We start from the raw sequence: 57671 nt of genomic DNA on the forward strand, positions 1-57671 counted from the left end.
CGCATCGAGTCGATACTCGATGGCGACCGGCAAGCCCACGCCTCGCTGGCAACGCCTCTGGACAATCAGGTCAATGAAATCGATTCGCTGGTGGCGCGACTGGAAGCGCACACGGAATCCAAGATAGGCCTGTTACACGGTTTGCAGTATCTGTTCCTGGGCCTGACGATCGCGGTCATGGTGGTGGTACTGTTCGATATCCGCCATCGCCTGATCTTCCCCTTGCGTCAATTGATGGTATCGGCGAAAGAAGTCACGCGACGCAACTTCCGTCATCGTACCGGTTTCACGGGCGATGACGAACTCGCCCGGCTGGGTCGGACCTTCGATACCATGGCCAGCGAACTCGCCACCAGTTATGCCGAGTTGGAAGACCGCGTCTCTCACAAGACCCGGGAACTGGAACGCAGCAACCGGGTGATGCAGGTACTCCACGACGGCAGCCGCTCACTCTATGGCGGTGGCAACGACCTGTGCAGCAGCGCCGCGCCCATGCTGCGCAAGCTCGAATCGCTGCTGGACATCGGCCCGATCAAGCTGTCCGTGAACGATCCGGTCGATCGCCACCAGATTCCGATTCTCGCCACGCATTCTGCCCATCGCCCAGAGTATTGCCGCGATCATGACTGCCATGCCTGTCTGATCGACCCCGAACCCATCGAGTTCAAGCAGAGCGGCGATGCCGAGTGTCTGTTGCTGCCGGTCTCTGTCGGCAGCGAGTTACTCGGCACGCTGGAGGTATGGCATTCCCGCCGGACCCCCCTGAGCACCAGCAGCAAAGGGCTGCTCAATACCCTATGTGACCAGTTGGCGACCGCCATTTATCTGCAGCGCCGCATCGAACACCAGCAACAGGTGTCATTGATGAACGAGCGCACCATCATTGCCAGAGAACTGCATGATTCATTGGCCCAGTCGCTCTCCTATCTCAAGATCCAGGTCGCCCGCCTGGAACGCATGCAAGACAAGGAGACCCCACGAGACGTCCAGGCAGCGGTCTTCGACGAACTGCGCACAGGGCTCAACAGCGCGTATCGTCAACTACGGGAATTGTTGACGACCTTCCGGCTGAAACTCGATGGCCCCGGCCTGCATTCCGTCATTCATCAGACCGTCGATGAATTCTCCGAACGTCTGGGCTTTCCGGTGGAACTGCACTACGACGTGCCACCCTATTTGCTCAACCCCAATGAAGAAATCCATGTCCTGCAGATCGTGCGGGAAGCCCTGGCCAATACCCACAAGCATGCGCAGGCTCATTGGGCGGCCGTCACCATCTGGTTCGAACAGGCACGTCTCAGGATGCATATCGAGGACGACGGCATCGGGCTGGGTGACGACCTCTCTGCATCCCAGCATTACGGGCTCGTCATCATGCGTGATCGCGCCCACACCCTGGGAGGGGAACTCGCCTTTTACAACCGCGACACGAGAGGTGTCAGAATCGCTCTCGACTTTACGCCGCAAACGGCGCGATTGATCAACGAGACAACGACCCGTGACGATTCCCTCATGGCCGCGACCGACAGGAGCTGATACAGGCATGGCGCAGACAGTTGACGACACCCCGGCAACACTTCTGATCATCGACGACCATCCGCTGCTGCGCCGGGGTATCAAGCAACTATTGGAGCTGGAAGACGATCTGGACCTGATCGGTGAAACCGGTGATCCCGAGGCCGGTATCCGGCTGGCGACCGACATCGAGCCCGATATCATCCTGCTGGACCTCAACATGCCCGGTCTCAGCGGTCTCGAAACCCTGCAACGGTTGCGCGCCGACGGCTTTACCGGTCGTATCGTTGTCTTCACCGTCTCCGATAGCGAAGAAGACGTCGTCGCGGTACTACGCAACGGCGCCGACGGGTATCTGTTAAAGGACATGGAGCCGGATGACATGGTGCGCCAGTTGCGCCAGGCAGTATCGGGGCGCATGGTCGTCAGTGAACGGCTCACCGCCATCCTTGCCGAAGCCCTGCGCAATCAGCGCAGCGCCTCGGCCACCCCGGATATCCGCAACCTGACCCAGCGCGAGCGCGAGATCCTGCGTGAACTGGTCGCCGGGCAGTCCAACAAACGCATCGCCCGCAATCTCGACATCACTGAAGGCACGGTCAAGGTCCATATCAAGCACCTGCTCAAGAAACTCAACCTGCGCTCCCGCGTCGAGGCCGCCGTATGGGCGGTTCAGGAAGGCATCGAGCAGTAGGGAAGGTTGTCCACAACGAAGCTCACCGTAAGGCCGTCTCTGTCCCCCTACTGACGGCCGGACGTGGGTCGTTGTCGACTTGCAAGAGCAGGTCGACCACCGGCATCGAGCGTGGTGGATTCCACGGGGGCTGGATCTCGATGGCGCGGATATGGCCGTGCGGGCTTCCTTACAGGCAAGGTGCCAAACTTAGGCTGCCTTCAGTACTCGGGGTACGATTATTGTTAATCAGTCGTGCCCGTCACCACCCGATTACCGGTAGCACTAATGTCACCTTGAACTCCGAAGGGGGCACCCCCCTCAACTTCCTCTCGCCACATACGTTCCAGCTTGTCGCAGCGCGCTACGCATTCAAACCAAGGTTGGGCGGACCAGTCGCCACTATCGTCGATACGAAAGCGTGAGATCTTATCCGACTTCAATACATACCAGTCTTGATTGCGCATATGCTGCCATCCATAGGCCTCTCCGTTAGGCCGAATATAAATGTATGATTCAGTAGGCGGTCCCTTGGCACCTATCTTACAATTTTCAATATTTTTAAGCGTGCTCCCTATACGAGAAAGGCAATGTTCTCTAGCATATTCATCTGAATACATTAAAAATCTGCCGTTAAAGTAATGTGTAATCTCCCACTCATAATCTTCTAAAATAGAGGGCATATATAGACCAAGACGACTTATTTTATAAGGAGAGTCAGGATCAACTGAACTCCTAGGCGCCTCTCTGCTTCCCATAGAAGAAAAAACCGGATATTCCTCTGAAAAAACCTTCAGGAGGTTATCATCAGCAATGAAAACGTCCTTGCCCTCCTGCTGATCCTGATACGCTTGGTAAGCCGCATGGGGAACGCAGCCTGAAAAAGCTATAAAGACACATACAGCGATGAGTAAGCGGCTAGTCATATCATTGCTCCCCCACCTTGGGACGGAATGGTTTATAGAATTCTCTTGAGTGTTGGAAAAGCTCCGTAGGCACTATTTCTCCATGCCAATTGAATAGTTTCCCAGCGCCAAAGCCATTGATGATATCGCCTTGCCCCAATCTCACTTCCGTATTGGGCGGTGCCATAATGCCAAAGGGCACTGATTCCAGATACGCGCTTTCCACTAAACCGTGACGTGCCAGGTAGGATTGCGTAATAGTACCCAGACTATGCCCACCAGCAATTGGCAAACCTATGCCACCTCTCATCAGTTGCTCTCGAACCGTGGCATCCGGCAAGTCCTGATAGCCCAGTGCAGAATCATTAAGATCAAAAAAACCACCTATAACAGGCATGTCTTCACGAGAAAAGAAGCCCGTCGTGCCAGTCATAGCAGTATGATCAAATTCCTCATCCTTGAGATGGAAGCGATCACCTGCCACTTCATTCCCCGCAATCGAGCCTGCCATCAGCAGCCAATTGAGCTCATCCGAGTTAAGCCCCACTCCATCCGCCATTTTCTGTTGTAATTTGCCATAGATTTGCTGCATACCAAGGTGACCAGCCGTATTGGCCAGATTGCCGGCCGCGAGGTCGCTGCCAACGTCCTTGGCGGTATTAATAGGGTTGTCGTAATAAGTACCGGCGCTAAGATAACCGGTAAAGCCTCCGGTAATCCCACCTCGCCAAGCCGCTTCTTGCCAGTCGCCACCCTGGCTGAACGCGCCCACGCCGCTACCCACGGCGCCGCCCGCTATACCGGAGAGAATGGCATTGCCCCAACGCAATGGTATTGGCCCTTGATTCAGCGGCGGCTCCTGAGAGGTTACCGATTATACTGCTGGCGACATCCGCGACGGTGAAGTCGAGGTCGCGCCCCGCCGAAAGCAGCAGGTCACCGCCAGCGGTGGAGCTTGGAGCGAGCTTACTCGATCTCACTGCCCTGCTCCTCGCCATCTCCCACACCAAACGGATCGCCGCCCTCTATCTCTTCTTGCTTCATTCGCTCCAGCTTGTCACAGCGGTCGACACACTCGAACCAAGGTTGGCCGGACCAATCGCCGCTATCGTCGATACGGAATAGAGATACTTTATCGGAATCTAAAAAGCGGCGCTCTTGATTAGCCATATATTGCCAGCCATAAGCTTCTCCAGTTGGCCGGACATAGACATATATATTAAAAGAGTGTCCCTTACCTTCTTCCCTGCAATTTTCTTGACGTCGACGATCATCTCCAGAACGCAACCAGCAGCTATCACTTTCATACCCTTCGGAATGAATCAGAAAGCGACCACTGAAGGCATGCGTTACCTCCCAATTATGCTCCACAGAAAAGTCGGGATTCCGACTACCCTCATAGCCTGTATCAGGATTTACACTGCTGCGTGGAGCCTCACGGTTTTCGGCAACAGAAAAAACAGGATACCTCTCTGGATCAACTCTTAAATAGTTGTCGTTAATGGCAAAAGCTTCATTTCCTTCCTTGCGCTCTTGATAAGCTCTATAAGCAGCATGAGGCATACAACCAGCAATAAGACAGGCTATAGCCATGAAGGCAAATGGAATTCTAAAAGTAATATTCATATCAATCTTCACTATATCCTGGCCTAAACCTCTGGTAATGTTCCATAGCATGTTGCCATCTATCAAATGGCACGACATCCGCGTGAAGGTTGAACAACTTATTTAAATAAGAAAAGTTAATAAAATCTCTACTTCCAAGTTTCACAGTAGTATTTGGCGGTGTCACGATGCCAAATGGTACGGCTTCCAAATAAGCTTGCTCCACCAACCCATGGCGGGCTAGGTAAGGTTGCGTAATAGTGCCTAAGCTATGCCCACCGGCAATTAGCAGACTAGCTCCATTCGTAACCAACTGATTCCGTACAGTAACATCCGGTAGATATTGGTATCCTACGACGCTGTCAACCAAGTCGAAAAGACCACTCACAGGACTTTCTCTTCGGGTATAATAGCCGGTAAAGCCTCCGGTAATCCCACCGCTAGGGCTGGTAGCATTTGCTGCCGAGCAAGTCACCACCACTGTCATATACGGCCCCCTCCTGGTCCTCCAAAAGGATCCGGCTCATCCATTTCTTCTTGTTGCATGCGCTCCAGCTTATCGCAACGTGTAACGCACTCGAACCAAGGCTGGCCTGACCAGTTGCCCACATCATCTATCCGGAACCAAGATTTTTTTCCAAATGGATTACGCGAATAACGGATATGTTGCCACCCATATGCATGGCCGGTACTTCTTATATATATATGAGGCGTGTATTCGCTAGGCTCTGATGATTTCTTGCAACTCTCCCCTTCACGCCCATAATAGAGCTCGCACTCCATAACCCTGTTCCTTTTTGAATAGCTACTTGAGTGCACCAAGAACCTGTTTCCTAACCGATAGGTCACTTGCCAATAATCTTCCTTATAAATATTGGGCATTTTAGTTCCTATACTTGTCACAGGCCCTTGTCGATAACCTTCTTTCAGAATAAAAACAGGATAGCCCTGAGAATCCACCTGAAAAATTTCCGGTCTAGCTGAGAACGTCCCATTGCCAATTTCTACTTCTTGATAAGCCGAGAAAGACATACAGGAAGCCAGCATAGTTATCGCAACCAGGCTAATCGACAGCTTTAATAAAGCGTTTGTAGTTATCAAAATTGTGCTCCCATGGTAAGAGGGGGACCACCTTAGCGTCCCAGTTGAAAGCCTTACCCAAGACACCGCCATTGACTAAGTCACCACTACCCAGTGTCACCTTTGCATTGGACGGTGCTACGATGCCAAAAGGTACGGAATATAGGTAGGTCGTTTCCACTAGACCATGACGACCAAGATAGGCGCCATCACCGGTTCCCAGACTATGGCCGGTATACGCTGTGTTATTAGCAGCCCTATTAGGATCGTAGAGATAGTTATGCACCGTATTGGTAGGCAAATCCTGATAGGTCAATGCAGTGTCTACAGCATCAAACATTATATGACCAGGCCCTCGATGCAACCATCCTCTCCCACCTACACCTGCACTTTGGGTGTAATCCTGATCGGTTTGTGTATATCTATTTCTCTCCTTGCTTACTAAAGCATCTCCTGTGATCGAACCCGCCATCAGCAGCCAATTGAGCTCATCCGAGTTAAGTCCCACTCCATCCGCCATTTTCTGTTGTAACTCGCCATAGACTTGCTGCATAGCGATATGCGCCCCTTGGTTAAGAACGGCGGAGATATCGCCTTTGCTCAAATAATCCTGGGTCTTTTCCAATAGGACAGAAGAGTTATCGTAATAAGTCCCCCCACTTAGATAGCCCGTAAAACCACCAGTAACGCCACCTCGCCAAGCCGCTTCTCTCCAGTCACCCCCTTGGCTGAACGCGCCCACGCCGCTACCCACGGCGCCGCCCGCTATACCGGAGAGAATGGCGTTGCCCGAGCCTGCCGCTATCACGGTGTCACTTGCCGTCGTGGCGCCTGCCGCGAATGTCGCCTGGGAACCCGCCGCCGTGCCGGAAAGGTTGCCGATCATACCGCTGGCGGCATTCGCCGTGTAGTAGGAAACCACTGCCGTCAGGATCGTGCTTGCTATCGGACTCAGGCCGCTGTGGCTGTAACTCCATTCGTCGCGGAAGGCGTCGACGCTTTCCCAGGTCACGTCATCGCGGCCTTGCAGGGTCTGGAGCCAGGCGAGATCCGGGTTATCGGCCACGGCACGCTCTATGGCCTGATCGAGACTTTCGCCGCGTCGGGCGGTGTAGAGGGCGTGAATGCCCTGCTCCGCCTGCAGCAAGATATCGCCTTGCGCGACCAACTCGCTCTGACGCAGGGTTTCACGGGTGGTGCCTTTCCCCTTGGCGGATTGGCTCACGAAATTGCTCTTGCTGCGCTCGTGGGATTCCTGGCGCAGGTCGCTGGCCATATCGAAGGCGATTTCGCCATCGCTGAGTAGTGCCAGGTTCTGGCCGGCCTCCAGACGCGCGCCGCTATAGTGCTGGTCACCACTACTGACGATAGTCATATCGTCACCTGCGGTGATATGAGTGCCGACGTCGCGGATGTCGTGTTCTTCGTCGCGCCGATAACTGCTGCTGAATAGACCGCTACTGCGCGATTCGTAGAGGGAGTAGTCTTCCTCCTGGGCGGTGAGCAGGTCGATCCGGTCACCGGCCATCAGGGCCGCGTCACCCTCGGCTCGTAGCTGACTGGCCGTCAGGCGTAGATCGTTGCCGGCTTGCAAGAGCAGGTCGCCACCGGTTTCGAGCGTGGTGGATTGCACCCGGGTCTGACTGTCGATGGTGTGGGTGCGCCCCCGGCGCGCCTCTTCATACTGCCGGGAGAGGCCGGCCTCCAGGCTGATATCGCGACCGGCGGAGAGAGTCAGGTCATCTCCGGCGTTTAACTGGGCGGTACGGGCGGCGATATCTTGTCCGGCCAGAAGCGCCAGGCTGCCGCCGATATCCAGTTGGGTGCCGATCTCTGCACTTTCCCGGGTCGTGTTCCACCATGCACTACGGCTCTCATGAGTCGCCAATGCATCCAGCGTCACATCGCGGCCGGCACTCAGCAAACCGTCACCGTCGGCACTCGCCTCGACCGCCGTCAGGGTTAGATCACGCCCGGCGTCGAATACCAGATCGCTACCCGCCGACAGAGTCGTACCGCGCTCGAGTTCGGTGCTGCTGAGTCGATAGCCAAGGTTAGTCTGGTCACTGACCAGGGTACTGGTGACATCCAGGTCACGGCCGGCACCGAGCTGGAGCTTTCCGGCACTGTCGAGGTCGGCACCGACAACGCTCAGGTCACGACCGGCATCGGCGCTCAGGCCGCCGCCAGCCTCGGTGACGTAAAGCCCGGCCAGGCGTTCCGGGGTACTGGCCAGCGTCAGGTCTCGGCCGGCCCGCAGCGCCAGGGATTCGCCGGCGGTTATCTCGCCGCCGATATTGTCGAGATCGTTACGCGCCTCGAGATCGACCCGGTTACCACCGATGCGGCCACCCAGATTGGCAATGTTCTCCGCCGTCAGCTCGACGAGCTCACGACCGGCCAGAGTGCCCGTGTTGACGATATCGTTCCTCACATCGAGCGTTAGAGAGTCACCCGCTATCAGGGTGCCGTCTTCGTGCAGATCGCCCTCGCGCACCCGGGCATAGACCTGCGGGACCAACACCGTCGTGATGGAGCCGTCTTCCCGGGTGACCTCCTGTTCCACCAGCCAGACGATATCGCTGGTTAGCTGGGCCATTTGCTCGGCGGTGAGCGCCACGCCGGGGCGCAGGTCGTGCTCCTCGGCGAAGGTGATACCGGCGTTCATCAGCGCCCGGTACTGCTCGTCATCGTTGCCATGGCCTGCCAGATAACGCTGCCCGGTCAACTGCATGATCTGCTCGTTGACCAACCGCTGTTCGTAGAAGCCGTCGCCGAGGCGCTGCTGGACCGTGCTCGGATCGCTCTGCAGGGCATCGAGCATATAGTCGGAGCCGAGCCACTCTCGCCGATCGGTGAAGCGTGGATCGGTCTCGACCAGATAGTGTGCCGTAGGTTCGGGATTGATCTGGAACAGGCTGTTGGCCGGCAAGGTGACATTCGGCATAACGCTGCGGATCATGCCGAGAGGGGCAAGATTCGCAGCGGCCAGGGTGTCGGCGCTCTCCTGGTTCCGGTCCGTCGGGGTGTCGGCTCGTGGCTCGACGTCCGTCTTCTCGAGCGCATGATGCGCCGACGCCAGCCTTTCGATCTCCGCCGATGCCGCGCTATCGGTACCGATGACTTCCTGAAGCCTATCCAGCGGGATTGACGCCAACCATTCAGGCTCCTCCCGCTCGCCCATTTGCCTGTCACCCAACGCCAGGCTGGCCTCGGCACGGGTGGCGGGTGGATGCAGGGCCGGCACTTCGATAACGCGGCCGTCAGGCCCATTGGTCTGGAGGTTCACCTGGGCGCCATGCGAGCCCTGAGCCGAGGCATCGAGCGACGTGCCGGTGTGCGCAGCAGGCTGGATGTCACTGCCGTCGATGACGTGGTTGCCGCCGACCGCCGTAACGGGCAGTGCGAAGGTATCGGCTTCGCCGGAGTAGGAATAGTCTTGCCACTCACTCCATTTGCGTGAGTATTCGCGCCAACCGCACCCATTCGAACCTTGGCACATTCCATTACCAGAAGGGGAGCTACTGCGCTTGATACCGCTCTCTTCGACATAGCGCGTCCCTTGTGCCTTGCGATTCTCCAACCGCTCGAGATCGCCGCTAAGCACGCCACCGGCCAAGATCTGGCTCTTGTCGTTGAGCAGTTCGTCACCCCCTAGATACATATCGCCACCGGCAAGAATCTGCCCAGGCCGGGAGTGCACAACTTGGCTTTCGTATTCGGTGCGCTCGGCATCGTATTCCATCCAGCGCAGAATCGTTGCGCCTCCAGTAAGAATGTTGTTGCGTCCATAGAGATAACCTCCTTGATACACTCTGATGCCGTAGTCCACAGTATTCAGCCAAGTGAATTCGCTTTCCGGCAATTTTTCGTCCCATCCACTCGGTTCGATATAACGCTGTTGCGGTAAGTCGGCCACCTGGACGAGTTCGGTTTCGAAGTGCTCATTGGTATTATCGAGTCTTGCCGCTGATAGAGATAAATCCCCCAACGCCTCGATGGTGGCGCTGTTATTCTCTAGTCGGGTCGCCCGGCCGGTAGCCCTGCTGTTCGCATCCAGACGTCCGCCAATGGCCATGTCGCCAGCGCTGAAGATCAGTGCGTCCTCGCGATTGGTCAGGCGGTGGGCACCGATATCGAGGCGCTCGCGGGCGGCAATCGCCGCGGCTTGGCCGTTCTCGACGTCATTGGTGAGAGTTCCGGCCTGAATGCCTAACCGGTCGCCATAAATACGCCCCGTGCCGAGGTTGTCGAGCACATCGGCAACTATGTGGGTCTCGATTCCGTCGATCAGGCCGCGGTTGGTCAAGCGCTCGACGTCGATCTGGGTCGTGGTGCCGGAGAGCTCGCCGTCGGCGGCGTTGTCCAGGCGCCCGGCCTCGATGGAGAGGGTATCGCCGGCACTCAGTCTGCCCCGATTGTCGATCGAGCCGCTGGTAACGAGATGAAGGTCGTCCTCCGCCATCATCTCGCCGCTCACGGAGAGGGTGAAGTCGCCGGCCAGCCGCAGTGCCAGATCGCCCAGCGACAGTACGCGACCGTCGCCGGTCAAGCGGGCCGTCGTCAGATCAAGGGCCCGGTCGGCAATCAGGGTGCCAGCGCGGTTGTCGATGTCATTGGCCTGTATGGCCAGCGTATCGAGCGACGAGATCAGACCGTCGCGGTTATTCACGCCTTCATCCACCTGGATTTCGGCCAGTTGGTCGGCGCGAATGGTGCCTTGGCGGTTGTCGAGCTCGTCGGCGTCCAGTTGAATCCTGTGCCCCTCGATGCCCTGGTCGTCGCCCTGGGTATGGCGATTGGACACCTGGTTCGCACTCAATTCCAGCGTCTGGCCGGCGCGCATCAAACCGTTTCGGTTGCCAAGCCTGCCGTTAAGGTCGAGGCTCAAGTCACCCAGGGCCTGGAGCTGGCCGCCGTGGTTGTCGAGGCTGGCGGCCGCCGCATACATGTCGGCTTCGCTCAGTAGCGTGCCGCTATCGCGGTTGGTAATGGTGTCGGCCCGGAGGTCAAGCCCCGTGCCGGCACCGATCAGGCCCGCCGTGTTGTCGAGACCTCCCACCGTCAGCGACACATCGTCCTCACCAAGGATCGTGCCAGCCTCCGTATTGAGCAGCGCCTTGCCATGGGTGTCGAGAGCGAGACCGTCACCCGCTTGCAGCGTGCCGCCGGTGTTGTCGAGCTCGCCGCTGGCCAACTCGAGCGACTCCCGGGCGGCGATCAGGCCACCGCGGTTATTCAGGCGATGCGCTTGGGTGGTGAGGTCGACCGCTGTCGCGATGATATCGCCATTGCGGTTATCGAGCGCGCGACTGACCGATGCCAACCCGCCCCCCGCCTCGAGGCGTCCCTGGCGATTGTCGATAGTCCCCAGGCTATCCAGGGAGAGATCGCCCTGCTGTGTGGCGAGGATGCCATCGGCGTTGATGAGAGAGGCCGTCGAAAGGGCGGCATCGCCCGATGCCACTACTCGACCACCGGTATTGTCGAGTCCTCCGTTGACGTCGAGTCCCAGACTGTCACCGGCCAGGATCTCACCTTGTCGATTGTTCAACGTGCCCGTCTCCAGCCTCACGTCGTCCGCCGCCTGCAGCATACCCGAGTGGTTGACGAGATCACCGGCGTCCAAGGAAATATCGGCGAGGCTAGCGATCCAGCCCTCGCGATTGTCCAGCGCTTCGCGAATCGCCAACAGCAGCTCGGCATCATCGCCATGCTGCGACATCTCCCCCTGGCGATGGCTGAGGCGTTCGGCGTGCAGAGTGATGGAGTCGGCGCTGGTGGTGGCGCCATCGAGGACGATGCTATCGGCATTCAGCGTCAACTCGCTCTGGCTAACGATCAGGCCATCGCTGCCTTCAATGTGCGAGGCGCCGATTCGGGTCGCGCCCGCGCCGGCATGGACGATCTCACCGCTTTCGTTGGTCAGGACATCGGCGATGTCGAGACTCAGATCGGCGGCGGCTTCCAGACGCCCTTGGGTATTGTCGATATCGCCCTCGGCCTCGATGGCCAGGGTGTCGCCGGCGACTATATCGCCGCCGTGGTTATGCAAGCTCCCGGCGTTCACCCCGATATCGTCCACCGCCTGCAAGGTGCCGGCGGTATTGGTCAGCTCAAAGGTGGCAATATCGAGCCCGGCATTGCCGGCGATCAGCCCGCCGGTATTATCCAGCGATTGGTCGACGTTAAGTGCCAGGGCATGGCTGTCGCCGACCTGTTGCATCTCGCCCTGGCGGTGGCTCAGGCGCTCGGCTTGCAGAGCGATGGAGTCGGCGTTGGTGGTGGCACCATCAAGGACGATGCTATCGGCATTCAGCGTCAACTCGCCCTGGCTGACGATCAAGCCATCACTGCCGTCCATACGAGTGGCATCGATTCGGGCTGCGCCCTCGCCGGCATGGACGATCTCGCCGCCCCGGTTGGTGATCATCTCATCCACCGCGAGAGTGACATTCCCAGCCGCTTCCAGACGCCCTTGAGTATTGTCGAGCTCGTCCAACTGCACACGCAGCTCACCACTGGAGGCACTGATCAAGCCCTCTGTATTATCCAGCGACTGGTCGACGTTCAGTGCCAGGGCAGCAGCATCGCCAACCTGCTGCATCTCGCCCTGGCGATGGCTGAGATGCTCAGCCTGCACGGCAATACGTTCGGCGTTGGTGGCGGCGCCATCGAGGACGATGCTATCGACTTTCAGCGTCAACTCGCCCTGGCTGGCAATCAAACCATCGCTGCCTTCAATATGAGAGGCGCCAATTCGGGCCATGCCCTCGCCGGCATGGACGATCTCGCCGCCTTCGTTGGTCAGAGTATCGGCGATGTCGAGGGTCAGATCGTCGGTGGCTTCCAGGCGCCCTTGGGTATTGTCGAGCTCGTCCGCCTGCACACGCAGCTCACCACTGGAGGCACTGATCAGGCCGTCGCTATTGTTCAATCCGGCAGCGCTAACGTCGACTTGCTCCGCCAGCCACTGCCCCTGGGTATTGTCGATATCGCCCTCGGCCTCTATCTCCAACGTACCGCTATTGTTGGCCAGTCGCCCCGAGGTGTTATCGAAAGTTTCGAGCGTCAACGACAACGGCTGCTCGCCAAGCTGCACGATATCGCCACCGATATTGGATAGTGCGCCGATATCGAGAGTGAGCGTGTCGGCGACGACGCTGGCATCGTCGGTACGCAGCGAGCCGGGTGTACTGGTGCTGAGCTCCCCTTGTGCGGCAAGGGTAGCGCCGCTCGCATCGATACCCTCTTGCCCCGCCACGATGTCGATATCGTGTGCCTGGGTATGGCTGTCTCGCAGTGCCACGGTTTCAGCCTGGGCATAGAGCCCCCCTGCGGCGATATGTTGCCCACGCCCCTCGATGGCACGGGTTGCCGAGATAGTCAGATCGCCATGTTCTCCCAACGCCCCATCGTCGCGCACGCCGGCGGCGAGCAGAGAGTCGCTGTCGCTGCTCAGGGTAGCCGCCGATAGCTGGATATCGTCCCGCGCGATGAACGTCCCGCTGTCGCGATTGGCGATCTCGTCGTCACTGGTCGCGACGAGTTCGTCACCGGCACGCAGTGAACCGTAGTTGGCGATATCGCCGCGGCTCGCCAGACGCATGTCCTCCCGGGTAGCGATCCGCCCATGGTTGGTAATACGTCCATCCGCTTCGACCACGATTTCATCGGCGACCATGTCACCAGCATGATGGACACCGACACCACGCTCGGTAGCCATGAGATGGATCTTGCCGGCGTACATGCCGCCCAGATGGGCAACGTCGATGCCCACGCTCGGGGACTCGCCACTGCCCTCGATGGTATCGATCGCCTGGCGGTCGGCGCTGATCCGGTTGGCGCCGGTGACGACCTCCAGCTCCTCGGCCCACACCCCGGCCTGGATGTCGGCGGCGCGGGCAAGAATGGCGGCATAATCGGCATCGCCGGCATCGAAGCCGTCGCCGTGAATCCGGACTGTGCCACCTTCTACGCGGTAGTCGTCCAACGCGCCGTTATCATATTGCGGTTGGCCCGTGGTCAGGGTGATGCCCTGGGTGTTGATGAAGCCTGCCCCGTCGACATCGATGCCGGCGGGGTTGGCAATGACCACCTCGGCGCGCCTGCCCGCGACTTCCACCGCACCATGCAGTCGGCTCGGGTTCGAGGAGTTGATCTCGTTGACGATGACCCGCGCTTCACCGGTAGCGAGATTGGGGTTGCTCTGCACCCAGCCCCCGATCCGGGTCGGCGTCGCGGTGCGAGCATTGTTGAGGATCGCCCCCTTGCCATCCACATCGAACTGGCGATAGGCGTTGCGCGACACGCCCTTGGCGTTCGGTGAGGTGATATTGACCTGCGGCGTGCCATTGGCGCTATTCAGTACATGGGGGCGCTGGCTACCCGGAGCGCTGCGGTCGGGGGCGATCTGGGCATGCACCGGAACCGGCACCAGGCCTAGCGCCAGCAGGATGCTCCAGGCCAGCGGTTGGAGGGTGCCGAGAATTCGGCGGAGAGCCACAGAGTGGGACGACATATGGCCACGGGGCGTTGCTGCGCCATCCTGGCGCTCCGAGGTGGCTGCCTCCGAAGCGACCACCCGTCGCCCCTTGGCCTTGTTGAAGACCAGGCGATAGCAGTACCGGTTCATTATCGATTCCTTTCGTGCAAATGATCCTTATTTGCATATCGGCAGCGCCGACACGCACTTTAGCGCTGCTGTCAAAACGCCACGTGCACACTGAAGCTGGCGTCGTGGCTGTCGGTGCGAAACCCGTCCGGCTTGCTGATCGGCGTGGCGACGAACACATCGTAATCGATGAAGCGCAGCAGTTTACCGCGCAGGCCGAGTGTCGCACCGCCCAGTTCCTTGCCGAGCAGCCATTCACTGCTCGCGCCGCCGACTCGGCCATAGTCGAGCCCGGCATAGAGCGCCTGGCCGCTGCTTCCCAGCGGCATCTCGAGTTCGTTGCGGATCAGCCAGCCACGCTCGGCGGAAAGGCCAGTGTCGTCAAAGCCGCGCACGGTATAACGGCTGCCGATGGAAAAGCGCTCCAACGGTGCCAGTGGGGTAAGATTACGTTGCAATCGCCATTGGCCAAGATAGCGCAGCGCCTGCTCACCCACCTCAAACGGCACATCGAGCTCGGCATTGGCTGTGACGATCTGGAAACGTGACGTCCCTTCGCCGTACGCTTCCCCCGGTGCAGGCAACGAACCGAACGCACCGGTTCCCCGTTGATAGAACATCTCTGCGTCAAGCGTGGCACGCCCCAGGAACTCGCGATGCGCGAGTCCGGCTTCCCAGCCGCCAACCTGACGGCGCTGGACGGGGATCTCCTCGCCATCGATGGCGGTACGCGAGCGATTCTGGAAGCCGCTGAATGATGCGGTGGTCTTGCGGGAAGCGGCGCGATGGATCACTCGAGACAGGGTGACCTTGATATTGCGACTCGAGCCTTCGTAGACGATATCCTCGAAGGCGCCGGCGACGGTCTGGTGATAGTGATAGTCACTATATGTCGTGCCCAGACTCCAGTAACCCCAAGGCACGGAGTAGTGGAAGGAGCGGCTACGATTGCCACGTGAGCCAGCGTCGCCACCGCCCAGGTCCTTGCCCAAGCTAGCGTAGAACAGGTCGTTGACGCCCAGCAGGTTGTCATAGGCCACTGTTACACTGCTCTGATAACGCCCCGTGGCATCGCTGCCACTGTCGTCGACCGACCAGGAAGCGCGCAGTGGCCGCCCCTGACGGTAATCGACGACCAGATCGCTGCCATTGGGGGTCTCGCCCGGCGCGATCCGGATGTCGACATCCGCCGACGGCAGGCGTTGCAGATTCTCCAGTGCCTGCTCGATATCGCGCAGGTTGAGGATGTCCCCTTGCCCGATCGGCACGGCATTTCCCAGGGTGGCATGAAAACGCTGTGGAGCGGCGGCCCGAATGCGCTCGATCCGCCCGGGGACCAGACTGAGCATGAGTGTGCCGCCGCTGAGATCCTGGGGCTCCACCAGGATACGGCTGGTGATATAGCCACGCTCGATCAACGCATTCTGGGCACGCGTGACCACCAGGTTGATGCCCTGGGTACCCAGACAACGCCCCAGAGGGTCGTCATTGAGCGAACCGCCATCAATGGCGTCGAGCAGCCAAGCGAAGCGTTGCGCGTCATCGCCCTGCAGATCGATGTCATGAATCAAGAAACAGGGCGCCTCATCGTCGGGCAGACGTTCGGGTGCCTCGCCCGGAACCGACAGGCGCACGTCCGGATCAAGTGTCTGACGATCCTGCAGGGCTCGCTCCCGTTCCTGCTGACGACGCAGTGTGTCGTCGAACGGGCCATCCTGCGCCTGCAGACCGGAGTGCCAGATAAGCGCCGACCAAGCGGCAACGATGAAGACAAGTCGATAACGTTTCCGGTTCATTAGTGCATCCTTGCATCTCAATGACTCGCATTACGGATATCGGTCGATCCACCGGAAACTTTAGGTAAGCCGGAATATCCCTACGATTTTCCCCAGGACTTTTTATGAGTACCTCCAAAGAAACTGCGTAGCCGGCACAGCGCCTCCACATGCTGACAAGTCACAAAAAATTTCTTTAAATCAATGAATTGACTGTATATCCCTTGTATCTCGAAAGAGGTATTTCGCCTTGTTCCCTTCCCTGACACCCGGTTTATTCCGGTGATTGACCGGCTTATCGTGCGCTTGAGTTCGGCCGTGCCGCGTCATCTCGGCTCAACGGTACGGAACGGACCAGGAAAGGACCGGTGACGTGAATAACCCAAGGGGGAAGGCGATGGCTGACACTACTGCCGGTATCGGCCGCAATGCGGATGTCGAACACTGGGACGTTGAAGATCCGACATTCTGGGAACAACAAGGCAAACGGATCGCCTACCGTAACCTGTGGATTTCGATCCCGTGCCTGCTGGTCGCCTTTGGTTACTGGCAGATGTGGGGGATGCTCACGGTTCAGATGAACAATCTCGGCTTTCCCTTCTCGGAGGCAGAACTTTTCACACTGGTGGGTATTGCCGGACTATCCGGTGCGACACTGCGCATCCCTGCCTCTTTCATGATTCGCATCGCCGGGGGCCGGAATACCATCTTCCTGACCACGGCCCTGATGATCATTCCTTGTCTGGGCGCCTATCTGGCACTGCAAAGCCAGGATACACCGCTCTGGGCATTCCAATTACTGGCTCTCGTATCCGGTGTCGGTGGCGGCAATTTCGCCTGCTCGATGGCCAATATTTCCTCGTTCTTTCCCAAACACCAACAAGGTCTTGCCTTGGGGCTCAATGCCGGACTGGGCAACCTGGGCGTAACCGGCATGCAGATACTGATTCCGCTGTCGATGACCGCGGCGATATTCGCCGGCCTATCGGGCACCCCCATGGCGCTCGAGCGAGCCAGCGGCACATTGATCGGTCGTATTCCCGAAGGGACCGATACCTGGTTGCAGAACCCGGGGTTCCTGGGGGTTGTCGTATTGATCCCACTCAGTGCCGCGGCCTGGTTCGGCATGAACAACATCCGTTCCATCACCCCCAATCCCGGGCCTCCACTGGCCGCCTTCGGCAAGATTTTCGGTCTGTACAATCTCGGGTTGCTGACATCGGCCATCGGGCTGTACGTCATGCTGCCACCGCCGGTGGGGCTGGGCTGGTTCAACATGTGGTTCGCTCTGCCTTTGACCATCGTGCTGACACTCGGGTTGATGCGCCTGATACCCGGAGATATCAGGCCCAACATCCAGAAGCAGTTCGCCATCTTCCATGACAAACATACCTGGTCGATGAGTCTGCTCTACATTCTCACCTTCGGCTCGTTCATCGGTTTCTCGGCGGCGCTGCCACTCTCCATCGAAGTCATTTTCGGCTCGATGCTGGAACAGACAGACAACGGCGACTGGGAGCGCGTCGCCAACCCCGACGCCCCCAGCGCCATGACCTGGGCATGGATGGGACCGTTCGTCGGTGCCGCCATTCGCCCCATAGGTGGCTGGATATCCGACAAGGTAGGCGGCTCGATCGTCACGCAGGTCATTTCGGTGATCATGGTCCTTGCTTCCATCGCCACAGGGTACGTGATGATGCTGGCCTACAGCGCTACCGACCCCAACCAGTACTTCTGGTTCTTCCTGGTGCTGTTCATCGTGCTGTTCGCCGCCAGCGGTATCGGTAATGGCTCTACCTTCCGCAGCATCGGCGTGATCTTCGATGCGCAGAAGAAGGGGCCCGTCCTGGGGTGGACATCCGCGGTCGCGGCCTATGGCGCTTTCATCGCACCTCGGGTCATGGGCAAGCAGATCGAAGCTGGTTCACCGGAGTTGGCCATGTACGGCTTTGCGGCTTTCTACGCCGTTTGCCTGATCGTCAACTGGTGGTTCTATCTGCGTCGCAACGCCTACATCAAGAATCCCTGATTGACGAGAGCATCCACGCTATGGCGACAACGCGCTTCAAGCAGACATCGGTCCTGGTGGCCAACACCTTCGCCTTCACCATGTGCTTCATGGTATGGACGATGTTCGGCGAGATCGGCGTTCCGATTGCCGAGGAACTGGATCTCAGCGGGACCCAGTTCGGTATTCTCACCGCGGCGCCCATTCTCACCGGTGCGCTGATGCGGCTGCCGCTGGGCTCGCTGACCGACCGCTTCGGCGGCCGCCCGGTGTTCTTCATCGTGCTGGTCTGCGTAGTGCCGGCCATCTGGCTGGTGCAGTTCGCCACTCAGTACTGGCAGTTGCTGGTACTGGGCGCCTTCATCGGCCTGTCGGGCGGCGCCTTCTCGGTGGGCATCACCTACACCGCCAAGTGGTTCGAGAGGGACCGTCAGGGCCTGGCCATGGGCATCTTCGGTGCCGGCAATGCCGGAGCCGCGGTGACCAAGTACATCGCCCCCACGGCCATCGTGGTACTGGGCTGGCAGGCGGTGCCCAACATCTACGCGGTGATCATGCTGGTCACCGCCGTCCTGTTCTGGTTCTTCACCTATACCAATCCCTCCCATCGCAGTACGCAGCGGGTCTCGCTACGCGAGCAGGCCAGGCTGCTCAACGACCCTCGGGTATGGAAGTACTGCCAGTACTACTCGGTGGTGTTCGGCGGCTACGTGGGGGTCTCACTGTGGCTGACCCGCTACTACATGAATGAGTACGGCATGGGCATCCAACTGGCGGCGTTGATCGCCACCATTTTCGTGCTGCCCTCCGGGGTGATCCGCGCCTTCGGTGGCTGGCTATCCGACCGCTTCGGCGCCCACACCGTCACCTGGAGCTGCATGTGGGCCAGCCTGATCGCGCTGTTCATCATGTCCTACCCGGAGACCCACTACCGCGTAGCGGCGGCCGGTGGTGAAGGCGTGGTGGAGTTCGGCTTCGGTATCCCTGTATGGCTGTTCACCACGGCGCTGTTCGTGGTGGGCATCGCTTGGGGTATCGGCAAGGCCTCGGTGTTCAAGTACCTCTCCAACGAGTACGACGAGAACCTCGGCCTGGTCTCCGGTATCGTCGGCCTGGCCGGCGGTGTGGGTGGCTTCCTGCTGCCGATCATGTTCGGCGCCCTGGTCGACCTCACCGGGGTGGCCACCACGGTGTGGATGCTGTGCTTCGGCGTGACCCTGGTCTCCATCATCTGGATGTGGTGGACCGAGCGCCGGGCCCCCATACTGACCCGCGACGAACGGCATCCCGCGCGCCCCGCCAAGATTTGATCCAGGCCCGCAAAACGCCGCCCGCCTCACGCTATAGCGACATAAGGAATACCGCATACGGGCGGCCCTAGGGGCCGTCCAAGCCAGCGATAACGTGCCCCGCACCGGGATAACTGTTATAAGTGAAAGTGTAGGCAGCAAGCATCCTGCCATTCGGCAAGTGATTCACGCGAACATGGCTTCTGTGTTTGCTCAAAAGCGTCGCTGGGCGACGAACAGGTTATGGCTTCCCAACACCCCGTGGCACCCGGCCGCATCGTGGCCATCGGCGGCGCCGAGGACAGGACTTCCGATCTCGAGATCCTGAGACAAGTCTTTGCCCTGGCCCCCGAGGGCCAGGACGAGGTCACCGTCATCGCCACGGCGAGCAGCATTCCCGACGAGGTGTTGCCCGACTACGAAGCGGCCTTTTCTCGCCTGGGCGCCAGCCGTGTCCATTCCCTGGCCATCCGCGACCGCCGACAGGCGGCCGAAGCCGAGACCGTTCGCCGGATCGAGCAGAGCGGAGTCATCTTCTTCACCGGTGGTGACCAGCTCCGCTTGACCAACGTGATGGGCGGCTCGGACGCCCTGACGGCCATCCGCAACCGCTTGAAGGCGGGCGCGGTCGTGGCCGGAACCAGTGCCGGCGCAGCGGCCATGCCGGGCACCATGATCTACAACGGTGCTGCCGCCGATGCCCTGCGCAAGGGCGCCGTCAACATGACCTTCGGCCTCGGGCTCGTCGAAGGCCTGATCATCGACAGCCACTTTCTCGAACGCGGACGGTTCACGCGCCTGATGGAGGTCGGGGCGACCAACCCGGAGTACCTGGGCGTGGGGCTGGGCGAGGATGCCGCGGTGATCATTCATCCGAACCGGGTAATCGAAGCCATCGGCCCGGGCCATGTCATCCTCATCGATAGCCGCGATCTGGCGAGTTCGAACATCGCCGATCTGGCGATGGGAGAAGCAGTGGCCATCGAGCACCTGATCCTGCATGCGCTGGTCAGCGGTCACGGCTTCGATATCGAGGCGCGACGCTATCTTACCGCCGACGCGCTCATCACCACTCTGGCAGATCTACGATGAATATCCTCGAACACCGGGCCCTGCGGGGGCCAAACTACTACAGCCGCTACCCGGCCATCTTCATGCGTCTGGACATCGGCGAACTCGAGGAACGGCCCAGCGATACCGTTCCCGGCATCGTCGAACGCCTCCTCGGGTTACTGCCCACCCTACAGGAGCACCGTTGCTCGGTCGGCCGACCCGGTGGCTTCGTGGAGCGTCTGGAGCGAGGCACCTGGGCCGGTCACGTCGTCGAGCATGTGGCGATCGAGCTCCAGAACCTGATCGGCTTCTCGGTCGGTTACGGCAAGACCATCGACAGCTACGACCCCGGAATCTACAACGTCGTCTACCGCTACCGGGACGAAGCCTGCGGCCTGGCGGTCGGCGTCGAAGCCGTCGAGCTGGTCACTCGACTATTCCATGGCGGCGAGATCGACATGGCGGCGATCATCGCCCGCCTCAAGGCAGTACGCGACACCCACATGCTGGGGCCCTCCACCGCCTCGATCGTTGCAGCCGCCGAGCGGCGTGGCATCCCTCATATCCGCTTGAGTGACGAGAACAGCTACATCCAGTTGGGTCACGGCCACCGCCAGCAGCGGATTCAGGCAACGGTGACCTGCCATACGGACCTGATCGGCTATGGTATTGCCGACGACAAGGCCTGGACGAAGCAGGTGCTCGGCGATGCTGGCATTCCGGTTCCCCACGGCCGGGTCTGTACCTCCATCGATGACGCCCTTGATGCCGCGCGCGACATCGGCTATCCCGTCGCAGTGAAGCCGCTGATCGGCAACCACGGCCGCGGCGTGAGCACCGGCATCGATGATGACCAGGCCCTGCGTGAGGCCTTCGGCATTGCCGCCCATCGCGGCCCTTCGGTGATCGTCGAGCAATACATCAAGGGCGAGGATCATCGACTGCTGGTCATCGACAGCAAACTGGTGGCCGCCGCCAGGCGACGACCGGCCCATGTGATCGGTGATGGAGTCGCCACGCTGCAGGCCCTGGTCGACAGGGAGAACCAGGACCCGCGTCGCGGCATCGGGCACGAGAACCTGCTCACGCAGATCCAACTGGACGAACAGTCGCAGCGGCTGATCGACCAGCAGAACCTGACCCTGCAGACCGTGATTCCGAAGAACGAGATCGTCTATCTGAAGCCTACGGCGAACTTGAGCACCGGGGGCACGGCGACGGACGTGACCGACGACGTCCACCCAGAGGTACGCTACGCGGCAGAGCGCATCGCGCGCCTGATCGGTCTCGACATCATCGGCATCGATCTGCTCGCCGAGACCCTGACCCGGCCACTGGAGGAGCAGCCCGCCGCGGTGGTCGAGGTCAATGCCGGGCCCGGTTTTCGCATGCACCTGTCGCCCACCCACGGTACCGGCCGCGATGTCGGCCAGCATGTGATCGACATGCTGTTTCCCGACCCCGAGAGCAATGCGCGCATTCCCATCGTCGCGGTTACCGGCACCAACGGCAAGACGACCACGGTGCGTCTTATCTCCCACCTGCTGCGCCAGGCGGGTCGCAATGTGGGTATGGCCTGCACCGGCGCCATCGAGATCGACAACCATGTCATCATGCGCGGCGACTACAGCGGCCCCCAGGCGGCCAGCATCGTGCTGCGCGAACCCACCGTCGAATCCGCCGTTCTCGAGGTCGCCCGCGGAGGCATCATGCGCCGCGGACTGGGTTTCGACGAGTGCGACGTGGGGGTGCTGCTCAATATCGCCAGCGACCACCTGGGCGAGCACGATATCCAGAACCTGGACGAACTGGCACGCTGCAAGACGGTGGTGATCGATGCCGTGAGCCAGAGCGGCACTGCCGTGCTCAATGCCGATGACCCGCGTGTCCTGGCCGGCCAGGAGTGGGTGCGTGGCGAGACCATCCTCTTCACCATGGATCCCGACTCGCGGCCGGTCCGGCAACATGTCCGCGAACACGGGGTGGCTTTCACTCTCCACAACGAGTGCATCGTGATGCGTCAGGGCCATGTCGAGGCCGAGGTGATCCCGGTCATGGACGTGCCGATCACCTTCGAGGGACACGCCCGTTTCAACGTCGCCAACGCCCTCGCCGCCAGCGCGGCCGCCTATGCCCTGGGGCTCTCCATCGCCGATATCCAGAGGGGTCTGCAGACCTTCCATCCCACCCCCGGACAGAATCCCGGCCGCACCAACCTCATCGAAGCTGACGGCGTCAAGGTGCTCATCGACTACGGGCATAACGTGCCAGCCCTCGAGGCCCTCAGCGAGCTGGTCAGCCGGATCCCGGCGGGGCGACGCATCAGCGTGGCCAGCGCCCCGGGCAATCGCCGCGACGAGGATCTGTTCAAACTGGGCACCCTGCTCGCGCACATGCATGACATCGTCTACATCTACGAGACCGATCCTCGGGGTCGCACGCCCGGCGAGGCCGCCGGCCTGCTGCGCGACGGCGCCGAGTCGGTGGGTAGTGCCTGTCGGATAGAGATCATCATGGATGAGGCCCGGGCCGTCGACCGGGCCTTCGACGAGGCCAGCGAAGGTGACCTGCTGGTACTGCTGATCGATGACATCGCCGGGGCCATCGAGCGCTTCCAGGGCCGGCGCTTCTCGTTATCCGCCGAATCCACCGGCGAGTCGGCTTGATGGAAAGGGCAGACGAGCGCCTGCTGACGCTACTGCGGGTGGGGCGTATCCAGGCGCCGGAGCCGCTTGCGGCCACCGACATCCTGATTGCCGACGGCCGCATCGCCGCCCTGGGGCACGACCTGGCGATCCCGGCAGGCTGGCCGATCGAGGTGATCGAGGCACGTGACCTCATCGCCGTGCCCGCCTTCATCGACCAGCACGTCCACGTAACGGGAGGTGGCGGCGAAGGCGGCTGCGGTACCCGCTGCCCGGCGATCAGCGCCACCGAGATCGCCGTCATGGGTATCGGCACCGTGGTGGGGGTGCTGGGCACCGACGGCATCAGCCGCTCGCCGGCGGACCTGCTGGCCAAGGTGCGTGGGCTCAAGGCCGAAGGCATCGCGGCCTATATGTACACGGGGTCGTATCGCGTACCGCCGCCGACCCTCACCGGCGACGTGCAGCGTGATCTGGCCTGGATCCCCGAGGTCATCGGCCTGGGCGAGTTGGCAATCTCGGATCATCGCTCCAGCCAGCCTCGCCAGGACGAGATCGCGCGGTTGGTCAGCGAGGCGCGCGTCGGTGGCATGCTGGCCGGCAAACGCGGCATCTGCCACTTTCATGTCGGCGATGGGCAGCGGGGGCTCGAGCCGCTGCGCCGGCTGCTCGCGGAGACCGAGATTCCCGCCGAGCAGGTGATCCCCACTCACGTGAATCGCCACCGCACCCTGCTCGAGGAGGCCGCCGACTATGCGCTGAACTTCGCTGCCAGCGTGGATGTGACCGCCTTCGACGAAGTCGGCGAGGAGGACATTTCCGCCTTCGACGCGGTGGCGCGGCTGCTCGACCGCGGCGTACCGGTAACCCGTATCACCATGAGCTCCGACTGCAACGGCAGCCTGCCCGAATTCGATGCCCAGGGCGACTATATCGGCATGCGCGTAGCACGCAATACCGCCCTGATCGCGGACTGGCAGCGCCTGGTACACGAGAAGGTACTGCCACTCGATCAGGCCCTTGGCCTGATCTCGAGCCATGTGGCCCGGGTGCTGGGGCTGCATGACCGCAAGGGCCACCTGGCCGTCGGCCATGATGCCGACATAACCCTGCTCGACGGCGACCTCCAGCCGCAACAGACCTTCGTGGCCGGGAAGCGACTCTACGCCAGAGACCTCTCGCCGTAGTGCCGTGTAGGCCTGCCGAAGCCCCGCGTCTGTCAGCCGCCGGCCAACCAGGATAACGGGCTGTGCCGTATCGCCGCGCCGGCCATGTAGAGAAACACCAGGATGGCGGCGACAGCACCGATACCGCGTTGTCGAGGGGTACGCCCGCGTTTGATTGCAATCGTTCCCAGCACGATGTAGACCACCAGTGCGATCAGCTTGGCGGCGAGCCACGGATGCTGGTGAGGCCAGAATCGCAGCATCACCATCAAGGTGACGCCAAGGGCCAACAGTGCCGTGTCGATGACGTGCGACGCAATACGCACCCAGCGACGCTCAAGCCGTGGCGATTCGATCACCGACCACCAGGCGCGCACGATGAATAACGCAAGACTCAGCGCGGCGGCGGTCATGTGCAGATGCTTGATCAGAAAATACGTGGCCATATGCGGGTGTTCCCTGCAGTACACCGGTAATCACTATTTCACCCTGCCAGTGCTCAACCTGCCTGACCATCGGCACGAGGCGTGGCAAGCAACCTCGCATAGCGCCACACGAAGAGTGTGAATGCCAGCACCCAGCACAGCACACTCAAACTCAATGTCCAAGGAAAGAGTTGCGGCCAGATGACCGGCAACAGTGCACGCAGCACCGCCGCCAACATCATCAGCCCCAATGCCACGCCGATACCGGGTAGCGTGCGGATCGCACGGCCGGTATGCCCCAGTGACACTCGCGCCATCATCGCCAGCATCATGGTGCTCATGCCACCGATAGTGATGGCGTGCAACGCCAATGACGTACCGAGCCAGCCGAAAGAGGCCAACCCCCACATGGCCAGTCCCAGACAGACGAACGCATAGCTGCCGTGAAGCCCCCACAATAGCGGTTCATGCAGACAACGCAGCCCCTGCCAGCGACACAATCTCAGCGTGTTGGCAGCGGCAGCCGTCAGCGCGACTATCGCCCAGGTCTCAGCAGGCAACGAGGTCAGCGAGCCAATCCCCGACATGAGCACCAGCAGGGCGATCGTGCCTATCGAGACGATTTCGAGCCACAGCCAACGCGAGGGTTGCATGGTACCCAGACGGCGCGACGTAAAGAACGGAATGACCCGTCCCCCCAGCACCACCATCAGCAGTACCATCAGCAGGATCGCCATCTGAGCCCCATCGCGTACCGCCTGCCCATTCGCCTGTATGGCACCCCAGTGCATCCACCCGTTGGCAGTCGTCATGAGCAGCAGGACGGGTATGAAGATCAGGTTGCGCCACTGGCGAACCCGGATCACGGAAATGCCCAACGCCACCGCTGCCAGCGGTAGAAAGACGAGATCCACGAGCGCCGGCCAGATAGGCGCCATGTCCGGAGGGAAGGCTAGCAGCACACGTCCGGCCAGCCAGAGCATGACCAATCCACATAGGGGCCCCCCGTGCAAGCCGGGTCGCCCGGTCCAGTTCTGTACGGCGGTAAGCAGAAAGCCAACGACGATTGCCCCGCCGAAGCCGAACAGCATCTCGTGCTGGTGCCACCACAGCATACCGCCGTGAGGCATCAGCAGGATCTCGCCATGCCAGAACCCGCCCCATACCAGCATCGCTACCAGGCTGAACACCGCGCCCAGCAAAAAGAAGGGGCGGAAGGCCAGCCGCCAGAGCGGCATGACCCGTTCGATCGACCCTCGCGTGACTGGCTTGAACGAGGATGTCATCAGGCCGCCTCGAGTGCGCGTGATGGTCCGAAATGTTCAAAGTGACGGCGCTCTTCGGGCACTCCCAGTGCCGCCAGGTGCCGATCCACCGCTACCATGAAACCCTGTGGCCCGACGAAATAGCAGCGTGGTTCGCCGGCCGGCAAGTAACGCGCCAGCAGGTCGCGACTGATCCGTCCGACATGGTCGACCCGGATAGCGTCATCGGCATTTTCATAGAATGTAACGACCTGTAGTTGTTGCGGATAGTCGCGTGCCAGGGTCTCCACATGGTCGCCGAACGCATGATGGTCGCGATCCAGCGCGGCATGTAGATAGACGACCTGACGCCCCTGCGCCAGCGCTTCGCGCAGCAGCGGCAGCATGGGAGTCTGGCCGACCCCGCCACTGAGCAACATGACGGGTTCATGGCCCTCTTCCGGCAAGGTCAGATCGCCGGCAGGCGGTAACAGGTCGATACGGTCACCGACCTGGAGCACATCATGGAAATGGCGGCTGACGCGACCATCGGCCTCACGTTTGATCGAAATCCGGTAACTGCGACCGTTGGGATACGCCGATAAGCTGTAGTGACGATAGACCGGTTCACCGTCGATCGTGACCCTGACGCCGATGAACTGGCCAGCCTGAAAATCGGCGACCGGCTCGCCATCTTCCGGTTCCAGGATGAAGGAGCGGATCACGGCACTCTCCTGGCGGGTTTCGGCTATCCGGAAGGAACGCGTACCGCGCCAACCCCCGGGGGCCTCGGCAAACGCTTGATAGCGCTGACTCTCAAGATCGATCAGCAATGCGGCCAGTTCTTCATAGAGGGCGCCCCAGGCGTCGGCCACGTCTTCTGTCACGGCATCGCCCAGTACCTCACCGATGGCTGCCATCAGGCATTCGCCGACGATCGGGTACTGGTACGGCTGAATGTTCAGCGATACGTGCTTGTTGACCACCGTTTCCAGCACCTGACGGGCACGGGCGGGTTCCTGACGCAGTTGGACATAGGCCAGTACCGAGCCGGCCAAGGCGCGAGGCTGGCCACCATTGACCTGATGCGCCTGGTTGAATAGCGGTTTGACCTCGGGATAGCGCTCGAACATCAATGGATAGAAGCGCTGGGTAATGGTATTCAGGTGCTCGGCGACGACGGGGGCGGTCGCTTCAATGATTCGTTCCTGGTCTCTTGTCAGCATGGCGTTGCTCAATCCTCATCGATGGTGTTCACAATGACACCTTGAATGAGCAAGGCGCGTTCCATTACACACCGATGCGACACTTCGCCACATCGAGACGGCATGAGAACCGCCACTGCGGGATTCGATGGCGATCCTTCCTGTGACTCACGGTCGCGACATCCGCTGGCATGTCATTACGACTATTGTCAAAAAGACAATGCCGTTATCATTTCCACAATCATCCAGCGAGTGTCCGAGGTATCATCGATGACCGACTTTCTGAAAGCGTTGCGCACCCTGCTCGCCTATCTCGCCGATAACCAGGCCTCCGATACGCATTGGGCGGCGTTGCTGAAGGCGCTGGTGGGTGATTTTCCGACCGACGCCAGCACGCTGATGGTCGCCGATGGCGACGCATTCCGGCCGGTTGCGTTGATGGGGTTGAGCGATGAAGTCCGCGGACGACGCTTCGTGCTGCGGGATCATCCTCGGCTGGCCGCAATCGCCAGCCACCCTGGGGTCTGCCGTTTTCCACAGGACAGCCCGTTACCCGACCCGTTCGACGGCCTCATCGATGACGATCTCAGCCAGGTCCATGACTGCCTCGGCGTTGCCCTGCGCGATGGCGACCGCTTGACCGGGTTGCTGACGCTGGACGCCCTGAATCCCGGCAGCCTCGATGCCCTGGATGATGACCAACTGCTCGCCATCGCCCGGCTACTGGGAACCTGCCTGCGACTCGCCGAACAGTTGCAAGCAACGCGCACGCGCCTCAACGAGGCCCTGGCGCCGGAGCATCAGGCCGATGCTCACTGGCACTGGAACAGTCGCGCCATGCGCCAGCTCGACGAATCGATCGAACTCGTGGCACCGACGGACATGAGTGTGTTGTTGCATGGCGAGACAGGCGTCGGCAAGGAACTGGCCGTGCGTACGCTGCACCGCCGCTCGCAACGCCACCAGGGCCCCTTGATCAAGGTCAACTGTGCGGCATTGCCCGAGAGTCTGATCGAAAGCGAACTGTTCGGTCATCGCCGCGGCGCTTTTTCCGGGGCGACTCAGGACCGGCGTGGTCACTTTGCCATGGCCGACGGCGGTACCTTGATGCTCGACGAAATCGGCGAACTCCCCCTGTCACTGCAGCCCAAACTGCTGCGGGTGCTGCAGGAAGGGGAAATCCAGCCGTTGGGCAGCGAACGCCCCCAACGGGTCGATGTCCGCGTCGTCGCCGTCACCAATCGTGACTTGGGTGCCGAAGCCGACGCGGGACGTTTCCGCCAGGATCTCTACCACCGACTCAGCGCCTTTCCTCTGCGAGTGCCACCGCTGCGTGAACGGCCCGAGGACATTCCCCTGCTGGCCGGCCATTTCCTCGAAGCCAACCGGATCCGACTGGGGCTGAACAACCTGCGACTCGATCAGGACGGCGAGACGGCGCTGCTTGCCTGGCACTGGCCCGGCAACGTACGTGAACTGGAGCATACCCTGGCACGGGCGGCACTGCGTGCGCTGGGCGAACGCGTCTGTGTCTCGACCAGCGATCAGCGCCGCGCCATGGCCCTGATTACACGTGACCATCTGGACCTGCCTCTGGAAGCGCCTGCCAGGCCGGTCGAGCCCACCGCAGCTTCGCCGGACGTTCCGTCACCGCAGGCGACGCTCACCCTCCGCGCCGCCACCGAGCATTTCCAGCGACAGCACATCCAGTCGGTACTGGAGGCGCACGAGGGTAACTGGGCGGCGGCGGCACGCTCACTGGGAATGGACCCGGGCAACCTGCACCGACAGGCACGACGCTTGGGCCTCAAGGCGTGACCGCCGAGCGGCAATGGCGCCGACGTCACACCGTTCGGGAAAACGGCCGTTGCTGCGAGTCATCGTCAAGATAGGCATCGAAGGCCATGGCAATATTGCGCATCACCAGACGACCGCGGAGTTGCAGGATCAGCGATGCTTCATCGAGAGTCACCAGTCCATCGGCCATCGGCGCTTCCAGCTGCCTGAGCGACTCGGCGAAATAGGTGCGAAAATCGATCGCGTAGCGTTGCTCGATCGCCGGAATATCGACCACGCCGTGACACATCAGGTGATGAATGACATCGCGACGCAAGCGGTCGTCATCACTGAGCCGGTAGCCACGCACGACCGGTAACTGCAGTTCATCGAGCCGACGGTAATACTCGGGCAGTGATTTGGCATTCTGGCTGTAGGTATCGGCGACCTTACCGATAGCCGAAATCCCCAGCCCGATCAGATCGCAGTCCGCTTGCGTCGAGTAGCCCTGGAAATTGCGCTGCAGCGTACCGGCACCCCGCGCCCTGACCAGTTCATCCTCCGGCAGGGCGAAATGATCCATACCGATATAGACATACCCGGCGGCCTGCAAGCGATCGATGATCAACGCCAGCAATTCAAGCTTCTGTTCAGGCGTCGGCATGTCCGAGGACTGGATGAGTCGCTGGGCCCGGAACGTCTCGGGCAGATGCGCGTAAGCATAAGTGGCGATTCGATCGGGACGCAGCGCGATGACCTTGTCCAGGGTTCGACTGAAGCTCGAGGCCGTCTGACACGGCAGTCCATAGATCAAGTCGAAACTGACCGACGCAAAGCCTGCATGGCGAGCTGCCGACAGCAATTCGGTAACCTGTGCTTCGCTCTGCACACGATTGACGGCCTGCTGGACTCGCGGGTCGAAATCCTGCACGCCGAGACTCAGCCGGTTGAAGCCCTGCGCCTTGAGCACACCGATCGTGGCGACCGAGACACTGCGTGGGTCGACCTCGATCGAAAACTCCCGCGATTCCCTCCAATCGAGACAGAATGCGTCATCGAGTGCCGCCATCAATTCACCGAGCTGGTCGCCGGTCAGATAGGTGGGCGTGCCTCCCCCCAGATGAAGCTGGGTCACCTGACGGTCGTCGTCGAAGAGGTAAGCCTGAAGACGAATCTCGCGTTTGAGATACGCCAGATAGTCCGCGGCACGCTCGGGGCGGTGCGTGACGATCTTGTGGCATGCGCAGTAGTAGCACAACTGATGGCAAAACGGGATATGCACATACAGCGACAGGGGCTTGGGAAGCAGGTCGCCATTGCTCTGACCGACGGCATCACGATATTCGTCAAGCGTGAAGTCGCTGTGAAAACGTGGTGCGGTAGGGTACGACGTATAACGTGGACCGGGTCGATCGTACTTCTCGACCAGAGCCCGTTCGAAAGTCAGGGTTGCATGGTTCATGGCGAGCGCCTCGAGATCATCTTGTCGTTCACGTCTCAGGATAAAGGGCCTCGCACGGCCACGCGCCCGCCCGTGATGATCTGGGTCAAAACCGGGTGAAAAATCGTCATGACTATGTCATCGTTATCGGCTTTCCTGTATTTCCGACCACGAATGAGGAAGCGACATGAGTCCGAACCTGTGGCTGGCATTTCTGCTGGCTTCGATTCTGATCAGCCTCTCGCCCGGCGCGGGCGCCGTGAATACCATGAGCAACGGACTGCGTTATGGCGTGCGTCGTACCCTACCGGCGATCATCGGCCTGCAGTTGGGCTTCGGCACCCAGATCCTGATCGTCGGCGTCGGCCTGGGCGCGATACTGGCCTCGTCCACCTGGATGTTTACCTTGCTCAAGTGGGCCGGTGTGGCCTATCTGGTCTGGTTAGGCTGGCAGAAATGGCGTGAAGGCAGCCTGGAAGCGCCAACCGATACCGACAAGGCACCCGACAAGCGTTTCTGGGAATCGGTGCTGGTCAATATGACCAACCCCAAGGCAACCGTTTTCCTGGTCTCGCTCTTTCCCCAGTTCCTGGAACCGGACGCCCCTCACGGTCCTCAGTTCCTGACGATGGGGGTCACGCTGATCGCCGTGGATATCATCGTCATGCTTGGCTACGCCATCCTGGCCAGCCAACTGCAACGCTTCATGCGGCGCCCGGCACAGCAGCGCATGCTGAACCGCCTTTTCGGTGGCCTGTTCGTGGCCGCCGCCGTGGCATTGGCAAGCTTTCGCCGTCAGGGTGTATGAGTCGAGCCTGCCGTTGGTGCGAACTCTTCGGTGTCGATATCCGCCTGCTGAGCCGCGCTGTAGCGCGCCCCCCATACCTGATCGGGGGTCATCATGACGTTCAGTCGCGCGAGGGTGTCAGCATCCAGGCGAACGTGTTCAGCCACCAGGTTCTCACGCATGTGATCAACGGATCGGGAGCCGGGGATAGGAATGACGTCATCTCCCTGTGCCTTGAGCCAGGCCAGGGCCAGCTGCCCGGGAGTCATGTCCCGTTCGCCTGCCATGGCCATGAAGTCTTCCAGCAGGCGCCAGTTCCTAGAGTAGTTCTCGGCGTTGAAACGCGGCATGTTGTGTCGCATGTCGCTCTCTTCGAGGCGCGCGATCTCCTTGATGGCCCCGGTCAGGAACCCTCTTCCCAGCGGGCTGAAGGCCACCAGTACCGTCCCCGTCTCACGACAGGCCTCGAGCAGCGCGATCTCCGGATTCCGCGTCCATAGCGAGTATTCCGATTGCACTGCGGCGACGGGATACTCGATGGCGGCTCGGCGCAATGTGGTTGCCGAGACTTCGGACAGGCCGACGCCACCAATCTTGCCTTCCTCCACCAGACGACCCAACGCACCGACACTCTCCTCGATGGGTACCTGGCGATCCAGGCGGTGCAAATAATACACGTCCAGATAGTCGGTACGCAGCCGTTCAAGACTCGCCTCGCACTGCTGTCTGAGCGTCTCGGGACGGCCATCGATCACCTTCTTGCCCAACTGGGGATCGATGGCCATGCCGCACTTGCTGGCCAGCAGGACCCGATCTCGCTTGCCCTGCAACGCCTTGCCCACCAGGGTCTCGTTGGCCGTCGCTCCGTAGAGGGTCGCGGTATCGAAGTGGCGGTAGCCCATGTCGAATGCCGTATCGAGTGCGCGCAATGCCGCAGGCTCGGGTACAGGAGTCCCGTAGCCATGGGACATATTCATGCAGCCCAGGCCGATGGTGGGCGAAGCAACTTCCTTGAGGCGATGCAGGACAGTCGACATAGGAATCCTCTCAGGTGGTGGACAGGGGACATGAAACCATCATGCCGAGGGGGATAAGGACACTGCAAATCCTATCGGCACCGGATTGCCCCTTTCGGTCGGTCATCCCCGTTGCCGGCTCAGGCCCGCTTGCTGGCACAAGCGTTGTATGTGTTTGATGATCTCGGCCCCCCTTCGGCCGGCAGGCGATACCTTGGAACGCTGACACTGACGGCGCCTTCGACTCGACCGTCCGCCGAGTAGATGGCCTGACCGAAACAAATGATGCCGCGTTCGTTCTCCTCGTCATCGATGGCGTAACCCTGCTCGCGCGTTCGGGCCAGTTCATCACTGGTGCCATACTGCCCGTGGATGGTGGCTATTCCGCCCGTTGATAGACATCATTGAGACTCGTACCTACGCCACTAAGGTAAGGAGATACGCATGGATCTTGGAATCGCAGGACGCTGGGCAGTCGTATGTGCCGCCAGCAAGGGGCTCGGTAAAGGCTGTGCCATGGCATTGGCTCAAGAAGGCGTCAACCTGGTGATCAATGCCAGAAGCCAGGATGCCCTGGAGGCGACGGCACAGGAACTGCAGACACGCAATCCGGATGTCGATGTCAAGGCCGTGGCCGGAGACATCGGGAACGATTCGGTGCAGGAGGCGGTACTGTCAGCGTGCCCACGCGTCGACATTCTGATCAACAACAACGGCGGCCCGCCGCCAGGGGATTTTCGTGACTGGGGCCGCGATGATTGGCTATCCGCCGTCGAGGCCAACATGATCACACCCATCGAACTCATCAAGGCCACGGTGGATACCATGGCCGCCAACGGCTTTGGCCGGGTGATCAACATCACCTCGGGAGCCGTGAAAGCCCCCATCGACATCCTCGGCCTGTCAAACGGTGCTCGCAGCGGTTTGACAGGGTTCATTGCCGGGCTTGCTCGTCAGCCACAATTGGCCGGCAACAACGTGACGATCAACAACCTGCTACCTGGCTCTTTCGATACCGAGCGGTTGCAAAACAACCTGTCGCTCAATGCACAGACGCAGAATCGGCCCATAGACGAGATCAGGGAGCAGAGAACTCAGTCGATCCCGGCACGACGTTTCGGTTCAGCCGAGGAGTTCGGTGCCTTTTGCGCTTTCCTATGCAGCACACAGGCTGCCTATATGACGGGTCAGAATATTCTGCTCGACGGAGGGAGCTACCCAGGCACATTCTAGCACCAAGCCAAATATAGCGGTTCGGCCGGCCCCCACGATCGACGACTCTCTTCAGCGTCGCTTGGCGATCGCATCGGCTAGCACGCAGAGGAGTTCGAACATCAGGTTCGCGCCGGTCAGTGCCGTGATGTCGGCGGTGTCGAATGGCGGAGCGACCTCCATGACATCGGCCCCCACGAGGTTGAGATCGCGCAGGCCACGAATCATGCGTTGCGCTTCCGGTGTCGTGAACCCGCCGACTTCCGGTGTCCCGGTGCCGGGCGCATAGACAGGGTCCAGCGCATCGACATCGAATGTCACGTAGGTCGGTGCAAGGCCGACCACCCGACGGATTTCCTCGATCACCTTGTCGGGCCCCAGATCGAAATACTCTTCGATCTCGATGATCCGGATACCCTGCTCGTGCGCCCAATCCAGATCATACGGGGTATAGAGAGAACCACGAATGCCGATCTGAACGATGCGTTCGGCATCCAGGATGCCCTCTTCGATGGCGCGTCGGAATGGTGTGCCATGCGTGTAGGGGTTGTCGCCGAAGTACGTATCGTTGGTATCGGAATGCGAGTCGAACTGGACCAGGGCCATTGGCTCACCCGCAAAGATACCGCGCAGGACCGGCAGGGTGCCCAGATGGTCGCCACCCGCCGTCAATGGGGCGGCACCTGCCTCGCGAATGCTGCGATAGAAGGCGGTGGCACGTGCGAGCGTATCGTCGATATTGATCGGATTGACGGGTACATCACCCAGGTCGGCGATGCGACACAGGTCATAGGGGGCGATACGACTGGCCTGGTGCACGAGGCGCATCATGGTGGAGTTGCTGCGGATCTCACGGGGGCCGTGTCGCTGACCGACCCGGTTGGTCGAGCCGCTATCCCAGGGAAAGCCCACCAGTGCAATATCGACTTCCGCCGGATCCTCGATCATCGGCAACCGCATGAAGGTGGAACGGCCGGCGAAACGTGGTAGCTCACTGCCACCCAGCGGTCGAAAGAAAGACGCGTCTCTTGCCATCATCAATTCCTTGTCGTTGGTTCAGATCATCGAACTGCCGCCATTGACACCATAGGTCTGGCCGGTAATGAAGGTGGCCTCCGGCCCCGCCAGGAACCGCACCATTGCAGCAACCTCTTCGGGTCGACCGATACGTCCCAGGGGGATATCGCTCTCTTTCTCGCGCTGCGCCTCGCTCATGACGTCGGCGCCGAGCATGTCGGTATCCACCGGTCCCGGGGCAACGGCATTGACGAGAATGTGCGGCGCAAATTCACGAGCCCAGGTGCGGGTCAGCGCGCCGATACCTGCCTTGGAGGCACAGTAGGCGCTGTTACGCGCTCGGCCGAGGTAACCGAGATCGGAGGCGATATTGATGACGCGCCCCCCGCCATGACGTGTCATATGGCGAATCGCTTCACGCCCGACGAGAAAGGTGCCGCGCAGGTTGACGCCCGTCACCGCATCGAAGGCGTCAGCGGAGGTTTCCAGAAGACCGGCTTCGTGCAGGATACCTGCATTGTTGACCACCACATCGAGACCTCCGAGCCCCTCGATTGCCTGGCCCGCCATGGCGACCACCTGGGCTTCCTGCGAGACATCCGCTTCAACCGCAAACGCCGATGCATCATGCATCCGTAACGCCTTCAGCGTGGCGGCTGCCGCTTCGTCATCGCCGTAGTAACCGAAAACCACCTTGGCGCCCGCTGCAGCCAACGCGAGCGAAATCGCGCGGCCGATACCACGCGAGCCACCCGTCACCAGCACACGGACTCCCTGCAATGGTGTCGTCATGCCATCACCTCGCCGCGATCGATAGGAATGGCTTGCCCAGTGACATTGGCTGCCGCCTCCGAGGCCAGATAAAGATACAGACCCGCAACGTCTGCCGGATCCATCAGACCATCCAGCGACTGGCCGGCAGCGAGTTCCTCGGCCAACCTCTCCTCACTGATGCCTCGTTCCTGTGCCATGATCGCGAGAGAGCGCAAGGACGCTTCCGTGCGCACCCAACCGGGACAGATAGCATTGACCCGTATCGACCGGGGCCCCAGTTCCTGTGACAGCGTCCGGGCGATACCGATCAAGGCATGCTTGGAGGCCACATAGGCGGCGAATCCCGGTACCGCCGTGCGTCCCCAGATCGACGAAGTGATCAGGATGCGCCCACCTTCTTGCATGAGAGGCACCGCCGCACGCGTTACCCACCACGTCCCCATGACGTTCACCTCCATGGTTCGGCGAAAGGCATCGTCGATGGCCGAGTGCTCGTCTGCCACCGGTGTCGGCAGTTCCACTCCGGCATTGTTGATCAACACATCAAGAGGCCCGACGCTCTCGAACGCTCGTCGTACCGCCGCCCGATCGGCAATGTCACAACGCAGCGCCTGCACACGCCCACCGGTCGCCGTCGCGATCTCACCGGCTGCCTGTACCACGGCAGTATCCTCGGCGAGCAACCAAACGTGGGCATTCGCCTGCGAAAAGGCATGCGCCACCGCAAAACCGATTCCCCGGCTTGCCCCCGTCACGCACACGGTCTGCCCTCTGAAATCAAACGACGTAGCCATTTTCCCTTCCCTGACAAATCATGCGTCACACCAGGACCCTGTCGCGTCATGTTATGACAGGAGTTCGCGTCGGACCGCCGCCGTCATGTCGCGCCGGTACTGCGCCGCCATCAATGCCCCTTTCTCCGCCGAAGCCTGCGCAGCAGAGGTCAGTGCACCGGAGTCGGGAACCCACGCCGTGCGAGCAGGCCAGATATCGTACGGCGGTGCCTCCATCGGCGCGTTGTCGGGGATACGATCCAGGTGAACCAACGCTGGGTAGAAGTGCATCATCAGCGAGGTCTCGAGCACCGCTGCGTGTTCCAGCTCGATCCCCGGATAGCCTTCGGTGAACACGTCCTCCAGGGTTTCCTGTGTCAAGAAATCCCAATGTTGCAGACACATCACTTGCAGGCCGGTACCGCCAACGTCCCGCATGGCGAGATCGATGCCTTCGTTGATGAACCAGAGGTTTTCGAAGTGGCCGTCGATGACACACACGCGGCGCACGCCATGCCGGGCGAACTCGCGGATCACATCACGCACGGTGGCACTCAGCGTTGCGCCATCGAGCCCTGTACTGCCAGGAAAGCCCGGGCCGCCACCGGTACGCGGCATCGACTTGTAGCCATAGTTGAGTGGTGGTGCGACGATGCCATCGACGTCTCGCGCGATCATCGCAGCAATGGCGGTCGGTAACAGGTGATCCACCCCCATGGGCAGATGGGGCCCATGCTGCTCGAGCATTCCAGTGGGCAGGAAGACGACCGGGTCGCGCTCGAGGGACGCTGCGAACTCGGGCCACGTCAGTTCCGCCATCATTACCGTCGGTTGATTCATACCCTCTCCATCGATGTCAGTGATCAGCACTGTCGCCACCCTGTTCCCGCATCAGTTGCAGAATATGGCGCTCCAGATCGTCGTAACCGCTCAAACCGATCAATTCCTCTTTCCGGCGCAGGCGTCGCCCCTGCTTGAACGCCGGCACGATCTCCTCACGAATCGTTCCGGGATGACGGGACATGAATTCGATCCTATCGGCCAGGAAGATGGCTTCCTCGATGTCATGGGTCACCATCAGTACCGTGGTATTGGCTGCTTCAGCGATGCTGAGCATCAGTTCCTGCATCTGCCAGCGGGTCTGAGCATCGAGAGCCCCGAAGGGCTCATCCATCAATAGCAACGAGGGCTGGTTAGCCAGAGTACGCGCGATCGCCACTCGCTGTTTCATTCCGCCCGACAGATGGCGGGGATAGGTATTGGCGAACCGGTGAAGCCCTACCAACTCGATGAAGTGAGAGGCACGCTCGCGCCGCTCTGCCCTGGGCACGTGATTCAACCGCATCCCGTATTCGACATTCTGCTGCACGGTCAGCCAATCGAACGAGGTATAGGCCTGGAAGACCATGCCGCGTTCCTGGGCCGGCCCTAGGATCGGCTGACCATCGAGCGTCAGGTTGCCGCTTGTCGGTTGCTCCAGACCGGCTACCATCCTCAGCACGGTCGATTTACCACAGCCGGAAGGGCCAAGCAGTACACAGACTTCATTTTCATGAGTGGTAAAGCTGACATCGGCGATCGCTTCGATAGCCGGTCCCCGCGGTACATGAAAGGATTTGCCGACGCTTTCCAGGCGTAACTTGGGTTCGTCAGTCGACGCACGTCGTGCAGTGACCGTCGGTACGTCTCCATGGGCATGGGACAGGTTCATGCATGACCCTCTTGCTCGAGATAGGGAAACAGGACACGCTGCAACCAGCGGAACATCACATCGAAGGCAAGGCCGAGTACACCGATGATCAGGATCCCGGCCATGATTTCGTCGGTATTCAGGAAGCGTCTCGCCCGCATCATCATGGCGCCGATACCGCTCGTCGACGCGATGATTTCGGCAATGACCAGGTAGGTCCAGGCGATCGCCAGCATCTGCCGCATCGAAGTGACGATATTAGGTAGTACGGCCGGGACGACCACCGTCCAGAGGATCTGCCAGCGTTTTCCCCCCAGTGTCATCGCAGTTTCGATGAGTTCCGACCGCACCTGGCTGGTGTGATCCATGATCAAGGTGATCAAGAAAAAGATGACCCCGAGAAATAACAACGCCAGCTTGGGAAGCTCGCCCGTTCCGAACCACATCAGCAGGATCGGTATGAATGCCGGCGCCGGAAGGTAGCGCCACGCCGACACGAAGGGATTAACGAAGGATTCCACGGTCTTGAAGGAGCCCATGAGCACACCGAGAGGAATGGCGATCGCACACGCCACGGTGAAGCTACCCAGAATACGTGCAACGCTGATACCGACATCCATCAAGAACCCCTGCTCAGCGAACAACTCATAGAGTGTGTTGATAACCTGCAACGGCGAGGGCACCAGCAATGTATTGACCCAGCCACTGATCACAGCGGCTTCCCAGAGACCGAAAAACAGAATCCAGATCGAGGACCCGAGTATGATGCGCCATTTCCTGGAAATCGGCGCCAGGAACTCGAACCAGCGTTGCCGAAACGCATGATCGCCGTTTCTCACCGTCATGCTTGCTCCCTCATGATGTGGTTGAACCGAGACAACGTCGGGTATCGATGTTTTTCGATACCCGACTCCCTGTCCTAGTCATGGGCGGACATGCTTTGACGGTAGCCGCTGTCGGCCAGCTCCTGAATGAGGCTACAGTCGACTCCCGCTGCGGGGTCATGTACCTCATCCATCAGGCCGAGTTTCACCCACCATTCGTTGGTCAGCTCGACACTCTCGATGATCGCGCCGTTTTCGATGCCGTGAGGGGGATCACCATCGAGGGCACCACAAATCCGGGCCGCCTCATTGAAGTCCAGCATGTAGAGGCCATCGTCCAGATACTTGCCATTGGTACCCATGATGGATTCGATATCCGCGACCGACCAACCGAGATAGTCGGAGAAAAGTTGGTTGACCTCTGCCGTGTTGTCATTCCAGTACTGGAGAGCATCGAAGCGTGCCTTGATCATATCTATCGCGGCCTGACGACTTTCGTCGATGAACTCTTTGTTCATGTACATGGCATCCATGAAAATGCCCGTATCGAGGTAGTAAGACTCGCCCGTATCAGCCACGATTTCGGCCGTATCCAGATTGTCGAGAACACGGGTAACCCAGGGCTCATACATGTAAGAAGCGGCCAGGTCACCTGACATGACAGGGCCAACGGCTTCATCGGCATTGAGGTTCACCCATTCGACATCATCCGGTGTCAGCCCTTCGCGGTCGAGCCACATTCCCATCAGAATTTCACCGATGTAGGCCTGGGGAGCCCCCACCTTCTTGCCCTTGAGTTCGTCACTGTTCATGGGCTCGGCAGCGAGAATCTTGTCGACGCCATAGGAGATATTGAGATGCGACACCAGAACCGTATCCAACCCTCGGGAAATCGCAAAAGGTGTGTATTCCGCTGTACTTAGATAGACATCGATTTCCCCGGAAGCGAGTGCCGAATGGCCGCCGAGAGGATCCTCGAAAATCGTCAGGTTCAAATCATAATCATCCGCCAGCCCCTTTTGTCTGGCGACTTCCAGAAAGGAGAAGCCCGGCCAGGAGACATTCAGCCCTATATTGACCGTCTTATCTTCTTGCGCCTGCGAGATTCCCGGGATGGCCAGTGTCGATACCAGCCCCAAAAGCAGAAAGCGCGTTGTCTTTTTTGTACCTGCCATCTTGCTGTCCTCGTGATGTAAATCTTGTCGTTAATTCGTGTCACTGACGAGAAGCGTATTCGTTATGCTACGAGCCTAGGCAGGTAAGAAAGCAGAAACCATAACCAAATGACAAACCAAGGTTTGATCACTCTCAAAGCGAATGAAATTGAACAAAAACAGTGCGATACAGAGAGGATTCACCCTTATCTGGTGCATCGCCGAGAGCGCCGGAAACGCATGCCTTGACTCGTATCAGGGGCTATGATCTGCTCGATACCAATCTACTGCTATTTGCCAGCCGGCCTCATGACTGCAAGGCATTCGAACGTCCCGAATCTCACCGACTTCGACCTGAAATTACTGCGTGTCTTCCATGCCGTTGTCCAGGCACAAGGATTAGCACCGGCCCAGCAGGTTCTCGGTCTCTCCCTGTCGACCATAAGCATCCAGCTCAAGCAACTGGAAGAGCGACTAGGGTTTTCGCTATGCGAGCGGGGTCGCAAAGGATTTTCCTTGACCAGGGAAGGGGAGCGGATTCATGAAAGTCTGAATCCGCTTTTCTCGTCGATTACTGATTTCCGCGATGTCGTCGCCGAGTTACGGGGTAATCTGAGTGGCGATCTCCATTTCGGTGTCGTCGACGCCCTGGCCACCAACCAGTCCGCGCCTCTCCCCAAGGGGTTTCAGAACTTCACGGAACAAGCGCCCGGCGTACATCTGCACGTCGACATATCGTCCCCGGAAGAGCTGCTTCAGGGACTCATCGACGGCCGTTATCACTGTATCCTCACGCCTGTCGAGCCGACACACGACTCCATCGATAGCGTTACCGTGTTTACCGAACGCCAGCGACTCTACTGTGGCAGCGACCATCCGCTATTCAATGAAACCGACGCTGACCGTATCCTGGAAGCACTGAAGCACACCACACTGACGGACAAGAGTTATGCGTCATTACCGTCGATCGATGACCCGCGCGTGACCGACCAGGGCCCGACCGTCTCGCATATGGAGAGCAATGCCCTGCTTATCCTGAGCGGGCGCTACTTAGGCTACCTGCCGCAACACTATGCCGACTACTGGGTCGACAAGGGGCTCATGAAGGCCCTATTGCCGGACGTCCCTGACCATGAGAGTCAATTCTATCTATGCACCAGCAAGCACCACACGTCGCGTTCCACCGATGTGTTCGTTAACTGCTTGATGGGGGTGCTGGGTAGTGGCGCGGAGACATCGACACATTAGCATGAAGCTTATGATCTAATTTTTAGAACGCTTCTTCTCTTTCATTCGAACAGTGTCCTTTCCAATACTGGAACCCAGGTTTGCCGGTGTACGAGGTATGCGGGCAAGCGACGCCTAAGACAACCTGTCCTCCTACAACAATCAAAGGACACTGCTATGACACTTTCCTTATTGCTCGACTGGCGCTTGCATCTCTTCGTCGCCATCGCCTCACTGGCCGCTGAAGCTATCGGTATCATCAAGGTGCCCCTCGGTCCCGGTACGCTATTACTGCTGCCTCTCTTCTACGCCTTTGTGATCGGGGTGGTGTTCAACCCGCATCTGTTTTCGGTAACGAAGAAGATCATTCCCGACTCAGTGAGCCAAGCTGCCGGTCCCGTGATTCTGTTATCGATCATGCCCTTCATTGCACGCTTCGGTTCCACGATCGGTCCCGCCATCGAAGAGTTGATCAATGCCGGCCCCGCCTTGATTCTTCAGGAGTTGGGCAATCTTGGCACCATGCTCATCGCACTCCCGTTTGCGGTACTGGTATTGAAGATGGGACGCGAGGCCATCGGGGCAACCTACTCGATCGCCCGTGAACCCAATATTGCCATCATCTCCGATAAGTATGGTCTGAAAGGTCCGGAAGGCATCGGTGTCATGGGTGTATACGTTGTTGGCACCATGTTCGGCACCCTATGGTTCGCACTGATGGCAGGCTATCTGACCTCGTTGGATATCTTCGATCCACGCGCCCTGGCCATGGCCTGCGGTGTGGGCAGCGGCAGCATGGTAGCGGCCTGTTCGGGAGCCGTTGCCGAGGCCTTGCCCGGAATGGGAGATGAGCTCCTCTCCTTTGCCAGCGCCAGCAATCTGCTGACGTATGCTACCGGTCTGTACATTTCACTGTTCATCGCTCTGCCCGTTGCCGAACGACTGTATCGGTTGTTCTCGGGCAAGCGTGTCGCCAAACCGGTAGGCGCTCAAACCACCGACGCACCCATGCCGTCCGAGCCCGACGAGGCGGACCGCCCCGAGCGCGAACTGCGTAAAACCGCCATTGTCATGGCTGTGGTCTGTGCGGTCGCCTGGGTGGCCAATACGATCAATGGTGCCTCGTTGGTTGCGGCATTACCGGGCATGGTCATCCTCTATGCCATGACGATGATCGGACTGGTGATTACTCGTTTCGCCCCTTTCTACCTGCCGGGGGTCGCCTGGGTATCCCTGGTGAGTATCGTCATGACCCTGCCATGGTTCCCGGGTAACGGCTGGATTCTGGACCAGTTGGCATCGGTGAACTTCCTCGCGATCGTGACGCCGGTCCTGGCCTACGCAGGCCTCGCTCTCTCGCGTCGAGAGTTCACGATGTTCCGCCAGGCCGGTTGGAAACTGATCGTCCTGTCACTACTGGTCTTTACCGGCACGTACCTCGGCTCGGCTGTCGTCGCCCAGGTTCTGCTTTAAGTTCGGAGAATGGCATGACGGACCTTTCGACTCTATCCAGCGTTCACGTCGACACACTGCGTAGCTGGCGGCACGATCTTCACCGCCATCCCGAGACGGCGTTCGAAGAGCATCGCACCAGCGCGCGCATCGCGGGCATCCTGCGGGATGCCGGACTAGAGGTCGTCACCGGCCTGGGCGGTGGGACCGGTATGGTGGCCTACGTGGATGGCCGACAGGGTTCAGGGCGTGCCATCGGGCTGCGTGCGGACATTGATGCGCTGGATGTCACCGAGGCCAATGATGTCGATTACACGTCTGTGACGCCTGGCAAGATGCACGCCTGCGGTCACGACGGTCATACCACCATGCTGCTCGGAGCGGCCGTCTCACTGGCACAGGATCCCGACTTCGCCGGACGGGTCTACTTCATCTTCCAGCCTGCCGAGGAGAATGAAGGCGGCGGCAGGGTAATGGTCGAAGAAGGCCTATTCGAACGTTTTCCCATGGAGGCCGTCTACGGCCTCCACAACTGGCCCGGTTTGGCGGTGGGTGAGGCCGCCGTCCACGACACTGCCGTGATGGCGGCTTTCGATGTCTTTACCCTCAAGCTGACCGGTCGTGGCTGCCATGCCGCCATGCCGCACCTGGGTACCGACACGGTGCTGGCCGCCTGCCAGTTGGTCACTCAACTGCAAGGTCTGATCAGCCGGGAGACGCCCGCCCATCAAACCGCCGTACTCAGCATTACCCAGTTTCACGCCGGCGATGCCTACAATGTCATGCCTGAGGAAGTGGAATTGCGCGGCACCCTACGCTGTTTCGACCCCGACCTGCGGGATCGCCTGGAGCAGCGCTTTCATGATGCCGTTCATGCCATGGCGCAATTCCACGACCTTGCGGTTGCGTTCGACTATCAGCAACGCTACCCGGCCACGATCAACACCCCCGAACACGCCCAGCGGTGCGCCGATGTGTTGGCATCGTTACCCGGCATCGACCGGGTACGCCACGACCTACCCCCCTGCATGGCCTCCGAGGATTTCGCCTTCATGCTGCAGCAACGCCCGGGGGCCTATATCTGGTTGGGCAATGGCGAAGCGAGCGCGTCGCTGCATAACCCGCATTACGATTTCAATGATGCGCTGACACCGCTCGGTGTCGCGTACTGGCAAGCGTTGGTGAAAACTCTGTTACGCAACTGATGCATTCATGAGGGTGCCTGGTTTGGCCACACGCTTTCGTGCGGCCCGGGATCGCTTGCCCGGTACATAGCCAATCCCCACTTTTTCACAACGACAAGACAGGAACGATGCCATGAAAATCACTGTAATCGGCCTGGGACAGATGGGCGGCAACATGGCGCTGACGCTCCAGGCTGCGGATTTCGATGTCACTGGAACGGACGCTTCTGAAGCCACTCGACAGCATCTCTCGCGCAAGGGGCTTCCCGTCGCCGAGCCCGACGCGCTGCCTGCCGCTGATGTCTATCTGCTGTCACTGCCTACCTCGGTTCAAGTGAGCGAAGTCATCGAAAAGACGCCCAATCTGCTGGAAAACGCACCGCGCGGCAGTGTCATCATGGATACATCGACCAGTGACCCCGCCATCAGCCGACAACTCGCCGACCAGGTTCAGGCCGCTGGTCTGGAGTGGCTCGATGCACCACTCAGCGGTGGGCCCAAAGGCGCGGCCACAGGACGTCTCGGTATGCTGCTCGGCGGCAGTGATACCACCATCGATCGGCTCAAACCGATGCTCGAAGCATTGTCAGCGAAATTCACACATGTCGGCGGCCCCGGTAGCGGTCATGTCGTCAAGCTCGCCAACAACTACCTGTGTGCCGCTCACTTGCTGACCACCGCAGAAGCCGTGGCTTTGGCGGCTAGGGCCGGTGTCGATCCCCACGCCTGTCTGGCGGGACTCAACAGTGGCTCCGGACGCAGCGCCGTCAGCGAGGTCAATTTCCCCGAATGGGTGCTGTCCGAACGCTTCGACTCCGGTTTCACGACCGGCCTGATGCGCAAGGATCTGCGACTGGCTCGCGACGCTGCGCACAATCTGAACATGCCACGGGGCTTGCTTGACGCCGTTGTCGAGGCCTGGCATGCCGATCCAGAGCATCCCGCCGACAGCGACGACTTCAACCGTATCGTCGCAGCGCAACTATCACCAGCACTGGCCACGCAACAGGAGACCGAGCAATGAATTCTCTGACGCAACGCCATCACGCGCACCTCGCTACCCTCCTGGAGCATCTTGAGCTAGCTGGCGACATCCCGCTCAGCAACTGGGTCGAAGGTGAGCTGGAAGCTGGGCATGGCGATACGATCGAACTCTGTGATCCCACCACCGGCGAGCCGTTGATCAGCTACCGTGATGCGGGAGCCGATGTCCTCGATCGGGCCGTTGCCGCCGCCACTCGAGCCCAGGGCGAATGGATGTCCTTGACGGCCAGCGAACGTGGTCGTCGCATGCTCAATGCCATTCGTCAATTGCAAGGCCATGAGGAAACCTTGGCGCAACTGGAAAGCGTCGTGGCTGGCAAACCGATCCGCGACTGCCGAGGCGAAGTCGGTAAGGTTCGCGAAATGTTCGAGTACTACGCCGGTTGGTGCGACAAACAGCACGGTGAGGTCATTCCCGTCCCGACAACGCACCTGAACTACGTACGTCACGTACCTTACGGCGTCGTCGGTCAGATCACGCCCTGGAATGCGCCCATGTTCACTTGCGCCTGGCAGCTCGCCCCCGCCCTGGCAGCGGGCAATGGTGTCGTGCTTAAACCCTCGGAAATGACACCATTCACGTCGGTGGCACTTGCCTCGCTACTCGAAACAGGTGGGCTTCCCCGGGGGCTGATCAACATCGTGAACGGTCTTGGCCCTTCGACCGGCGCGGCACTGACCCGACATGACGATATCAGCAAGCTGGTCTTCGTCGGCTCACCGGAAAGTGGACGCATGATCGCCGAAGCTGGTGCAAACCGCCTGGTCCCCAGCGTACTGGAACTCGGTGGCAAATCCGCCAACATCATCTTCAACGATGCCAAGCTCGACGATGCCGTCGCGGGCGCGCAAGCGGCGATTTTCGCGGCGGCGGGACAGAGCTGTGTAGCGGGTTCACGGTTGCTGGTACAACGGGAGCGGTTCGACGAGGTCACGCAGCGTCTCGCTCGCGCCTGCAAGGAGATCCCGGTTGGTCTGCCTGACGATGAAGCCACCCGCATGGGGCCGTTACAAAATGCCCGGCAGTATCAGTCCGTCACTCGCATGATCGACGACGCCATCAATGCCGGCGCTCGCGTGCTCACCGGCGCATGTCGCCCTGACGGCTTGTCGGAAGATGCCACTGGCTATTTCCTCGCTCCCACCGTCCTGACCGATGTGACGCCGGATATGGCGATCGCTCAACAGGAGGTCTTCGGTCCAGTCCTTGTGGTCATGCCCTTCGATGATGAGGCCGATGCGATAACCCTGGCCAACGCCACCCGCTTTGGACTGTCTGGAGCCGTATGGACACAAGACCCGGCACGCGCTCACCGTGTCGCCGGACAACTGCGTGCCGGCACGGTGTGGATCAACAGCTACAAGGCGATCAACGTCATGTCCCCTTTCGGCGGGTTCCGCGACAGCGGTTTTGGTCGCTCGAGCGGTCTCGACGGTCTGCGCGAGTACACCATACCGCAAAGCGTATGGGTGGAAACCGGCGAAGAGGCCAGCGTGGCCATGGGGTATGGTGGTGGGCAGGAGTAATGACTCACCCCGGGGCGGCGCAGCGGAAGGCTCGCATCCAGCGTTCGAGGTGACGCATCAATTGCAGCCCTGCGCGCGGCATGCGTCGCCCCACTCGGGTCACGACATGGGCGTTGGCCTGACGAAAGTTCAGGCAATCGACGGGACGTGCCACCAATACCCCATCCTCGAGTTCGCGTGCGGCAGCGAAAGCGGGCAACAGCGTCAAGTTGAGTCCCGAGCGAGCGGCATGCTTCAACACAGCCAACGAGTTGGTCTCCATGCCCACCAGTGGGCGAAGCCCGGCATCACGAAAGCCGTCATCTACCAATTGACGCACCCCATGGCCTACATGCCACAGCGCCATTGGCTCGGACGCTAGCGTTTCCAGCGAGATTGGTGAGCTCTCATCCGTCAATGGGTGATCAGGGGACATCAATGCCACCAGTGGTTGCAAGCTGGAGTGCCAGAAACGCAGTTGCGGATGCACTTGCTCGTGGTACATCAAGCCAATATGCGCATCATCCTCGACCACCGCACCGATGATCTCACGAGTGCTACCGGTATCGACCTTCAATTGGATACCGCGATAACGTTCGGTGAATGTTTTCAGTGGTGCATCAATGAGATCGCCGACGAAGCCCTCGCCAACACGGAGTATGATTTGCCCCGTTTCCAATCGCTGATATGCATCGAGTTCCTCGCTGAAGGCATGATCCAGCGTGGCTCGTCGCTGGCAGTAATCCAGCAGCATCTCTCCCACGGCCGTTGGCTGCACGCCACTGCGCGTTCGCTCCAGCAGCGGCGCCTCCAACGCAGCCTCGATCAACGACAACTGGCGGCTCACGGCGGATGGTGCAATATCCAATCGTGCGGCAGCACGACGCACTGACCCGGTTTCGACAGTCACCTGAAAATACACTAACCGTTGATGTGGGATATCCATGCATCGCTCCAAGACACCGGTTCTGATTCGCCATCAGCCCCTAGCGTAAGCCATAAACGCAACCATCGGTTACAACGTGAGAAGACGACAAGTCAGTCTGATAGGTTGCACATCAATGCGTAGCCCATCACCACGATTGAGTCTGCCAATACCAATTTCTTGTCAGTTTTGACACAATTCGCCCTCTTTTGGTGCAGTAAAAGGAGAAAGAGTGCGTAGTTATCTGAGCAAGATGCGTGGTTCCCCCATCGAGCGAGCGCGCCCGTGCTGGCGTGATGCCTTGTGGTCCTGGTTCGGTGCCTTCATGGGCATCGCTGGTGTGGGTTGGCTAAGTAGCCAGGTACTGGCATCACATTCCCTGCTGATGATTGGCTCGTTCGGCGCGACCTCCGTGCTGCTGTATGCCGCTCCGGAGAGTCCGCTGGCCCAACCTCGCAATGTGCTCGGGGGTAACGTACTCTCGGCCCTGGTCGGCGTATTCAGTTGGCAATGGTTCGGCGATACCTGGCTGGCAGCCGCCGTGGCCGTCTCGACCGCCATCTTTATCATGCAACTGACGCATACACTCCACCCACCCGGCGGAGCCACGGCACTCATCGCCGTGATCGGTTCCAACGAACTGCATACACTGAGCTGGAATTACGCCTTGATGCCGGTCGCCATCGCCAGTCTGTTCATGCTGGTCATCGCCATACTGGTCAACAATCTTGCGCGCCATCGGCGCTATCCGCAGCATTGGTGGTAGGCCCCGCCCGCAAAGCGTCGTGCCAAGACTCGATACTCTCTGCTACTGACACGCTATCGTGTACGGTCGGGAGGGGATTCATGGGCGACAGTAGCCGGCCTACAGCGAGACATGCGGGCAGCCGCCACGTGTATCCTAGAGGCCGACCAACGACGATAGACCGCGAATATCAGCAATCTCGGTTGCGCCATAACCGGGACAATAGGGTTCGTGGTTGCGAGCCACGAAGGCTTTGTTGTCGATGCCCATGAAATGGGCCGGCATCAGATCGTAACGAAAGCTGGAAGAGACATGCAGCACATCCTCAGGATTGCAGCCCAGCGTATCGAGCATGGCCTCGAATGCTGCCAGACGAGGTTTATAAACCTTGAAAGTGTCAGCAGTGAAGACTTCGTAGAATGGTACCTCTAACTTGGTCACGTTCGACATGATCTGCTCGTCATCGGCATTGGAGTAGATAACGAGCGGTATCTTGTCCGCGATCTTCGTCAATCCCTCGACAACATCCGGGTGTGGCCCCCAGGTCGGTATCGCCTCATAGAAGCGCCTCCCCTCACTGTCGCGATAGTCGATACCCCAGCGCCGACACGTTCTCTCAAGTGCCGTGCAGATGACGTCAGCATAGGGTTTCCATTCACCCAGCACTTCATCGAATCGGTAGGCGCCAAAGTCCCTTACGAAACGATCCATTCGCTCGCTGGCGATACGATCGGAGAAGATCTCACGCGTCATACGTGACATCTGGAAGTCGGTAAGGGTGCCGTAACAATCGAAAGTAATGTACTTCGGGTACATGTGTTACCTATCTCATCGGAATATGTCGGACATCAAGTGTGCCTGGTGATACGAACTGCCCCCACGAAGGAATCGGTTCACGCAACGTCATCGAGAATGAGCAACGGGCGTCCTTTCGAGCAGGATTCGATCCGTGCCGCTACGCCGTACACTTGGCGCAGCAATTCGGGTGTGATCACCTCGTTAGACTGACCACAGGCGGTAAGCCTCCCATCCTGCAGTACCATTGCTTGATCGGTATATCGCAATGCATGACCCAGATCGTGAAGGGCGACCATGACCAGCAATCGTCGTTCAGCGGCCAGGCGGCGCAGTACGGAGAGAAATCCAATCTGTCGGTTAAGGTCGAGTGCCGAGGTTGGTTCATCGAGAAGGAGAATCTCCGGTGCCTGAACGAGTGCCTGTGCCGCACTCACTAATTGCCTTTGCCCACCGCTCAGGTCGCCAATATTGCGTTTTCCTAGCGCCGTGATGCCCAGTTCGTCCAATGTCTGGTCTACCTGGGCCAGATCCTCCGGGGTCACCTTGAGTCTGCGTCCCTGCATACGCGCTAGAAGCACCGTCTCATAGACGCTCAATACCGCATTCACGGCATTTTCTTGCGGCATATAGCAGATGGGACGCGACGCCTTAGCGCCCTCGATTCTGATGTCCCCGCCTCCCTGCAGGAGCCCGAAGATACGCCGAAAAAGCGTCGACTTGCCGGCCGCATTAGGCCCAAGCAGCGCCACCACTTGGCCACCGTGGAACAATGGGGTCGATATTTCCGACAGAATCTGTCGACGCCCATAGTATGCCGTCAGCCGATCGAGCTGCAGCGTTACCATAATGCCCTCTTGTGGCTGAGAATCAGACAGAGAAAGAACGGTATACCGACCAATGACGTGACTATGCCAATGGGTATGATCGTTCCCGGCATGACCGTCTTGGATAGAATCGAACCGATCGAGAGGATCAGTGCCCCGCAGAGCGCTGCACCCGGTAGGAAGAAACGTTGGTCTTCGCCCAGAATGAGTCGGGCAATATGCGGCCCGACCAGGCCGATGAAGCCAATCGTACCCACGAAGGACACGGCAACGGCAGCCAGCAAACTCACCAATACCAGCACTTCCAGACGCAATCGACGCGGGTTGACTCCCAGGCTTTCTGCCTTGGCATCGCCCAGACGCATGGCGGTAAGTGCCCAGCCATGTCGTGCCAGAAGTGGAATGACAGCGGCCAGCACAGCCAGCGCAATCCAGAACTTTGGCCAGGTCGCCTTGGTTAAGCTGCCCATGGTCCAGAAGACCACTGCGGCCACGGCCTGTTGACTGGCAAAGAACTGGATCAATGCCATCAGTGCATTGAACACGAAGACCATGGCGATACCCAGCAACACGATCGTCTCGATGGTCACGCCTCGCCTGAGACTGAGCGAATAGATGAAGAAAGACGTCAACATCGCCATGAGAAACGCATTGATGGGAATGACGTAATTCACGGCCGCCGGGATGAAAACGACACCGAAGGCCAGTGCCAAAGCCGCCCCGAAGCCGGCCCCGGCCGAGATACCGAGCGTGAATGGGCTAGCCAGCGGATTGCTCAGAATCGTCTGCATCTGTGCCCCTGCCACCGACAGGCTGGCGCCCACAACCAGCGCCATGAGAGCGACGGGCATGCGAATTTCCCAGAGGACCACCCTGACCTGATCACTCACCTGGCTAGGCGCGAGAAGTGCGGAGACAACTTCGATAAGGCTGTATTGTGCCGGACCAAGAGCCAGATCGATGCATAGGGTCACAGAGATCGCGAGTACCAGCCCCACGACAATGAACTGACGTTTGAGCACCAGAGCTCGGTAGAACTCTCGTCCCATGGCTTGATCATCACCTAGTCGGGCTTCACTCATGATCAAGCGAAATCCAGTAGCCGGGACGGTAATCCACTGGCAAGAAACGTTCATGCAGCGCTTTCATCGTGGCGTCCGGATCGATATCCGCAAACAGTTCCGGATGAAACCATTTAGCCAGTTGCTGGACAGCGGCAAAGTAATAGGGACTGTTATAAAACTGGTGCCAGATCGCGTGGACATTGCCGGTTTTCACGGCCTCAATACCCGTCATGGCGGTGCGTTCAGTGAGTGCATCCAGTTTGGCACGCGCGGCTTCCATATCAGCCCCGGGCCCTACGCCGACCCATGCTCCACCTGGGACATACGCCTCCCAGTTGCCACCGGTGACAACGACATGATCAGGGTTGGCCGAGATGATCTGTTCAGGGTTGAGCGTACCGAAGGTATCAGGAATGATGTCCTTGGCGATGTTGGTGCCACCAGCCACTTCAACGTATTCACCGAAATTGCCATCACCAAAACTCATGCAGCAGTCCTCCGAATAGCCGCCCGCTCGATCAACGAAGACTGTCGGGCGTTCCGGATCAGCAGCAGCAATCTTCTCGGTCACGCGAGCCATCTGCTCCTCGCTAAAGGCGATGAACTGCTCGGCGGCCTCTTCTTTCCCCAGGATCTGCCCCATGATCCGCATCGACGGAATGGTATTGTTCATAGGGTCTTCCCGGAAATCGACATAGACGATCGGTATATTCAATTCAGCCAGCTTATCGTCATAGCCAGCCTCTTCAGTAGCGGACCGGGCCTCAATGTTCATGAAGATGGCGTCGGGCTCGAGGGCGGCTGCCTGCTCGACATCGAAGGTCCCGTCCTTGAAGCCACCGAATGTCGGTATATCCTCGAGTTCGGGGAACCGCGCTGAGTAGCTGGCATAATTGTCGGGATCCGCCTGCGAAAAATCCTCACGCCAGCCCACGACATGCTGGAACGGATTCTCCGGCGTCAGCACACTGAGCAGGTAGACTTGACGACCTTCACCGAGGATAACGCGCTCAGCGGGAGCATCCAGGGTAACGTCACGACCCACAACATCGGTGACGGTAATCTCTCCAGCGAGAGCGACCGAGCTGATCAAAGTCATGACGATTCCCACAAGGATTCTGAAACCGACGCTGTGCATGCTATATCCTGTACCTGACCGTGGAGCGTATTCATTGAGACATCGGCATCTCGGATACGCGGTCACGCTACAGCGTTCTTACGATGCCGAGAGCGAATTCTAATGATTATGATGAACATATTCAAATGATATTCATTATTAAAAATATCAAAACCCACCGAGCCCAGGTACCGTGACGCCACCTCAGGATGATCGGCTGTGGTCCGCTTCCGTTCAGTCGCCTCCACAATCCAGCTTATCCCTGCCGCAGGCGTGAGGCTGGTCGCCTGTTGCTCAGCGCCCAGACCAGCGCCGGCAGGATGAACAGTGCCGACACCAAGGCACAGGTGGCAAAACCCGCATGATTCAGAATCGGCCGATAAAGCAACGCACCGGCAAAGACGCACAGGTAGGTAGTCGCGCTATACAGCCCCATGATCGCGCCACGTTGTGCGGGATCGAGCTCGGTCAGGCGACGCACCAGCAAGTTGAGCCCCATGTGATTGGCGACGCCCCAGATCGCGCAGAGGATCAGCAGTACCAGAGGGTGTTCGGCGGCCACGGCGAGACCAAGGTAGACCATCGCCAGAGCCGCAAAACTCACGCAGGCGGCTGGCACCATGCCATAGCGATCGACCAACCGCCCGAGGGGTGCCGCTACCCCGAACCCTGCACCATAGGCAGCGATGGTCAATCCAGCGAAAGCAGTGGAGCGCTCCAACGTCTCGCCGATATGTGGCCCCAGATAGGTATAGAGACCGTAGAAAGCCATCATGTAAGCCGCAACGTTGACCAGGGCGGTCGAGAGCCCTCGAACCTGCAGAGCGTGCAGCGGTGTACTCGGTGCCATGTCGTGCACCTGACTGCCCCAGCCCCGTAGACGGGCTATTACCAGTGCCAGGAGGCAGGCGACAACGGCCAGGAGGGAGAATACCGCACGCCAGTGCAACAGATCGGCCAGCACGGCCGACAGCCCGACGCCCACCACCAGACTGATCGTCCACCCAGTCAGCACCATGCCCAGGGCCTCGCTCTCGCGTCCCTTATCAGCCACCTGAGCAGTCAAGGTGTAGATCGCTGGCAGAGCCATACCGGCAGCCACACCTGCCAGTGTCTGCACTACCACCAATGTCCAAAGGGCCGGCGCCATCCCAGTGCCAGCCAGAGCGACCGTCAATATCCACAGAGCTCGCACCAACGCACGCTCGGCGCCGATACGATCGGCCCGAGGTGCCAGCAGCAGAGCGCTCAGTGCCGTGAACAGACCATAGGCGGCGGCGGCCGTCATCACCTCGGCCGCATCTACGTCGGTAAAGGACATCGCTACCGAGGCCGCGATGGGACTCAGTACCAGCGAGTTGGCACCAATCACGGCAATGGCGGCAGTCAACAGAAGCAAATAGCGAGTCACGGGATTAGCTCCATATGAAATACGATATTACTATTGAAAGAGCGAATATCATTCGGAGCAAACGGAAACATGGCGAATTCGGCAAAAACACATGATGTTCGACAACGTGCTCAGGATAAGCGTCCACTTGATGCCTTCGACCGAAAAATATTAGGCGAACTGGCACAGGAGGCGGGACTCAGCTATGCCGAATTGGGCAACCGTATCGGACTTTCCGCACCAGCCGTGCACGAGCGCGTGAAACGACTCCGCGCCGCGGGACGGATACGTGCCACGGTCGCGGTACTCGACGGCCCCGCTACCGGCAAGCCTCTGCTCGCCTTCATTCACGTCGACACGTCAGGGTGGGGAGGAACCCAGGAGTTGCTGGCATTCTCGGAGCTACCGGAAGTCGAGGAGATTCACTCGGTCGCCGGCGATACCTGCATGCTGCTCAAGGTACGCTGTGCTAGCAGTCAAGCGCTGGAAGGGTTGCTGGCACGACTCTACGATCTGCCCGGCGTGAAGGCCACGCGAAGCTATGTGGTGCTATCCAGTTATCTTGAACGCACACCGCAAGCGGGGGTCTCCGACACGCTGGAACAGCCGTCGTCTCGATGATGGAAGCAGGGTGTTGCACGGCCGAGGCCCATCCGGACCCCGGTCTACGGTAAATGACTACAGCCGGTCCAACAGCGGTTGCAAGGCCGTCTTCCGTGGTTCGCCATAGACGTCGTCGCGAGTGAACCCAGTGGCTCGTGCCTCAAGATAGTCACCCGCTCCTTCGACATCGGCGAGGCGTTGCATCTCACCCAGGGCCTCGATGAGTCGCGGCGTCAACCGATCCAGTACCGGGCGTACCTCTTCGGCCAGATCCGGGGGATCGTCGAAAGGCGCTCTCTCTTCCGCTTCCCAGCGGTCATGGAGCCGGCGCTGGACCTGCTTGCTGGCCTCGAACTGCGCCTTGAAGAACGCCCGGGCGAAGTCTTCATCGACACCGGCTTCGGCTGAGCGACCGGCGACCTGATCGAGGATCTGAGTCTCGCGCTCGGGGGCCTCGATCGCCGCACCGGAATTCCACTTCGACTCCGCCACCAGCGGAGCGACCTCGAGCCGCTCGTCGATCAGCTTCAGCATGCGATCGATAGCCGCCTGATCCTCTGTCGGCGGCAACGGTGACTGTGTCTGGCAACCGGCCAACAGAAGCAGCAAGGCGGCAATAACGATAACACCGTGCGAGTTGGCAACGTGCCGGGGCATGAAACGCATCAATACGACTCCTTTCGCGGGACAATCTAACCACAGCCACAGGATACCCAAGGCGCGCCCCATGCAAAACTGCTAGCCAGGCGCCCAACGATGTGCGCGTCATCGTATCGAAACCGGGAACGCGGCGTTTCAGCCGATCCGCTTCAGTTTCGTGGCATGCTGGTCGGCGCGTTCCACATAGTGCTGCGCGTTTTTCCTCAGCCCTTCGATCGCGTCGTCGGAAAGCTCTCTGACGACCTTGGCAGGCGCACCGACAATCAAGGAATTCGGGGGAAAACTCGCCCCCTCCTTGACCACTGCACCCGCCGCTACCAAGCAGTTCTCACCGATTTCCGCTCCGTTGAGAATCACCGCCTGAATCCCCACCAGACTCCCGTCTCCGATGGTGCAACCGTGCAGCATGGCCTGGTGGCCGACAGTCACGCCATTGCCTACCTTGAGCGGGTAGCCGGGGTCAGCGTGCAGCACCGCACCATCCTGAATGTTGCTCTCCGCCCCGATTTCCAGGGAGTCGGTATCCCCACGCAAAACGGCCTGGTACCACACGCTCGCCTGCGATTTCAAAATGACCTGGCCGATCACGTCGGCGGTCTCGGCGACATAGACGTCCTGGCCCAGAGCCGGCGTCCATTCGCCATACTGATAGATTGCCATAGGCTTCTCTCGATGGATTGATCTCGTGTTGTCCTGCCGACTACCGGAAGTACGCTTTGACTTCCTGGGTCACGTATCGAATATCGTCCGCCGTGATCCCCAGGTTAGTCACCAAACGCGTTCCTGGCGACGCCGACACCCGAATCCCCCTGGACGCCAGGGTACGCTCCAGCGGGAGACAGTCTGCCTCGAGCAGGCTAAGAAAGACCATGTTGGTGTGACAGGCATGGACCTCGATATCATCGATCGTGGCTAGCTCCTCGGCCAGTAGCCTGGCGTTGTCATGGTCAACGGTCAGCCGCTCGACGTGGTGGGCCAGCGCATACTGGCCGCCCGCCGCCAGGACACCGCCCTCGACCATCGCGGCACGCAGCGTCGACCACTTCAGTTCGCCGTAGCGGAAACTGATCAGCAACGCCGCGACCACTGCCAGGGCGGCGCCTTCGGTCGCCGTCATGAACCCACCGAAGATACCGCCGGTCTTCATGATCGCCCCCGCAAGGATGAACAGCGGAATGGCAATCAAGGGAAACTTGGTCGCGCCATCGAACATCACGATGGGAAAGCTGAGCAGGCTGTTCGCGCCTTGCAACACCAGCATGGCGATAATGGAAACGCCCCCCAGTGCCACGGCGATGGGGATATTGATGAAGATCATCGCCAGGCCGGAGAGAAGAATCAGGGCGGTCGTCATTGTATCTCCTCCACGATGTCCTGCTCACTGGGTGGGCGCCGACCCTGCCAGGCCTCACGGAGGATAGCGGGCAGGTTGATCAATTCGGCCATGACATAGAGTGTCGCACCGATGGGGATCGTCGATTGGGTGACAGCGGTCGGAATCGGGACACTGACCAGCGTCGAGCCGCTAAGCACCTGGATGGTGTGGACCCCATAGACCGCAAGGAGAACGAAGAAGGCGATGATGCACGTTTCACCGATCGTTACCAGCACCAGTCGCACAACCGGGGGTTGCGAATATACAAGGCCGGGAACGCTGATGTGGGCACGTTTGAGGGCCGCAAGAGCCGCACCGTAGTAGGTCACCCAAGCCAGCATCACGGCGGCGATCTCGTCGTACCAGGCCAGGGAGTTGCCGGCAAAACGAAAGGTGACACCGAGCAGCACGATCACCGCCAAGGCAACCACCAGTACCATGGTAATGACCTCGAGCAGCCACTCGAAGCCGGATCGCAGTTTCACAAGAGACATGGAAGCCACTCCGTCGAGCAGAAGAAGGACCGCCCCATGCGGAGCGGCCCGCGGGTTCACTCAGAGGGGCTGAGACTTACTCACCGAGTTCCAGCACACGATCGACCAAATCGCCGCCACCTTCGACTTCTTCTCGGTGAGTTCGGCCATCACCTCTTAAATTTGAATTTAAAATTCATTATTATGTACTAAACTTTGGTCGATGAAAGTCCAGTTCATGACACGATGTGCCAGCACATCAACGAGTTGGTCGATCAACAGGAAGAAAGCGAAAGACAGCGACACGATGGAATCGTGCGTTAAGCGGGGTGCCGGTCTGCCCACCTGGGGGAGCAGGTGATGACAGACCAACGGCAGGTGACAGGGTAAGGATCACGCAGGCTCGAGACCATAGGCCAGGCCCGCAGCTTCAATGCCAGCGATGACTGCCGCCTCATCGTCATTGGACGAGGCGCCGCTCGCACCCGCGGCACCAATCACGAACTGCTGAGTATCGAGAATCAGCACGCCACCTGGCACAGGGATGAAATGGCCATCCGACGCCGCAGCGACACTGGCCAGAAATGCCGGTCGCTCTGCATTGCGGGTACCGACGACGCCACTGGACGCACCATTACCCAGGGCAGCAAATGCTTTCCCTTGAGCGACGGGATACCGTAGCGGTGCGCACCCGTCCTCGCGCTCGGCAGCAATCACATGCCCTCCACCATCGAGTACAACCACTGTCAGAGGCTCCATCCCCGTTTGCGAGCTTCGGCGAAGGCCCCGTCGATTATCTCCCTCGCCTGAGCGCGGTACAGTAGTGCCTGGCTTCGATAGACCTTCCCCGCCATGGCCAACTCCTTCGATTGTCGTTATCAAGACTGGAATCAGCCGAAGGCGGTGACAGCTTGGCTGACACCCACACAAATGAATATTGAATGCATAATATTTTTTGCTTTAGGATGTCAACATTATCAGTATAGTGAGCAAACAATACACATTATTTGACATGACAGGCGCCCTGCACGGGTGACGCAGGTGTAGTCATCGCCTTACGGGACTTCTCCATGAGCAAGATCCAGCACCGTAGCCTTTACCTTGAAGTGGCCGATCGCGTACGAGAGCTCATCGAGCAAGGCGATCTCGCCCCGGGGGAGCGGATATCCGAGAAAGATCTCTGCGAACGCTTTGGCGTGTCTCGAACACCGCTAAGAGAGGCGTTGAAAGTGCTCGTCTCCGAAGGACTGGTCGAGTTATTGACCAACCGTGGCGCCAGAGTCATGCGCCTGACCGTGAAGATGGTCAAGGATACCTATGATTTGATGGCCGCTCTGGAAGGCCTGTCGGGTGAACTGGCCTGCCAAAACATCAGTGACGAGGACATCGAAACCATCTGCCGCCTCCACGATGACATGCTTCGGCATTACCGGGAGCATAATCTGATGGAGTATTTCAGGATCAACCAGCAGATTCACGAAAGCATTCTGGCGGCATCCGACAATGAGGTCCTCCAGGAGATGTATAACAACCTGAGCCAGCGCGTGAAACGTGTTCGCTACTCGAAAAAGATGACCGATAGCTTCTGGCGTCGGGCCATGCAGGATCACGAGGACAT

Annotated in this window: 49 protein-coding genes (2 of these 49 running past the window's edge); 18 read left to right on the plus strand and 31 right to left on the minus strand. The window is 59.7% G+C overall.

The window, feature by feature from the left end:
- Positions 1 to 1536, plus strand: partial view of a type IV pili methyl-accepting chemotaxis transducer N-terminal domain-containing protein gene (locus FVV99_RS01055; protein ID WP_148252149.1) — the 3' portion only. Its footprint begins 363 nt before the window's first position; only the last 1536 of its 1899 coding nucleotides appear in the window; its start codon lies off the left edge, out of view; it ends in the stop codon at positions 1534 to 1536.
- A 7-nt stretch (positions 1537 to 1543) separates the two neighbouring features.
- Positions 1544 to 2209 (plus strand): two-component system response regulator NarL, encoded by a 666-nt coding sequence (gene narL / locus FVV99_RS01060; protein ID WP_148252150.1) that lies wholly within the window; start codon positions 1544 to 1546, stop codon positions 2207 to 2209.
- A gap of 224 nt (positions 2210 to 2433) precedes the next feature.
- On the opposite strand, the gene FVV99_RS01065 is transcribed toward narL, so the two are convergent.
- From FVV99_RS01065 to FVV99_RS01095, 7 genes are all read right to left on the minus strand, one after another.
- Positions 2434 to 3114: a hypothetical protein gene (locus FVV99_RS01065; RefSeq protein ID WP_148252151.1), complete on the minus strand. Its 681-nt coding sequence runs from the start codon at positions 3112 to 3114 to the stop codon at positions 2434 to 2436.
- A gap of 1 nt (position 3115) precedes the next feature.
- Entirely contained in the window at positions 3116 to 3865 is a 750-nt protein-coding gene (locus FVV99_RS01070) for a hypothetical protein (RefSeq protein ID WP_148252152.1), read from the minus strand.
- Between the two features lie 194 nt (positions 3866 to 4059).
- Positions 4060 to 4770 carry a hypothetical protein gene (locus FVV99_RS01075; RefSeq protein ID WP_161598943.1) on the minus strand — a complete coding sequence of 237 codons (711 nt, stop codon included), beginning with the start codon at positions 4768 to 4770 and terminating at the stop codon, positions 4060 to 4062.
- Positions 4721 to 5185, minus strand: coding sequence for a hypothetical protein (locus FVV99_RS01080; protein ID WP_148252154.1), 465 nt, complete (start codon positions 5183 to 5185; stop codon positions 4721 to 4723). The genes FVV99_RS01075 and FVV99_RS01080 overlap by 50 nt, the downstream gene beginning before the upstream one ends.
- On the minus strand, positions 5182 to 5799 hold the full coding sequence (locus FVV99_RS01085; RefSeq protein ID WP_148252155.1) for a hypothetical protein: 618 nt from the start codon (positions 5797 to 5799) through the stop codon (positions 5182 to 5184). Before FVV99_RS01085 ends, FVV99_RS01080 begins: the two co-directional genes overlap by 4 nt.
- Entirely contained in the window at positions 5762 to 14413 is an 8652-nt protein-coding gene (locus tag FVV99_RS01090) for a two-partner secretion domain-containing protein (protein ID WP_148252156.1), read from the minus strand. The genes FVV99_RS01085 and FVV99_RS01090 overlap by 38 nt, the downstream gene beginning before the upstream one ends.
- A 71-nt stretch (positions 14414 to 14484) precedes the next feature.
- On the minus strand, positions 14485 to 16188 hold the full coding sequence (locus FVV99_RS01095; RefSeq protein WP_148252157.1) for a ShlB/FhaC/HecB family hemolysin secretion/activation protein: 1704 nt from the start codon (positions 16186 to 16188) through the stop codon (positions 14485 to 14487).
- Positions 16189 to 16564: 376 nt separating this feature from the next.
- Here FVV99_RS01095 and FVV99_RS01100 point away from each other — a divergent pair, with 376 nt between their 5' ends.
- The 5 genes from FVV99_RS01100 (at position 16565) to iadA (ending at position 24349) form a co-directional block, all read left to right on the plus strand.
- Positions 16565 to 18196, plus strand: coding sequence for an MFS transporter (locus FVV99_RS01100; RefSeq protein WP_148252158.1), 1632 nt, complete (start codon positions 16565 to 16567; stop codon positions 18194 to 18196).
- Between the two features lie 20 nt (positions 18197 to 18216).
- Complete coding sequence (locus FVV99_RS01105; RefSeq protein ID WP_148252159.1) at positions 18217 to 19485, plus strand: MFS transporter; 1269 nt, start codon at positions 18217 to 18219, stop codon at positions 19483 to 19485.
- A 222-nt stretch (positions 19486 to 19707) separates the two neighbouring features.
- The gene (locus FVV99_RS01110) at positions 19708 to 20556 is read left to right on the plus strand and encodes a cyanophycinase (RefSeq protein WP_148252160.1); all 849 of its coding nucleotides are present in this window, start codon (positions 19708 to 19710) and stop codon (positions 20554 to 20556) included.
- Complete coding sequence (gene cphA / locus FVV99_RS01115; RefSeq protein WP_148252161.1) at positions 20553 to 23183, plus strand: cyanophycin synthetase; 2631 nt, start codon at positions 20553 to 20555, stop codon at positions 23181 to 23183. The genes FVV99_RS01110 and cphA overlap by 4 nt, the downstream gene beginning before the upstream one ends.
- On the plus strand, positions 23183 to 24349 hold the full coding sequence (iadA, locus tag FVV99_RS01120) for a beta-aspartyl-peptidase (RefSeq protein WP_148252162.1): 1167 nt from the start codon (positions 23183 to 23185) through the stop codon (positions 24347 to 24349). The genes cphA and iadA overlap by 1 nt, the downstream gene beginning before the upstream one ends.
- A gap of 32 nt (positions 24350 to 24381) precedes the next feature.
- Here iadA and FVV99_RS01125 read toward each other — a convergent pair whose 3' ends face one another.
- The 3 genes from FVV99_RS01125 to hmpA are packed head-to-tail and all read right to left on the minus strand — an operon-like array spanning position 24382 to position 27223.
- Positions 24382 to 24774, minus strand: coding sequence for a SirB2 family protein (locus tag FVV99_RS01125; RefSeq protein WP_148252163.1), 393 nt, complete (start codon positions 24772 to 24774; stop codon positions 24382 to 24384).
- Positions 24775 to 24827: 53 nt separating this feature from the next.
- Positions 24828 to 26039: an NnrS family protein gene (locus FVV99_RS01130; protein ID WP_148252164.1), complete on the minus strand. Its 1212-nt coding sequence runs from the start codon at positions 26037 to 26039 to the stop codon at positions 24828 to 24830.
- Complete coding sequence (hmpA, locus tag FVV99_RS01135; protein ID WP_148252165.1) at positions 26039 to 27223, minus strand: NO-inducible flavohemoprotein; 1185 nt, start codon at positions 27221 to 27223, stop codon at positions 26039 to 26041. Before hmpA ends, FVV99_RS01130 begins: the two co-directional genes overlap by 1 nt.
- Before the next feature lie 249 nt (positions 27224 to 27472).
- On the opposite strand from hmpA, the gene norR reads away from it, so the two are divergent.
- Positions 27473 to 29020 (plus strand): nitric oxide reductase transcriptional regulator NorR, encoded by a 1548-nt coding sequence (gene norR, locus FVV99_RS01140; RefSeq protein ID WP_148252166.1) that lies wholly within the window; start codon positions 27473 to 27475, stop codon positions 29018 to 29020.
- 25 nt (positions 29021 to 29045) lie between these two features.
- Here the strand turns inward: norR and hemN are convergent, their stop codons facing one another.
- Entirely contained in the window at positions 29046 to 30440 is a 1395-nt protein-coding gene (gene hemN / locus FVV99_RS01145; RefSeq protein WP_148252167.1) for an oxygen-independent coproporphyrinogen III oxidase, read from the minus strand.
- 166 nt (positions 30441 to 30606) lie between these two features.
- Between hemN and rhtB the strand changes: the two genes are divergently transcribed.
- The gene (rhtB, locus tag FVV99_RS01150) at positions 30607 to 31227 is read left to right on the plus strand and encodes a homoserine/homoserine lactone efflux protein (protein WP_148252168.1); all 621 of its coding nucleotides are present in this window, start codon (positions 30607 to 30609) and stop codon (positions 31225 to 31227) included.
- On the opposite strand, the gene FVV99_RS01155 is transcribed toward rhtB, so the two are convergent.
- A complete protein-coding gene (locus FVV99_RS01155; RefSeq protein ID WP_148252169.1) occupies positions 31215 to 32243 on the minus strand; it encodes an aldo/keto reductase in 1029 nt (342 codons plus the stop codon). The two genes, rhtB and FVV99_RS01155, sit on opposite strands and share 13 nt — an antisense overlap.
- Before the next feature lie 119 nt (positions 32244 to 32362).
- Positions 32363 to 32605: an IclR family transcriptional regulator domain-containing protein gene (locus FVV99_RS19020; protein ID WP_148252583.1), complete on the minus strand. Its 243-nt coding sequence runs from the start codon at positions 32603 to 32605 to the stop codon at positions 32363 to 32365.
- 61 nt (positions 32606 to 32666) lie between these two features.
- Here FVV99_RS19020 and FVV99_RS01165 point away from each other — a divergent pair, with 61 nt between their 5' ends.
- Complete coding sequence (locus tag FVV99_RS01165) at positions 32667 to 33455, plus strand: SDR family oxidoreductase (RefSeq protein WP_148252170.1); 789 nt, start codon at positions 32667 to 32669, stop codon at positions 33453 to 33455.
- Positions 33456 to 33506: 51 nt separating this feature from the next.
- Here FVV99_RS01165 and FVV99_RS01170 read toward each other — a convergent pair whose 3' ends face one another.
- The 7 genes from FVV99_RS01170 to FVV99_RS01200 all read right to left on the minus strand — a co-directional run bounded on the left by FVV99_RS01170 (position 33507) and on the right by FVV99_RS01200 (position 39687).
- Positions 33507 to 34469, minus strand: a complete 963-nt coding sequence (locus FVV99_RS01170) for an agmatinase (RefSeq protein ID WP_148252171.1) — start codon at positions 34467 to 34469, stop codon at positions 33507 to 33509.
- Positions 34470 to 34490: 21 nt separating this feature from the next.
- The gene (locus FVV99_RS01175) at positions 34491 to 35243 is read right to left on the minus strand and encodes an SDR family NAD(P)-dependent oxidoreductase (RefSeq protein WP_148252172.1); all 753 of its coding nucleotides are present in this window, start codon (positions 35241 to 35243) and stop codon (positions 34491 to 34493) included.
- Entirely contained in the window at positions 35240 to 36019 is a 780-nt protein-coding gene (locus FVV99_RS01180; protein ID WP_148252173.1) for an SDR family NAD(P)-dependent oxidoreductase, read from the minus strand. The genes FVV99_RS01175 and FVV99_RS01180 overlap by 4 nt, the downstream gene beginning before the upstream one ends.
- Before the next feature lie 51 nt (positions 36020 to 36070).
- On the minus strand, positions 36071 to 36838 hold the full coding sequence (locus FVV99_RS01185; protein WP_148252174.1) for a creatininase: 768 nt from the start codon (positions 36836 to 36838) through the stop codon (positions 36071 to 36073).
- A gap of 16 nt (positions 36839 to 36854) precedes the next feature.
- The gene (locus FVV99_RS01190) at positions 36855 to 37709 is read right to left on the minus strand and encodes an ABC transporter ATP-binding protein (protein WP_148252175.1); all 855 of its coding nucleotides are present in this window, start codon (positions 37707 to 37709) and stop codon (positions 36855 to 36857) included.
- Positions 37706 to 38533, minus strand: a complete 828-nt coding sequence (locus FVV99_RS01195; RefSeq protein WP_148252176.1) for an ABC transporter permease — start codon at positions 38531 to 38533, stop codon at positions 37706 to 37708. Before FVV99_RS01195 ends, FVV99_RS01190 begins: the two co-directional genes overlap by 4 nt.
- A gap of 74 nt (positions 38534 to 38607) precedes the next feature.
- Entirely contained in the window at positions 38608 to 39687 is a 1080-nt protein-coding gene (locus FVV99_RS01200) for an ABC transporter substrate-binding protein (RefSeq protein ID WP_148252177.1), read from the minus strand.
- Positions 39688 to 39975: 288 nt separating this feature from the next.
- Here FVV99_RS01200 and FVV99_RS01205 point away from each other — a divergent pair, with 288 nt between their 5' ends.
- The 5 genes from FVV99_RS01205 to FVV99_RS01225 all read left to right on the plus strand — a co-directional run bounded on the left by FVV99_RS01205 (position 39976) and on the right by FVV99_RS01225 (position 46100).
- Positions 39976 to 40914 carry a LysR family transcriptional regulator gene (locus FVV99_RS01205; RefSeq protein WP_161598944.1) on the plus strand — a complete coding sequence of 313 codons (939 nt, stop codon included), beginning with the start codon at positions 39976 to 39978 and terminating at the stop codon, positions 40912 to 40914.
- 156 nt (positions 40915 to 41070) lie between these two features.
- On the plus strand, positions 41071 to 42366 hold the full coding sequence (locus FVV99_RS01210; protein WP_148252179.1) for a DUF3100 domain-containing protein: 1296 nt from the start codon (positions 41071 to 41073) through the stop codon (positions 42364 to 42366).
- A gap of 14 nt (positions 42367 to 42380) precedes the next feature.
- Positions 42381 to 43550 (plus strand): M20 aminoacylase family protein, encoded by a 1170-nt coding sequence (locus FVV99_RS01215; protein WP_148252180.1) that lies wholly within the window; start codon positions 42381 to 42383, stop codon positions 43548 to 43550.
- A 112-nt stretch (positions 43551 to 43662) separates the two neighbouring features.
- Positions 43663 to 44553: an NAD(P)-dependent oxidoreductase gene (locus FVV99_RS01220; protein ID WP_148252181.1), complete on the plus strand. Its 891-nt coding sequence runs from the start codon at positions 43663 to 43665 to the stop codon at positions 44551 to 44553.
- Positions 44550 to 46100, plus strand: coding sequence for an aldehyde dehydrogenase family protein (locus tag FVV99_RS01225; RefSeq protein WP_148252182.1), 1551 nt, complete (start codon positions 44550 to 44552; stop codon positions 46098 to 46100). Before FVV99_RS01220 ends, FVV99_RS01225 begins: the two co-directional genes overlap by 4 nt.
- A gap of 4 nt (positions 46101 to 46104) precedes the next feature.
- Here FVV99_RS01225 and FVV99_RS01230 read toward each other — a convergent pair whose 3' ends face one another.
- On the minus strand, positions 46105 to 47025 hold the full coding sequence (locus tag FVV99_RS01230) for a LysR family transcriptional regulator (protein ID WP_148252183.1): 921 nt from the start codon (positions 47023 to 47025) through the stop codon (positions 46105 to 46107).
- Positions 47026 to 47236: 211 nt separating this feature from the next.
- Here FVV99_RS01230 and FVV99_RS01235 point away from each other — a divergent pair, with 211 nt between their 5' ends.
- The gene (locus FVV99_RS01235) at positions 47237 to 47770 is read left to right on the plus strand and encodes an HPP family protein (protein WP_148252184.1); all 534 of its coding nucleotides are present in this window, start codon (positions 47237 to 47239) and stop codon (positions 47768 to 47770) included.
- A 135-nt stretch (positions 47771 to 47905) separates the two neighbouring features.
- Here FVV99_RS01235 and FVV99_RS01240 read toward each other — a convergent pair whose 3' ends face one another.
- From FVV99_RS01240 to FVV99_RS01260, 5 genes are all read right to left on the minus strand, one after another.
- Positions 47906 to 48565 (minus strand): haloacid dehalogenase type II, encoded by a 660-nt coding sequence (locus FVV99_RS01240; protein WP_148252185.1) that lies wholly within the window; start codon positions 48563 to 48565, stop codon positions 47906 to 47908.
- 77 nt (positions 48566 to 48642) lie between these two features.
- Positions 48643 to 49392, minus strand: coding sequence for an ABC transporter ATP-binding protein (locus tag FVV99_RS01245; protein WP_148252186.1), 750 nt, complete (start codon positions 49390 to 49392; stop codon positions 48643 to 48645).
- Positions 49386 to 50453: a FecCD family ABC transporter permease gene (locus tag FVV99_RS01250; protein ID WP_148252584.1), complete on the minus strand. Its 1068-nt coding sequence runs from the start codon at positions 50451 to 50453 to the stop codon at positions 49386 to 49388. Before FVV99_RS01250 ends, FVV99_RS01245 begins: the two co-directional genes overlap by 7 nt.
- The gene (locus tag FVV99_RS01255; RefSeq protein WP_236645254.1) at positions 50446 to 51534 is read right to left on the minus strand and encodes an ABC transporter substrate-binding protein; all 1089 of its coding nucleotides are present in this window, start codon (positions 51532 to 51534) and stop codon (positions 50446 to 50448) included. Before FVV99_RS01255 ends, FVV99_RS01250 begins: the two co-directional genes overlap by 8 nt.
- A gap of 274 nt (positions 51535 to 51808) precedes the next feature.
- Complete coding sequence (locus tag FVV99_RS01260; protein WP_148252188.1) at positions 51809 to 52963, minus strand: MFS transporter; 1155 nt, start codon at positions 52961 to 52963, stop codon at positions 51809 to 51811.
- 69 nt (positions 52964 to 53032) lie between these two features.
- Between FVV99_RS01260 and FVV99_RS01265 the strand changes: the two genes are divergently transcribed.
- The gene (locus FVV99_RS01265; protein WP_148252189.1) at positions 53033 to 53563 is read left to right on the plus strand and encodes an Lrp/AsnC family transcriptional regulator; all 531 of its coding nucleotides are present in this window, start codon (positions 53033 to 53035) and stop codon (positions 53561 to 53563) included.
- Positions 53564 to 53620: 57 nt separating this feature from the next.
- Here the strand turns inward: FVV99_RS01265 and aroQ are convergent, their stop codons facing one another.
- The 5 genes from aroQ to FVV99_RS01290 all read right to left on the minus strand — a co-directional run bounded on the left by aroQ (position 53621) and on the right by FVV99_RS01290 (position 56797).
- Positions 53621 to 54211, minus strand: a complete 591-nt coding sequence (gene aroQ, locus FVV99_RS01270) for a gamma subclass chorismate mutase AroQ (RefSeq protein WP_236645255.1) — start codon at positions 54209 to 54211, stop codon at positions 53621 to 53623.
- A gap of 129 nt (positions 54212 to 54340) precedes the next feature.
- On the minus strand, positions 54341 to 54865 hold the full coding sequence (locus FVV99_RS01275; RefSeq protein WP_148252190.1) for a gamma carbonic anhydrase family protein: 525 nt from the start codon (positions 54863 to 54865) through the stop codon (positions 54341 to 54343).
- A 40-nt stretch (positions 54866 to 54905) separates the two neighbouring features.
- Complete coding sequence (locus tag FVV99_RS01280; protein ID WP_148252191.1) at positions 54906 to 55559, minus strand: TRAP transporter large permease subunit; 654 nt, start codon at positions 55557 to 55559, stop codon at positions 54906 to 54908.
- Complete coding sequence (locus tag FVV99_RS01285) at positions 55556 to 56074, minus strand: TRAP transporter small permease (RefSeq protein WP_201745000.1); 519 nt, start codon at positions 56072 to 56074, stop codon at positions 55556 to 55558. The genes FVV99_RS01280 and FVV99_RS01285 overlap by 4 nt, the downstream gene beginning before the upstream one ends.
- A 372-nt stretch (positions 56075 to 56446) precedes the next feature.
- Positions 56447 to 56797, minus strand: a complete 351-nt coding sequence (locus FVV99_RS01290) for a GlcG/HbpS family heme-binding protein (RefSeq protein WP_236645256.1) — start codon at positions 56795 to 56797, stop codon at positions 56447 to 56449.
- A 326-nt stretch (positions 56798 to 57123) separates the two neighbouring features.
- Here FVV99_RS01290 and FVV99_RS01295 point away from each other — a divergent pair, with 326 nt between their 5' ends.
- Positions 57124 to 57671, plus strand: the 5' portion of a protein-coding gene (locus FVV99_RS01295) for a GntR family transcriptional regulator (protein ID WP_148252192.1). Its footprint extends 136 nt past the window's final position; only the first 548 of its 684 coding nucleotides appear in the window; the start codon lies at positions 57124 to 57126; its stop codon lies beyond the right edge, outside the window.

Source organism: Aidingimonas lacisalsi (assembly GCF_008079445.1).
GTDB classification, from domain to species: Bacteria; Pseudomonadota; Gammaproteobacteria; order Pseudomonadales; family Halomonadaceae; genus Aidingimonas; species Aidingimonas lacisalsi.

What these genes read in the sequence shown, in the direction of transcription:
- narL (WP_148252150.1), top strand. Translation starts at nt 1,544, where the DNA reads ATGGCGCAGACAGTTGACGACACCCCGGCAACACTTCTGATCATCGAC.
- FVV99_RS01065 (WP_148252151.1), bottom strand. Translation starts at nt 3,114, where the DNA reads ATGACTAGCCGCTTACTCATCGCTGTATGTGTCTTTATAGCTTTTTCA.
- FVV99_RS01075 (WP_161598943.1), bottom strand. Translation starts at nt 4,770, where the DNA reads ATGCTATGGAACATTACCAGAGGTTTAGGCCAGGATATAGTGAAGATT.
- FVV99_RS01080 (WP_148252154.1), bottom strand. Translation starts at nt 5,185, where the DNA reads ATGACAGTGGTGGTGACTTGCTCGGCAGCAAATGCTACCAGCCCTAGC.
- FVV99_RS01090 (WP_148252156.1), bottom strand. Translation starts at nt 14,413, where the DNA reads ATGAACCGGTACTGCTATCGCCTGGTCTTCAACAAGGCCAAGGGGCGA.
- FVV99_RS01095 (WP_148252157.1), bottom strand. Translation starts at nt 16,188, where the DNA reads ATGAACCGGAAACGTTATCGACTTGTCTTCATCGTTGCCGCTTGGTCG.
- FVV99_RS01100 (WP_148252158.1), top strand. Translation starts at nt 16,565, where the DNA reads ATGGCTGACACTACTGCCGGTATCGGCCGCAATGCGGATGTCGAACAC.
- FVV99_RS01105 (WP_148252159.1), top strand. Translation starts at nt 18,217, where the DNA reads ATGGCGACAACGCGCTTCAAGCAGACATCGGTCCTGGTGGCCAACACC.
- FVV99_RS01110 (WP_148252160.1), top strand. Translation starts at nt 19,708, where the DNA reads ATGGCTTCCCAACACCCCGTGGCACCCGGCCGCATCGTGGCCATCGGC.
- cphA (WP_148252161.1), top strand. Translation starts at nt 20,553, where the DNA reads ATGAATATCCTCGAACACCGGGCCCTGCGGGGGCCAAACTACTACAGC.
- iadA (WP_148252162.1), top strand. Translation starts at nt 23,183, where the DNA reads ATGGAAAGGGCAGACGAGCGCCTGCTGACGCTACTGCGGGTGGGGCGT.
- FVV99_RS01125 (WP_148252163.1), bottom strand. Translation starts at nt 24,774, where the DNA reads ATGGCCACGTATTTTCTGATCAAGCATCTGCACATGACCGCCGCCGCG.
- FVV99_RS01130 (WP_148252164.1), bottom strand. Translation starts at nt 26,039, where the DNA reads ATGACATCCTCGTTCAAGCCAGTCACGCGAGGGTCGATCGAACGGGTC.
- hmpA (WP_148252165.1), bottom strand. Translation starts at nt 27,223, where the DNA reads ATGCTGACAAGAGACCAGGAACGAATCATTGAAGCGACCGCCCCCGTC.
- norR (WP_148252166.1), top strand. Translation starts at nt 27,473, where the DNA reads ATGACCGACTTTCTGAAAGCGTTGCGCACCCTGCTCGCCTATCTCGCC.
- hemN (WP_148252167.1), bottom strand. Translation starts at nt 30,440, where the DNA reads ATGAACCATGCAACCCTGACTTTCGAACGGGCTCTGGTCGAGAAGTAC.
- rhtB (WP_148252168.1), top strand. Translation starts at nt 30,607, where the DNA reads ATGAGTCCGAACCTGTGGCTGGCATTTCTGCTGGCTTCGATTCTGATC.
- FVV99_RS01155 (WP_148252169.1), bottom strand. Translation starts at nt 32,243, where the DNA reads ATGTCGACTGTCCTGCATCGCCTCAAGGAAGTTGCTTCGCCCACCATC.
- FVV99_RS01165 (WP_148252170.1), top strand. Translation starts at nt 32,667, where the DNA reads ATGGATCTTGGAATCGCAGGACGCTGGGCAGTCGTATGTGCCGCCAGC.
- FVV99_RS01170 (WP_148252171.1), bottom strand. Translation starts at nt 34,469, where the DNA reads ATGGCAAGAGACGCGTCTTTCTTTCGACCGCTGGGTGGCAGTGAGCTA.
- FVV99_RS01175 (WP_148252172.1), bottom strand. Translation starts at nt 35,243, where the DNA reads ATGACGACACCATTGCAGGGAGTCCGTGTGCTGGTGACGGGTGGCTCG.
- FVV99_RS01180 (WP_148252173.1), bottom strand. Translation starts at nt 36,019, where the DNA reads ATGGCTACGTCGTTTGATTTCAGAGGGCAGACCGTGTGCGTGACGGGG.
- FVV99_RS01185 (WP_148252174.1), bottom strand. Translation starts at nt 36,838, where the DNA reads ATGAATCAACCGACGGTAATGATGGCGGAACTGACGTGGCCCGAGTTC.
- FVV99_RS01190 (WP_148252175.1), bottom strand. Translation starts at nt 37,709, where the DNA reads ATGAACCTGTCCCATGCCCATGGAGACGTACCGACGGTCACTGCACGA.
- FVV99_RS01195 (WP_148252176.1), bottom strand. Translation starts at nt 38,533, where the DNA reads ATGACGGTGAGAAACGGCGATCATGCGTTTCGGCAACGCTGGTTCGAG.
- FVV99_RS01200 (WP_148252177.1), bottom strand. Translation starts at nt 39,687, where the DNA reads ATGGCAGGTACAAAAAAGACAACGCGCTTTCTGCTTTTGGGGCTGGTA.
- FVV99_RS01205 (WP_161598944.1), top strand. Translation starts at nt 39,976, where the DNA reads ATGACTGCAAGGCATTCGAACGTCCCGAATCTCACCGACTTCGACCTG.
- FVV99_RS01210 (WP_148252179.1), top strand. Translation starts at nt 41,071, where the DNA reads ATGACACTTTCCTTATTGCTCGACTGGCGCTTGCATCTCTTCGTCGCC.
- FVV99_RS01215 (WP_148252180.1), top strand. Translation starts at nt 42,381, where the DNA reads ATGACGGACCTTTCGACTCTATCCAGCGTTCACGTCGACACACTGCGT.
- FVV99_RS01220 (WP_148252181.1), top strand. Translation starts at nt 43,663, where the DNA reads ATGAAAATCACTGTAATCGGCCTGGGACAGATGGGCGGCAACATGGCG.
- FVV99_RS01225 (WP_148252182.1), top strand. Translation starts at nt 44,550, where the DNA reads ATGAATTCTCTGACGCAACGCCATCACGCGCACCTCGCTACCCTCCTG.
- FVV99_RS01230 (WP_148252183.1), bottom strand. Translation starts at nt 47,025, where the DNA reads ATGGATATCCCACATCAACGGTTAGTGTATTTTCAGGTGACTGTCGAA.
- FVV99_RS01240 (WP_148252185.1), bottom strand. Translation starts at nt 48,565, where the DNA reads ATGTACCCGAAGTACATTACTTTCGATTGTTACGGCACCCTTACCGAC.
- FVV99_RS01245 (WP_148252186.1), bottom strand. Translation starts at nt 49,392, where the DNA reads ATGGTAACGCTGCAGCTCGATCGGCTGACGGCATACTATGGGCGTCGA.
- FVV99_RS01250 (WP_148252584.1), bottom strand. Translation starts at nt 50,453, where the DNA reads ATGAGTGAAGCCCGACTAGGTGATGATCAAGCCATGGGACGAGAGTTC.
- FVV99_RS01255 (WP_236645254.1), bottom strand. Translation starts at nt 51,534, where the DNA reads ATGACTTTGATCAGCTCGGTCGCTCTCGCTGGAGAGATTACCGTCACC.
- FVV99_RS01265 (WP_148252189.1), top strand. Translation starts at nt 53,033, where the DNA reads ATGGCGAATTCGGCAAAAACACATGATGTTCGACAACGTGCTCAGGAT.
- aroQ (WP_236645255.1), bottom strand. Translation starts at nt 54,211, where the DNA reads ATGCGTTTCATGCCCCGGCACGTTGCCAACTCGCACGGTGTTATCGTT.
- FVV99_RS01275 (WP_148252190.1), bottom strand. Translation starts at nt 54,865, where the DNA reads ATGGCAATCTATCAGTATGGCGAATGGACGCCGGCTCTGGGCCAGGAC.
- FVV99_RS01280 (WP_148252191.1), bottom strand. Translation starts at nt 55,559, where the DNA reads ATGACGACCGCCCTGATTCTTCTCTCCGGCCTGGCGATGATCTTCATC.
- FVV99_RS01285 (WP_201745000.1), bottom strand. Translation starts at nt 56,074, where the DNA reads ATGTCTCTTGTGAAACTGCGATCCGGCTTCGAGTGGCTGCTCGAGGTC.